Here is a 55,195-nt window from a genome sequence, read left to right on the forward strand (position 1 = left end):
GGCAACGGCGTGCTCGGCGTCAATGGCGGCCTGCCGTTCCCGACGCCGAAGAACGGCAACGAAGCGATCTGGAACGCGCTGACCCGCTATCGCGGCGAAACCTACGAGACCGACAACGTGCAGCTGGCGGTCACCCGGGGCGGTGAATACACGCCGGTGCGCTTCCAGTACCAGCTCGACTTCCAGTTCGGCTCGCTGAACAAGAAGCCGGCCGAGCGCACCGACAACCTGCTGTTCTACTTCCTGCAGCGCATCGTCGCGCCGGCCCGCCTGGCCGGTTCGGTGCTGCTGGTGCACGAGCCGCTGGACCAGACCAAGGTGTTCCGTTCGGCCTGGACCTACAACCCCGGCCAGCGGCGCGTGCGCCAGGCACCGAACGTGGCCTACGACAACCCGGGCACGGCGGCCGACGGCCTGCGCACCAACGATGACTTCAACATCTACAACGGCGCCACCGACCGCTACGACTTCGAACTGGTCGGCAAGAAGGAGATCTACATTCCGTACAACAGCTACAAGCTGTCGAGCGGCGTGAAGCTGGAAGACATCGTGCGGCCGGGCTTCCTGAACCCGGACTACACCCGCTACGAGCTGCACCGCGTCTGGGTGGTCGACTCCAAGCTGAAGAAGGGCACCTCGCACCTGTATGCGCGGCGCACCTTCTATCTCGACGAGGACACCTGGACGCCGGTGCTGGTCGACAAGTACGACGGCCGCGGCGAGCTGTTCCGCACCGGCGAGTACCACTCGATCCAGCTCTGGGACGTGCCGATGACCTTCGGTACCGTCGAAGTCCACAGCGACCTGCAGTCCGGCCGCTTCCTGGCGCTCGGCGTGCGCACCGGCGACGACAAGATGTACGCGCCGTCGAAGCTCACCCAGGCCGACTTCACGCCGGCGAGCTTGCGCGAATCCGGCGTCCGCTGACCGTCAGCACGGCTGCCTCGGCAGCCATCGTCACCAGGGCCGGCGGGTTCGATCCGCCGGCCCTGTTGGTTTGAGGTTCCGAACATGGAGACGACATCGATGCGAGCATCGCCACGATGGGTCGCGAGCGCGCTGCTGGGCTTCGCGACCGGCATCACCCAGCTGCCGGCAACGGCGCAGAACCGGGCCGATGCACCGGCCGCCGCCGACGCTGCTGCGCGACCCCGGCCGGTGCCGCGCTCGGTGGCCGGGACGGTTCCGAAAGCCACCGTCGAACGCCTGCTGCTCAATGACGCCGCGCGGGCCGGCAAGCGCATCGTCGCGGTCGGCGAGCACGGTTACGCGATCACCTCCGACGACGACGGCACCAGCTGGCAGCGGGCCGCCGGCCTACGCCGGACCATGCTGACGGCCGTGCACTTCGTCGACGACAAGATCGGCTGGCTGGTCGGCCACGACGGCCTGATCGCGATGACCGCCGACGGCGGCGCCAGCTGGCAGGAACAGCGCTTTGCGCCGGCGGACGAAGAGCCGCTGCTTGGTGTCTACGCCCGCGACGCGCAGCACGCGATCGCTGTCGGCGCCTACGGCCTGTATCTGGAAACCGCCGATGGCGGCGCCACCTGGACCGACCGCGCGCTGGCGCCGGAAGGCGAGGAGGACGACCGTCACCTCAACGCGATCACGGCCTTCGCTGGCGACAAGCTGGCGATCGTCGGCGAATCCGGGCTGCTGAAAATTTCCGCGGACAACGGCGCGACCTGGTCGGCGGTGAAGCCGCCGTACGAAGGCTCCTACTTCGGCGCGCTGCCGATCGGCGCCGATGGCCTGATGATCTTTGGCCTGCGCGGGCAGGCCTTCGTCAGCCGCGATGCCGGCGCCAGCTGGATGGCTTCCGAAGGCTCTGGCCCGGTGACGCTGCTCGGTAGCGGCGTCGCTGCCGATGGCAGCGTGACCCTGGTCGGCTCGGCCGGTTCGGCGCGGATCAGCCGCTATGGCGGCAAGACCTTCACCACCCTGGCCCCGGCGAAGATCGCCGCCTATTCGACCGCGCTGCCGCTCGACGCTGTCCACGCGCTGCTGTTCGGTGAAGCCGGCACCAGCGTTCTCGATCTGGCAGGAGCCGCGAAATGACCCCGCACAAGACCACGGCCGACCTGCCGCGCATCGAAGGCCCGCTCGGCGGGCTGATCCAGCGGCTCTCCAACCTGCTGTTCGGCAACCGGGCGCTGATGCTCGGCATCTTCGCGGCGCTGACCGTGTTCCTCGCCTGGTCGGCGAGCGGGCTCAAGGTCGACGCCGGCTTCAAGAAGATGATCCCGCTCGAACATCCGTACATGAAGACGTTCACGGACTACGAGCAGACCTTCGGCGGCGCCAACCGCATCATCGTCGCGCTGATCCGCGAGCCGGCCGCCGAGGGCGCAGCACCGGCCACGATCTTCGACAAGACCTTCATGGCCAGCCTGAAGGCGGCGACCGACGACCTGTTCTACATCAAGGGCGTCGACCGGCCGACCGTGCAGTCGCTGTTCACGCCGAATGTGCGTTTCATCGAGATCGTCGAAGGCGGCTTCGCCGGCGGCAACGTCATTCCGGCCACTTTCCAGGGCGAGCCGGAAGATCTTGAAACCGTGCGCCGCAACGTCCAGAAGGCCGGCCTCGTCGGCCGCCTGGTATCGAACGACCTGCACGGCGCCCTGATCCGCGCCGACCTGCTCGATGTCGATCCGGAAACCGGCGAAAAGCTGAACTACCCGCGCATCGCGGCGGAACTGGAAGCGCTGCGCGCGAAATACCAGAAGGACGGCGTGCAGGTGCACATCATCGGTTTCGCCAAGGCGGTCGGCGACATCACCGCCGGCGCCCAGGGCGTGATCGCGTTCTTCCTGATCGCCTTCGTGATCACCGCGCTGCTGCTGCTCTGGTACACCAAGTCCGCGAAGCTGACCGGGGTCGCGCTGGTCTGCGCACTGCTGCCGGTGCTGTGGCTGCTTGGCACCTTGCCGCTGGCCGGCTACGGCATCGATCCGCTGTCGATCCTGGTGCCGTTCCTCATCTTCTCGATCGGCTGCAGCCACGCCGTGCAGATGACCAACGCCTGGAAGGATGCGATCGCCGACGGCTTCGATGCCACCGATGCCTCGCGCTACGCGTTCAGCCAGCTGTTCATTCCGGGCACCCTGGCGCTGGTGACGAATGCGCTCGGCTTTCTGGTGATCATGCTGATCAAGATCGACATTGTCCGCGAGCTGGGCATCACCGCCACACTCGGCGTGTCCTTGATGATCGTCACCAACAAGATGGTGCTGCCGATCCTGCTGACCTATCTGAACATCGGTCAGGCCACCCTCGACAAGAAGCTCAAGCTGGAAAACAGCTTCGATCCGTTCTGGCGCGCCTGCTCGCACTTCGCCGAGAAGCGCACCGCGGTCTGGGCGATCGCCGGCAGCGTGGTGCTGCTGGTCATCGGCTTCGTGTTCGCCCGCGAGCAGAAGGTCGGCGATCTCGGTTCCGGCCTGCCGGAGCTGCGCGAGGACTCCCGCTACAACCGCGACAACGCGGCGATCACCGGCAACTTCAAGATCGGCGTCGACGTGATCTCGATCGTCGTGCAGACCCACGACATCGACGGCGCCTGCACCGACCACCGGGTGATGGACGCGATGGACGCCTTCGAGTGGCGGATGAAGAACGTCGATGGCATCGCCAGCGCGATCTCCCTGCCGAGCATGGCCAAGATCGTCAACGCCGGTTTCAACGAAGGCTCGCTGCGCTGGCGCGTGCTGGCCCGCAATCGCGACGTGCTGGCGCAGGCGGTGACGCCGATCGACACCGGCACCGGCCTGCTGAACTCCGACTGCTCGGCGATGCAGATGCTGTTCTTCACCAGCGACCACCAGGGCGAGACGCTCGCCCACATCGTGCAGTCGGTGAAGGACTGGAACGCTGAGTTCCACGCGCCAGATTCGGAGTTCGCCGAGATCGCCGGCAAGGTCGAGTTCAAGCTGGCCTCCGGCAATGCCGGCGTGATGGCGGCCACCAACGAAGCGGTCGAGGAAGCCGACAAGCACGAGCTGGCGGCGATCTTCGGCGCCATCACCCTGATGTGTCTGCTGACCTTCCGCTCGTTCGGCGCCACGCTGTGCATCATCCTGCCGCTGGCGCTGGTGTCTCTGCTGAACAACGCGCTGATGGCGGTGCTTGGCATTGGCCTGAAGGTATCGACGCTTCCGGTGATCGCGCTCGGCGTCGGCGTCGGTGTGGACTACGGCATCTACCTCTATGACCGCATTGAGGTGCACCTGCACCACGGCATGAGCCTCGTTGAAGCCTTCTTCAACGCGCTGAAGGAACGTGGCGCGGCGGCGGCGTTCACGGCGGTGACGATGAGCCTCGGTGTCGCCACCTGGGCGTTCTCGGCGCTCAAGTTCCAGGCCGACATGGGCGTGCTGCTGAGCTTCATGTTCCTGGTCAACATGCTCGGTGCGCTGATCCTGCTGCCGTCGCTGCTGGCCTTCTTCATCAAGCCGAAGCCGGCGCGCGGCTGACGAGGCGAAGCCAGCGCGGGCGTTGCGGAGCGGTCAGGTCCGCAGCGTCCGCGCATTCGTCGATAATCCGCGGCCGATGAACCGTCCTCCGCCCACTGCCGCGCTGTCCGGCCTGCCGTCGCTGTCGCGCCTGCAGGCGTCGATCGCGGCCGATGGCTATGCCTTCGTCGCCGGTACGGCGATGCAGGGCGCGCTGCTGGCGGCCGGTACGCTGGATGATTGGCCGGCGTTCAGCGCCAGCTGGAACGATCTGGCGTTGGACACTTTCATGGCCGATGGCGGCCGCTACCGCCGCCGTCGCCATGCCGTCTACACGGTCGAGGCCGGCGCGCCGATCGTCCGCGAGCCGCACCAGCCGCACTGGCAGGGGCTGGAATACAACCCGTTGAATGGCGGCGTCGCGCGCTGGTTCGAGCCGGTCACCGAGGCCGTCGGCAGCGGCGCCAGCCTGCAGACGATCCTGCGCTGGTGTGCCGGCCTGTTCGGCCGGTTGTCACCGTCGGTGACGGCCTGGAAGGTCGAGATCCACCAGTTCCGCATCGAAGCCGGGCCGGGTGTCGCCGGTCAGCCGACGCCGGAAGGTGCGCACCGCGACGGCGTCGACCACGTGCTGGTGCTGATGATCCGCCGGCACAACATCGTCGAAGGCACGACGACCATCATCGCGGCGGACGACCGCGAACTCGGCAGCTTCACCCTGACCGACCCGTTCGATGCCGCCCTGGTCGACGACGGCCGCGTGCGCCACGGCGTGACGCCGGTCGAAGCCCTGGACCCTGCGCAGCCGGCCTGGCGCGACGTGCTGGTGGTGACCTTCAAGCGGCGCTGAAGCTGCCGCCACCCGATACGAGAAAGGCCCGCATTGCGGGCCTTTCTGCGACAGCCTCGGGCTGTCAGGCCCAGGCCGCAGCGTTCCTGACTACGACGTTGAAGCCGTCGGCGATTTCCGCCAGCGCCGTCTCGTGCACCTGCGAGGCCGGAATCGTGCCGCCGAGCGCGCCGGGCAGCGGCCTTGTTGCGCAGGCATCGGCGACCACGGTGGCGCGGAAGCCGTGGTCGGTGGCCGAGCGGGCGGTGGCGGAAATGCACATATGGGTCATCGCGCCGGCCAGGATCACTTCGCTGCGGCCGCTTGCCTTGAGTGCCTCGGCGAGGCCGGTGGCGGTGAAGCAGTTCGGGTAGCTTTTCTCGATCACCGTTTCGCCCGGCGCCGGCCTGACGGCGTCGATCAGGCCGAAGAACGGGCCGGTGGGGTCGAAGATCGGCGCGCCGGGGCCGGTCTTGTGCTGGAAGTGGAACACCGGCACGCCGTTGGCGCGGGCCAGCGCCAGCAGCTTCTGCGTTTCGCTCACCGCGCGCTCGATCTGATCGAGCTTCAGCGCGCCCTTGAGGTATTCGTTCTGCAGGTCGATCACCAGCAGCGCGGCGTTCGCCAGCGGCGACGGCGTCAGCGGCGCGCCGGCAATCTGGGTCAGGGTCCTGGGCTCGGCCATGCGGTTTTCTCCTCGGTCAGTTCTGGTCTGTGGTGAAAGCGGTAAGCGGTTGCCGGGCCCGGCTGCGGGCGCGGGAATCGCGGGCGATGTCGTCAGGCGGCGGTGTCGACCTGCTGCGGGATCGGCTGGCCGTTGTCGAAGAACGCCATCGACACCGAATTCAGGCAGTAGCGCTGGCCGGTCGGCTTCGGGCCGTCGTCGAACACGTGGCCCAGGTGGCCGTCGCAGCGGCGGCAGCGGATTTCGGTGCGGATCATCCCGTAGCTGTAGTCCTTGATGTTGCGGACGTGGCTGCTGTCGAACGGCTCGAAGAAGCTCGGCCAGCCGGTGCCCGAATCGAACTTGGCGGTCGAGCGGAACAGCGGCAGGCCGCACAGCCGGCAGGCGTAGACGCCGTCCTTCTTGTTGTCGTTGAAGTGGCCGCAGAACGCCCGCTCGGTGCCGTGATCCAGCAGCACGCGGCGCTCTTCGGCGTTCAGGCCCTCGGCCAGCGTCTGCTTCAGCGCGGGGCTGATCGGGCGCAGGTCATAGCCACTGGGGCTGGTGGCGATCGCGGTGTCGGCGGGGCTGTCCTGCGCGTCGGCCGCCGGTTTTTTCTTGTCGAACAGGCTCATTTGCGGAGGTACTCGGTAAAGGTGTGTTCCAGCTTGTCGACCTTCGGTGCGGCGACGCCGGCGATGTACGGCTGGCCGGGGTTCCGGATCGCGTAGTCCTGATGATAGGTCTCGGCGCGGTAGAAGCGTTCCAGCGGCGTCAGCAGCGTGACGATCGGGCTGCGGAACACGTGCGCGGCTTCCAGCTGCGCGATGTAGGCCGCCGCCACCTCGCGCTCCGCCTCGCTCTGGAAAAAGATCTCCGACCGGTACTGGCGGCCGCGATCGTTGCCCTGGCGATCGAGCTGGGTCGGATCGTGAGCGACCGCGAACAGCACCTTCAGCAGCTGGCCGTAGGAGATCACCGCCGGGTCGTAGACGATCTTCACGACCTCCGCGTGATTCGTGCGGCCGGTGCAGACGGCTTCGTAGTTGGCAGTGTCGGCGCTGCCGCCGGCATAACCGGAAATGACGTCCGACACGCCGTTGAGCCGTTCGAACACGGCCTCGACGCACCAGAAGCAGCCCGCCGCGAACACCGCTTCCTGCGGGCCCGGGCCGGGCGTCGCCAGATCGCGTGCGGGGTCGGGAAATCCGGATTGATCAGCCCGGCGTGCGGCGGCCGGCAATTCGCAAACGGTGTTCATGGTGTTCTCGCTGAACGATGTGGAGAAGGCGGAAGGCCTGGTCGCCGGCGCTGCCTGCGGGAGTCGCGCAGCAGCCGGCCGATCATGTGCGTCATCCTCGACTGCGCGGACGGCATGCGTCTGCGTCGGCATGTTCCGGTTTCATGTCCATTCCGGCTGCGCGGCGTTTGCCCGGTCAGGCCGCAGCCGCAGTGCCGGCGTCTTCGCCGGACCGGCGCTGGATGAACTCGATCTTGTAGCCGTCCGGGTCTTCGACGAAGGCGATCACGGTGGTGCCGTGCTTCATCGGCCCGGCTTCGCGGGTGACCTTGCCGCCGCGCGCCTTGACCTGTTCACAGGCCGCGTAGGCATCGGCCACCTCGAGCGCCACGTGGCCGTAGCCGGTGCCCAGTTCGTAGCGGGCGGTATCCCAGTTGTGCGTCAGCTCCAGCTCGGCGCCGCGCTGGATACCGTCGACGCGCTCCTCGGCGCCCATGAAGGCAAGCGTGAAGCGGCCTTCGGGGTAATCGCGGCGCGAGACCAGCTTCAGGCCGAGCACATCGCGGTAGAAGGCGATCGAGCGGTCGAGGTCGCCGACGCGCAGCATGGTGTGAAGGAGTTTCATGTTCGGGTTCCAGTGGCGATGACGGGCGCTGGCGACGGCGGGGACGCGCAGCAATCGGGGCGGGCGGGCACCGGCGTCGGCGGCAGTGACCGGCCCATTCTGCACCCCTGCAAAGCTGGGGCGGCCCGCGCAGGGTTCAACCGGATGGACCGCTGGCCGGCGGCTGTGGACGCAGCGCTGCAACATCCTCCGGCCATGCTCGCCGCACGCACACACGCCCGTGAAAGTCGGCTAAAGTCAAGAACATGATGCATTCGATCCTCAAGCTCGATATCGGTGGCATGCCGGTTGGCTGGATTCGTTGGCAGACCGCTGCAACGCTTTACGCCCGGGACTGCGTGCGCTGGGAAACCGGTGCCGAACGCTTCATCGTCCGCGGCGGCATCAATGCCCGCACCGGGCAGCCGTCCGAGCTGCGGATCGGCTCGATCATCGCCGTCGCCGATCGCTCGCGGCGTCACAACGGCGGCAACGCGCCGCTGCTGACCAACCGCACGCTGTTCCAGCGCGACAAGAACCTGTGCCTGTACTGCGGCCGCCAGTTCTCGCCGAACGAACTGACCCGCGACCACATCGTGCCCGCATCGCGCGGCGGTGATTCGGTCTGGGAAAACTGCGTTACCGCCTGCCGCGCCTGCAACCAGTACAAGGACGATCGCACGCCCGAGGAAGCCGGCATGAAGCTGCTGGCGGTGCCGTACATCCCCAACCTCGCGCAGTACCTGATCCTGTCGAACCGCCGGATCCTGGCCGACCAGATGGAGTTCCTGCTCGCCTACGCGCGCAAGAAGGTTGCAGTCGGCAATTGATTTGCGGGATCGTCGGCGGCCCTGAACCGCCCGACCCTGACGCCGTGACCTCACCTGCCGCTGCTCCGATCGCACCCGCGCGCCTTGCCGCCACCGTTCTGCTGCTGCGCGATGGCGCCGACGGCCTCGAAGTGTTCATGGTGGTGCGCCACCAGCAGATCGATTTCGCTTCCGGCGCGCTGGTGTTCCCCGGCGGCAAGCTGGCGACCGGTGATCACGATCCGGCTGCGCAGGCGCGCTGCAGCGGTATCGATGGTCTGAATGCCGACGAGATCGCGCTGCGCATCGCCGCCGTCCGCGAGGCCTTCGAGGAATGCGGCGTGCTGCTGGCGCGGCCGCGCGGCTCGGCGGCATTCGTCGACCCGGCACGGGTCGCAGCACTCGGGCCGCAGTACCGGGCGGCGCTCGACAAGGGCACGCTCGGCATCGCCGCGATGCTCGAGGCCGAAGACCTGCAACTGGCCTGCGAGACTTTGGTGCCGTTCGCGCACTGGACCACGCCGACGTTCATGCCGAAGCGTTTCGACACCCGTTTCTATCTGGCCGCCGCGCCGGCCGAACAGGTGCTGCTGCATGACGGCGGCGAAGCCGTCGATTCGGTGTGGATCCGCCCGCAGGACGCGTTGGCGCAGGCCGATGCCGGACGCCGCACGCTGGTGCCGGCCACGCGGCTGAACGTCGAGAAGCTCGGCCGCAGCCGCAGCGTGGCGGAAGCGCTGGCGGCTGCGCGCGCCGACACCATCATCGAAGTGCTGCCCGAGCGCGTCGACACGGCCGCCGGCATCACGCTGCGGATTCCGGCGGCGGCCGGCTACGGCATCACCGAGTTCTCGCTGCCGGCCGGCGGCTAGCTGCAGCCGGTGCCCGCAGCGCGGCGACGCGGGGCCGAGTGCCCTGCCTGATTGAATCACTGCCAGCGGCGCAGCATGCTGCGGTCACCGACTTCATGAACGGGAACCGCCATGCCGAACCCGCTTGCCCAGGACGCCACCGTGCTCGGTGCCTGTCCGCACGATTGCCCGGACACCTGTTCGATGCGGGTCTTGGTCGCGCAGGGCAGGGTCACGGCGGTGCAGGGCAACCCGGCGCATCCGTTCACGCAGGGCCGGCTGTGCGCCAAGACCAGCCATTATCAGGAGCGCGTCTACCACCCGGAGCGGCTGCTGTATCCGATGCGCCGCAGCGGCCCGAAGGGCAGCGGCGCCTTCGAGCGGATCAGCTGGGACGAGGCGCTGGCGACGATCGGCGAGCGCTGGCGCGCGATCATCAGGGCTGATGGCCCGACCGCGATCCTGCCATACAGCTATCTTGGCACCCAGGGCATCGTCAACGGCCTGACCGTCGGCGATCCGTTCTTCAACCGGCTGGGTGCCACGATCTCGGAACGCACGTTCTGCGATTCCGGCGCCTCGACCGCCTACGTGATGACGGTCGGCCCGACGCCGGGCATGGACCCGGAAAGCCTCGCCCACTCGCGCTTCATCATCCTCTGGGCCTGCAACCTGCTGAGCACCAACGCGCACCTGTGGCCGTTCATCGACCAGGCGCGCAAGCGCGGCGCCAAGCTGGTGGTGATCGACCCGGTGAAGACCGGCACCACCGCGATGGCAGACCTGCACCTGCGGCCGCGGCCAGGCACCGATGCCGCGCTGGCACTGGCGATGATCCACGTGATCATTCGCGAAGGCCTGGTTGATCGCGACTACGTCGACCGCCACACGATCGGCTTCGATGAACTGTACGCGCATGTCGCCGGCTATACGCCGGAATTCGCGGCTGCCGAAACCGGCATTGACGCCGACGTGATCCGGACCCTGGCGCGCGACTACGCGAGCGCGCAGCCCTCGGCGATCCGCATCGGTGTCGCCATCGAACGCTCGGCCGGCGGTGGCCAGCTGGTGCGCGCGATCGCCTGCCTGCCGGCGCTGGTCGGCGCCTGGCGACGTCCCGGCGGTGGCCTGCTGCAACTGCCGCTATGGGCGTTTCCGGTGCGCTGGGATCGGCTGCACCGCGCCGACCTCATCACGCCGGGCACCCGTGTGCTCAATCAATGGAAGCTCGGCGCAGCACTCACCGGCAGCCTGCCGCTGGACCCGCCGATCCGCGCGCTGTTCGTCTACAACAGCAACCCGCTGGTGGTGGCACCCGACCAACTGCGGCTTCGGGAAGGGTTGGCGCGCGAGGACCTGTTCACCGTGGTCAGCGAGCAGTTCATCACCGACACCGCGCGCTATGCCGACCTGCTGCTGCCGGCGACCACGCAGGTGGAACAGGACGACCTGATGTTCTCCTGGGGTCATCTGTACCTGACCCTGAACCGGCAGGCGGTGGCACCGCAGGGCGAAGCGATTGCCAACGCCGAGCTGTTCCGCCGGCTGGCCACCGTGATGGGTTTCGACGACCCGTTCTTCCAGCGCAGCGACGAGGAGATCCTGCGCGAATCGCTGGACTGGGATGCGCCGACGATGCAGGGCATCAGCCTGGAACTGCTGGAGCGGCAGGGCTATGCGCGGCTGAACCTGCCGGCTGCCGATGTCTTTGCGCCGCATGCCGATGGTGGCTTCCCGACGCCGTCCGGCAAGGTCGAGATCAAGGCCTCGATGGCGGCCGGCGGCAATTTCGTGCTGCCGACCTTCCGCCAGGGCTATGCCGAGCTGCAGGATGGTGCACCAGTGCCGGCGCTGCCGACCTACCGGCCGCCGCGCGAGTCCGGCTTCGCCGAGGCGCTTGCCGGTGCGCCCTATCCGCTGGCGATGATGTCGCCGAAAAGCCATTCGTTCCTGAACTCCAGCTACGGCAACCTGCGCCGGCAGGCGGTGCGCGAAGGCGAGCAGAAGTTGGTCATCCACCCGGCCGATGCCGATGCACGCGGTATCCGCAGCGATGACCTGGTGCGGGTCCGCAATGCGCGTGGTGCTTTTGTCGCGGTCGCCAAGGTGGCCGAGGACACGCTGCCCGGCGTGGTCGTCGCACCGATGGGTCACTGGCTGGCCAGTTCCCGCGCACAGGCCACGCCAGCGGCGCTGAACCCGACCGCGCTCGGCGATCTCGGTGGCGCGCCGACCTTTTCCGACAACGCCGTCGAAGTGGAGCGCGCCTGATGCCACACGTCGTCACCGACCATTGCACGGCCTGTCGCTACACCGAATGCGTGGCGCTGTGCCCGGTCGACTGCTTCCACGCTGCGGACGACCGCCTGTACATCGATCCGGATGCCTGCATCGACTGCGCCGCCTGCGTGCCGGTCTGCCCGGTCAAGGCGATCGTCGATGCCTTCGATCTCGAAGACGGCGCGGATGCCCTGATCGCGCTGAACCGGACCATGTCCGGTGAACTGCCGGTGATCGCCGACAAGGCCGCGCCGTTGCCGACCGCCGAGGCGCGCCGGGCGTCGCTCGGCTACTGAGCGGCGCCGGTCTGTCTCGTTGTCTGTCGACGCCACTTTTGCGGCAGACTATGCAAAAAATTGCACAGACAATTTTCTGCATATAAGCTCCGGCCTCCCTTATCGATGAGGTTGGCCCGCATGTCTCTTCCGCCCGTGCTTCGCGACCGCCTGCGCATTCCGGTCGTCGCCTCGCCGCTGTTCATCATTTCCAATCCGGACCTGGTGATCGCCCAGTGCAAGGCCGGCGTCGTCGGCTCGTTTCCGGCGCTGAACGCGCGGCCGGCCGAAGAACTCGGCAAGTGGCTGCAGCGGATCAACGAGGAACTGGATCGCCACAACCAGGCCCACCCGGATCGTCCGGCGGCGCCGTATGCGGTCAACCAGATCGTCCACAAGTCGAACAACCGGCTGGAGCACGATCTGGAGATGTGCGTGAAGTACAAGGTGCCGATCGTCATCACCTCGCTCGGCGCCCGGGTCGACGTCAACGAGGCGATCCATTCCTACGGCGGCATCACGCTGCACGACATCATCAACAACAAGTTCGCGAAGAAGGCGATCGAGAAGGGCGCCGATGGCCTGATCGCGGTCGCTGCCGGTGCCGGCGGCCATGCCGGCACGCAGTCGCCGTTCGCGCTGATCCAGGAAATCCGCGAGTGGTTCGACGGCCCGCTGCTGCTGTCCGGCTCGATCGCCAGCGGCAGCGCGATCCTCGCCGCGCAGGCGATGGGGGCTGATCTCGGCTACATCGGCTCGGCGTTCATCGCCACCACCGAAGCCAATGCCGACGCCCGCTACAAGCAGTGCATCGTCGACTGCGGCGCCGACGACATCGTCTACTCCAACCTGTTCACCGGCGTGCACGGCAACTACCTGCGGCCGTCGATCGTCGCCGCCGGGCTGGACCCGGATAACCTGCCGGAATCGGACCCGAGCAAGATGGATTTCGGCTCCGGCGGCAACACCGACGCCAAGGCCTGGAAGACCATCTGGGGTTGCGGCCAGGGCATCGGCGCCGTGAAGTCGGTGACCAGCGCCGGCGAACTGGTCGACCGCCTGGAGCGCGAATACCTCGCGGCGCGCGGCCGCCTGCTGGCGGCCTGAGGGTCGGGGCGAGGTCATGGCGCTGTCGCATGCGATCCTGGTGTCGCTGCTCGACCGGGCGCACTCCGGCTATGACCTCGCCAAGCGTTTCGACCAGACCGTCGGCTTCTTCTGGCCGGTCAGCCACCAGCAGATCTACCAGGAACTGCACAAGTTGGCGGCCGCCGGCCGGGTGCAGGCCGAGACCGTCGCGCAGAGCGAGCGGCCGAACCGGATCGTCTACCAGCTGACCGACGCCGGCCGAAAGCTGCTCGACCAGTGGCTGACCGAGGCCACCGAGCCGCCGGCGTTCAAGGAAGAGTTGCTGGTCAAGCTGTTCGCGCTCGACGACGACAATCGCGACACGCTGGTGGCCGAAATCGGCAGCCGCCGGCAACGCCACGCCGAAAGGCTGGCCCGCTACGAAGCGATCATGGCCGAGCATTACCCGAACCCCGCCGCGCTCAACGCACGCCGGCGCGGCCGCTACCTGGGCCTGCGCATGGGCATCCTGACCGAGCGCACGACGCTCGCCTGGTGCGATGAAGCGCTGGCGCTGCTGGATCTACCGGCGGCTGGCTGAAGCACCGCAACTTCCCGTTTCCTCCTTCCCGATCGACACCGACATGGCTGCCTACCAAGCTCCGCTGCGCGACATGGCTTTCGTGATTCACGAGCTGCTGGAGGCTGGCGAGCACCTGCGCCAGATACCGGCGTTCGCCGAGATCGAGGCGGACCTGCTCGACAGTGCGCTGTCCAGCGCGGCGCGCTTCGCCGAAGACGTGCTGGCGCCGCTGAATGCCGGCGGCGACGCCATCGGCTGCCAGCTGGAGGACGGCGCGGTCCGCACGCCGCCCGGCTTCGCCGATGCCTACCGGCAGTTCATCGACGCCGGCTGGCCGACCTTGAGCTGCGCGCCGGAACACGGCGGGCAGGGCTTCCCGGCGCTGGCGCATTCGGCGATCGTCGAGTTGCTGAACGGCGCCAACCAGAGCTGGACGATGACGCCGATCCTGTCGCACGGCGTCTACCGGATCGTCAGCCAGCACGCATCGCCGACATTGCAGGCGCGCTGGCTGCCGGCGATCGTCGACGGCCGCGTCACCACCACGATGCTGCTGACCGAAGCGCACGCCGGCAGTGATCTCGGCCTGCTGCGCAGCACGGCGCTGCCCGATCCGGCGCACGACCTGCCCGACACGCCGGCCTACCGCCTGCGTGGCAGCAAGATCTTCATTTCCGGCGCTGACCACGAGTGGACCGAGAACATCGTCCACATGGTGCTGGCACGGCTGCCCGATGCGCCGACCGGCGTGCGCGGCATTTCGCTGTTCCTGGTGCCGAAGCGTCTCGAGGATGGCAGCCGCAACCGGCTGGAGGTCACCCACGTCGAGCACAAGTTGGGCCTGCGCGGCAGCCCGACGTGCGCGGTGACGCTGGACGACGCGCGCGGCTGGCTGGTCGGCCAGCCGCACCAGGGGCTGGCGGCGATGTTCATCCTGATGAACGACGCGCGGCTGAATGTCGGCGTGCAGGCGGTGGCGGTGGCGCAGGGCGCCTATGACGCGGCGCTCGCCTACGCGCGCGAGCGGCTGCAGATGCGGCCTTCCGGCGGGGCCCGGCATCCGGAGCTGCCGGCCGACCCGATCATCCATCACCCGGATGTGCGCCGGATGCTGCTGACCCAGAAGGCGCGCATCGAAGGTGGCCGGATGCTCAGCTACTGGATGGCGCTGTGCAGCGACCTGGAAGCCCATCATCCCGATCCGACCGCGCGGGCTGATGCCGGCGACCTGCTGGCGTTGCTGACGCCGGTGACCAAGGCCTTCCTCAGCGACAACGCGTTCGACGATGCCAACCTGGCGCTGCAGGTGCTTGGCGGCCATGGCTACCTGCGCGATCACGGCATCGAGCAGCGGGTGCGCGATGTCCGCATCGCCCAGATCTACGAGGGCACCAACGGCGTGCAGGCGCGCGACCTGGTCGGCCGCAAGATCCTGGGTGACGGCGGGGCCCGGCTTGCCAAGCTGCTGGCGCGGATGCGCGGCTTTCTCGGCGATTCGGCCCAGCCGTCGGAACTGGCCTCGCTGTTTGCGCCGGTACGGCGGCTGGCCGATGCCTTCGAGGCCAGCGTCGGCCAGTTGGGCGAGGCCCAGCAGCGCGATCGCGATGCCGCCGACGCAGCCGCCTACGACCTGCTGCAGGCGCTTGGCCACCTGTGCTTCGGCTATCTGTTCGCCCGGGCAGCCGTGCTGGCGCTGCCCAAGGCCGGCGCGGCCGATCCCTTCCACGCCGCCAAGCTGGAGACGGCGCGCTTCTACATCCACCAGCTGCTGCCGAGGGCCTTTGCGCATCTCGAATCGGCGCGCAGCGCGGCCGATGGCGGGCGGTCGACGCTCGACCAGCAGCGCCTGTTCGGCTGACGGCCTCACATCGCAGCCGGGCGGCGCCGGACCCGGCCCGTACAATCGCCGGATGACCACCGCCGATCTCGTCGTTCTCGCTCTTTCCCTGATCGCGGCCCTGGCCGCCGTGCTGGCCTGGCTCGCCGTGCGCGGCCTGGGCGCTGCGCTGGATGCCAGTGCCCGCGACGGCAGCCGCATTGAAGCCGCCGTGCGTGATGAGGCCGCCACCGCGCGCCGCGAGACTGCCGCGCAGTCCGCCCAGGGCCGTGGCGAGCTGGCGGTTGCGCTCGACCGCTTCGGCGCCAACCAGACCGCCCAAGCCGAGCTGCTGGGCCGTCAGCTGGCGACCCAGCTGGCCACCTTCGCGCAGCAGATCGAGGCGCAGTCACGCCTGTCCGACGAGCGTCAGGCCGCGCAGCAGGCCGAAGCCCGCGCGGCCCGCGAGCAGCAGCAGCAGAGCCAGGCGCAGGCGCTGGCCCGTTTCGGCGAGCAGCTGAACAGCCAGTTCAACACGCTGGCCGAAACCAGCGCGCAGCGCATGAACGAGCTGCGCGCAACGGTCGAATCGCGGCTGGCGGCGATCCAGGCCGACAACACCGCCAAGCTCGACGAGATGCGCCGCACCGTCGACGAGAAGCTCAACGACACCTTGCAGAAGCGGCTGGGCGAATCGTTCTCGCGGGTCGCCGAACGGCTGGAGCAGGTGCAGCGCGGCCTTGGCGAGATGCAGTCGCTGGCCACCGATGTCGGCGGCCTCAAACGCGTGCTGTCGAACGTCAAGACGCGCGGCATCTGGGGCGAGGTGCAGCTCGGCAGCCTGCTGGAGCAGGTGCTGGTGGCCGAGCAGTACGAGCAGAACAAGGTGACCCGGCCGGGCAGCCGCGATCCGGTGGAATACGCGATCCGCCTGCCCGGCGCCGATGACGCCGGGCCGGTCTGGCTGCCGATCGATGCCAAGTTCCCGCGCGAGGACTACGAGCGCCTGCTCGATGCCCAGGAACGTGCCGATGCCGCCGGCATCGACGAAGCCGGTCGCCAGCTCGAAGCGCGCATCAAGCTGGAAGCGAAATCGATCCGCGACAAGTACATCGAGCCGCCGCACACGACCGATTTCGCACTGCTGTTCCTGCCGACCGAAGGCCTGTATGCCGAAGTGATCCGGCGCCCGTCCTTGAGCGAATGGCTGCAGCGCGAGTGCCGGGTGACGGTGGCCGGACCCACCACCTTGACCGCGCTGCTGAACAGCCTGCAGATGGGCTTCCGGACCTTGGCGATCCAGAAGCGGTCAAGCGAGGTCTGGACCGTGCTGGGCACCGTCAAGACCGAGTTCGAGAAGTTCGGCGACGTGCTCGCCAAGGCCAAGAAGCAGCTGGAAACCGTGCAGAACTCGATGGGTTCGGTGGAAACCCGGAGCCGGGCCATCAGCCGCAAGCTGCGCAGCGTCGAATCGCTGCCCGGTACTGCCGCGCCGCCGCTGATCGAACTGGACGACGCCGAACCGGACGCCTGAGTCGCCGCAAGACGCAGGCCTCAGCGCGCCTGCTGCAAGGATCGGCTGGCGCTGCTGCCCGATCCGCACGGTTGCCGCTCGATGCAAACAAAAAGGCCCGCATCGCTGCGGGCCTTCCGGTGTCGCTACTCGTCCGCCGGACTTCAGCGCGATATGCAGGCCTCGATGACGTTGAGGCCGGCCAGCACGCCTATGGTCGGCGTGAAGTCGAGACGGGCGCCGTTGAACGGCTGCGAGGTCGGCACGCTGACGAAGGCCAGCGACTGACCCTCCAGCAGCGGCAGGCCCAGCAGCTGCAGGCTCAGCGCGGTGTCGAGCGTCTGGTCGCCGGGCCCTTGCACCACGGCGCCGTTGACGTCGACCGTCGAAGCACTGGCCTTGGTCAACAGCGCCACGTCTGCCACCGAATCGGCTGGGTAGGCTACGAAGAAGCCGATGCGGCGCTGCACCGTCGGCGACGTCTGATAGCTACGCGGGCCGTAACCGGACAGGCCGATCGTGCCGAGCACGCCAACGCCGGCCGTCTCAACCGAGAACGTGCTGAGGTTGCCGTCAAACGCCGAGGCCGACGAGGCGACGCGGCAGTTGATGCACAGGCCTTCGGTGTTGACGTCGACCGACGACACATTGCTGTTGATCGGCGCGTAGGTCGCGTTTGGATTGTTCGGGTTGCAATCCTCCAGCGAGGTCGGCGGCGGCGGCGGGGTCGGCGTGCAGCTGATCACGCAGGGCACCGGGTCCACCGGATCGACCGGATCAACAGGGTCGACCGGATCAACGAGATTGCTCGAATCGTCGGCGCAGCCTGCCAGGCCACCGGCCAGGGTCAGTGCCGCAGCAACCACCATCCAGGACTTCATCGTGTTTCGCTTCATTACGGTCATGGCAGTACGGCAGGATTCACGGAAACGCAGGCGTGGACGACGCCGAGCTGGGCGAGCACATTGCCGAGCAGGCCACCGAATGACAGCCGCAGCTCGTTGAATTCGGCGGTCGGCACGAAGCTCAGGAACTGCGCGTCTTCGTTGCCGATGATGCGGGTGCCGAGCAGATCCAGCGCAAGACGCGGCGGCACGGTGGCCATGTCGACCGGCATGCCGTTGTTGGCGGCGACGATCGACACCGACTGCAGCAGGTTCAGCGTCAGCAGCGCGCCGGCCGGGTCGAACACGACGAAGCCGGCGCGGCGGCCCGCCGGGTAGGTCTGGGCGGTGTCGATGACGTTCAGCTGCGACGAGCCGGTCAGCAGACCAACCGGCGTGTTCAGCGCGGCGACGGTCGTGAAGTCGTCGTCGATGGTGTTTTCCGGATTGCCGACCGAGCAGCCGATGCAGATACCGTTGGTCTGGCCGGTGGCCGCTGCGTTCGGCAGACGGATCGGGCGGAAGGTGTCCGACGTCGGGTTGCAGACGATGCCGCCGATGTCGCCACCGGTGGTGCTGCCGCCGGTCGTGCCGCCCGTGGCACCGGAGGTGGTGCCGCCGGTGGTGCCTGCCGTGGTGCCGGAGGTTGTGCCGCCCGTCGTGCCCGCCGTGGTTCCGGACGTGGTGCCACCGGTGGTGCCGGCGGTGGTTCCCGAGGTCGTGCCGCCGGTGGTGCCGCCGGTCGTGCCGGACGTGGTCCCGCCAATCAGGTTGCTGGCGTCATCGGCGCAGCCGGCAAGGCCGCCGGCCAGCGTGAGCGCCATGGTGATGCCGATCAGTCGCTTCATCTGAGATTTCCTTGGAGCCATTACGGCAGCACGGCGGGGTTGACCGACACACAGGCCTGGACCACCGCAATCTGCTGCAGGGCGGTGGCCAGTGCGCCGCGATAGGTGAGGCGCAGCTCGTTGAAGTTCGCGGCCGGCACGAAGCTGACGAAGCGCGCGCCGTCGGCACCGAGGATCGGCGTGCCGAGCAGATCCAGCGAGATGCCGGTCGGCACGGTGGCGGTATCGACCGGGTCGCCGTTGTTGGCGGCCACGATGGTCACCGACTGCAGCAGGTCCAGGGTCAGCAGCGCGCCGGCCGGATCGAAGATCACGAAACCGGCGCGACGGCCCGCCGGATAGGTGGTCGCCGTGTCGATGACGTTCAGCTGCGGCGAGCCGGTCAGCAGACCGACCGGCGTGATCAGCGTGGAGATCGTCGTGAAGTCTTCGTCGATCGTGTTTTCCGGGTTGGCCACCGAGCAGCCGAGGCAGATGCCGTTGACCTGGCCCGTGGCCGCTGCGTTCGGCAGCCGGATCGGGCGGAAGGTGTCCGACGTCGGGTTGCAGACGATGCCGCCGATGTCGCCACCGGTGGTGCTGCCACCGGTCGAACCGCCCGTGGTGCCCGAAGTGGTGCCGCCGGTGGTCCCCGCCGTGGTCCCCGAGGTCGTACCGCCGGTGGTACCGGCCGTAGTGCCGCCGGTGTCACCCGAGGTGCTGCCGCCGGTGGTGCCCGCCGTGGTACCGGAGGTCGTGCCGCCAGTGGTCCCGGCCGTCGTGCCCGAGGTGGTACCGCCAGTGGTGCCAGCCGTGGTGCCCGAGGTCGTGCCGCCGGTATCGCCCGAGGTGGCGCCGCCCGTGGTCCCGGCCGTGGTGCCCGAAGTCGTGCCGCCCGTGGTTCCGGCGGTGGTCCCGGAAGTCGTGCCACCGGTGGAGCCGCCCGTCGTACCGGAAGTGGTGCCGCCGATCAGGTTGCTCGCGTCATCGGCGCAACCGGTCAGGCCCCCGGACAGCATCATCGCCAGCGCCATCGGAATCAGGCGTTTCTGCAGTGCAGGCTTGTTCACTCTGTTCTCCATAGCAATCTTCGTTCGGAGGGCGGCGATCAATTGCCGACGACCTTGAATTCGACGCGACGGTTCAGCTCGTAGTCGTCGTCGTTGGTCTCCGGATTGATCAGCAGCTGGCTTTCGCCGTAGCCGACCGCAGTCAGCTGATCCGGTCGTGCGCCCTTCGAGATCAGGTAGTTGCGGACGGAATCCGCGCGGCCCTGCGACAGCTTCTGGTTGTAGGCGTCGGAACCACGCGAGTCGGTGTGGCCGCCGATCTCGACCTTCAGGCCCGACTGGCCGATGAAGGCCTTGACCACGGTGTCGAGCACGACTTCCGCGTTCGGCGTCAGACGCGTCTTGTTGAATTCGAAGGTCACGCCCTTCAGTTCGATGACCTGGTCAGGGATGACGCAGCCGTCGGAGTCGACCTTCAGGCCCAGCGGAGTATCCGGGCACTTGTCGCGTTCATCCGGCACGGTATCGCCGTCGGTATCGACGAACGGACGCGGGACTTCCTTAACCACTTCGATGATCTGCGGCGGCGGTGCCGGCGCCTCGATGGTGCGGGCAACGGCGCGGCCAAGCGCGATTTCGATGCCGAGCGAGGCGCGGACATCGCCGTAGCCGGGGCCGAACTCGTCGCGCACGTAGCGGCCTTCCGCGCGGACGCGCAGGCCGTGGTAGAGGTCTCGGGTCACCACGCCGGCGCCGCCGCCGTAGAGCAGGCTGGCGGCGTCGCGGGAATCAGGGGTCACGTCGTTGTACGCGCCGCCGACACCGACCAGCACGAACGGATGCAGCAGCGCCGGACCGTTGCGATCGTTGAAGGTGTAGACCAGATCGGCGGTACCGCTGTAACGATAGAAATCGGTGCCGTTGCCGTTGCCGGTCTCGAACAGGCCGAAGTTGGCGTTCAGCTCGACGCCGAGGTTGTTCGCGAACGAATGGCCGTAGATCAGCGAGGCGCCGCCGCTGAAGCGACGCTTGCCGGTGCGTTCCTTGTCGTCGTATTCGTAGCTCGGCAGGATGCTGATGTATTCGTGCTGGCCGATATCGCCATTGCCATGCGCGTGCGCGCCACCGCTGGACAGCACTGCCGCTGCAATCAAAGCCTTGCGCATAAGTATGTTTCCTTGCCCCTGAACTGGATCGACCGTACGAACGAGCACCGCGGGTGACCGGGCCCAAAACTTGCGGGCAGGATGCTGGCCCGCCTCCCCAAAGTCAATTCGAAAAAGTCAACTCGCCGTCGATGAGATGGTGTGATTTCTACAATTGAATCAGCATGTTGTTGCAGGCTTCCGGGTGTCGGGCAGCGGCGAAAAAGCAAGAAAGCCCGCCGTGCCGCAACCTCCGTCCAGCCTTGATTCTTGATCCCCTGTCCGACCGCCGGATCCCCGGTTGCCGGACAGGGGCGTCCGCGATCAGCGGCTGATGACGCGGAATTCGACGCGACGGTTCAGCGTGCGGTCGTCGTCGTTGCGCTCGCGGCGCACCTTCGGCTGCTTCTTGCCGTAGCCGGTCGCCATCAGCTGATCCGGTGCCACGCCCTTCTCGATGAGGTAGGCGCGGACCGAGTCGGCACGCTGCTGCGAGAGTTCCTGCGTCTCGTCGGCCGAACCGGTCAGCGATGCGTGGCCGCCGACCTCGACCTTCAAGTTCGGCTGCGCGATCAGGCCGCGGGCGATCACGTCGAGCGCCGACTGGGCGTTCGGCCGCAGGCGCGCCTCGTTGGCCTCGAAGGTGATCGGCCGCAGGCTCAGCAGCTGGCCCGGCAGCACGCAGCCGGCAGCGTCGACCCGCACGCCCTTCGGCGTCCCCGGGCACTGGTCCTGCGCGTCTTCGACGGTGTCGCCGTCGGTGTCGATGATCTGGCGCGGCACCGACTTGACGATCTCGACCACGCGGGTCTCGATCTTGGCCGGGATGACCGTCAGCTGTTCGTGGTCGCGGCCGAGCGGCAGTTCGAAGCCGAAGCCGACGCTGTAGTCGTGGTAGCCGCTTTCGAAGCTGGAATAGGTGTAGCGGCCTTCGGCGCGCAGCCGCAGGTTGTGGAACAGCGGCTTGGTGACGAAGCCGAGGCCGACGTTGCCGCCGATCGAGCTGTCGTCGCGGCTGTTCGGCGCCACGTCGTCAGCGGTGGTCAGGATGCCGATCAGCGCGAACGGCGTCAGCGCGCGTTCGTCGCGGCGGTCGTACGGGCTGAAGCTGACATCGAGGCCGCCGGTGTACTGGTAGAAGTCCGTGCCCTTGCCGCGGCCGGTTTCCAGCAGGGCGGCGGTGAAGCGGCCTTCGATCGAGATGTTTTCGTGGATCTGGTTGCCGAAGATAAAGGTGACGTTGCCGCCGAAGGTGTCGGTGCCCCGGCCGCTGTCCGGAATGGCGAGATTGCCGATCAGGCTGACGTAGTCGTTCGAGTTGTAGACGACGCGATCGCGGGTGACCGGCTGATCATCCTGGGCCAGCGCTGCACCGGCGGTACCGACCACTGCCAGCGCCACGAGAGTCTTGAGCATTTGCGAAAGTCCGTTGGAGTTCTAGGGTCGGGAATCAGCTGCTGCACACGCCGTTTTCATGCCCGAATGTGAAGTTTCAGCGATCAAACCCGCCAAGGTCAAAATATTGGCGATCAGCGCGCTTTCCCGACTGCCGGTGTGATGTATTCCGACCAGCGGGTCAGCCCCCGATCAACCCGCCGTCGAGTGGCGCGCCGTGGCGTTCAAAACCGGCTTGCCGCGTACGGCGCCAGGTCCAGCGACGGCGGTCGGCCGGTCAGCAGTTCGCTGACCAGCTGGCCAGTGATCGCCGACAAGCTGACACCCAGCATGCCATGACCTGTGGCGAGTGTCAGATTGGCCAGACCCGGCGCCCGGCCGATGATCGGCAGATCGTCCGGCGTCATCGGTCGCCAGCCGAACCATTCTTCCTCAACCTTCGGCCCGACCGGCTCGTGCAGATATTCGGCCGCGCCGCGCGCCAGCGCGTCGAGCCGCACGCGGTTCAGGCGCGTGTCGTAACCTGCGAATTCCATCGTGCTGCCGAGCCGGTAGCCGGAGCCCCAGGCGGTCACGCAGACACTGCGCTCCTTCAGCACCATCGGAATCACCGGCGCCCGCTGCGGCCGGCTGTAGGTGATCGAGTAGCCTTTGCCGGGCTGGATCGGGATCTTCAGGCCGAGCTGGCGCGCCAGCAGCGGCGACCAGGCGCCGAGCGCCAGCACTACATCCCGACCGGCATGCCGGCCGCGCGCGGTGTCGACATGGACCACGCGTCCGGCATGGGTGGCGATGCCGTCGATGGCGGTCTGCTCCTCGATCACGCCGCCGGCGGCGCGCACCACCCGGGCCAGTTCGGCGGCGTAGGTGCTCGGACGTAGCCGCGCATCGCCCGGATGGAAGTGGGCGCCGATCACCGAGGCATTCAGCGCCGGCTCCAATGCCCGCACCTGATCGCCGTCCAGCGTGTCGCAGACCATCCCCAGTTCCGGCAGCAGCGCGGCGTCGCCGGCCGCCGCCGCGAAGCTGGCCGGATCGCGGTAGACATAGAGGGTGCCGCTGCGCTCGAACTCGCACTGCAGACCCTCGTCGGCGATCAGCTGTTCAAGCCGCGCGCGCGACGCCAGCAGCAGCTTCGCCTTCACTTCCGCCGTGGCGCGGAAATCCCGCGGGTTGCAGCGCTTCGCGAAGCGCAGCAGCCAGCCGATCAGGGCCGGGTCCAGGCTCGGCTTGATGCGCAGCGGCGCGTCGGCCCTGAGCATCCACTTCAGGCCCTTGATCAGCGTGCCGGGCGCGTGCAGCGGCATGTGGCTGGGCGTGATGGTGCCGCAGTTGCCATGACTGGCCGCGCTGCCGGCGGTCTTCTGCTCAAGGATGGTGACACCGCGGCCGGCGCGCAGGCAGGCCAGCGCCACGCTGAGGCCGATGATGCCGCCGCCGAGGATCAGGATGTCGCTGTTGCGGGTGTTGCTCATACGTCGATGGAGCTTGCTGCGAAGGCGCGCAATTTCGCACGAAGCGGGTGCCGGCGGCGGCGGCGATGCCCGGCGCTACACTCGCTGCCCCAAATTGATGCATCGCCTGCTCCGCCCGCCCATGTCCGACGCCGACCTGAAAACCCGCGTGCTCGCGGCCAGCCCGTTCATCGCCGGCGTGTTTCGCCGCCAGGCCGACTGGGCGGACGCCGCGTGGTCGGACGGCAGCTTCCGGCGCCAGCTGCCGGCGGTGGCCGAGCGGCTCGGCGCGGCGCTCGACGGCCTCGGCGACGAAGCGGCGCTGATGCGCGAGCTGCGCCGCTTCCGCAACCGCGAGCTGGCGCGGATCGCGGTGCGCGACATCGGCGCGCTGGCCGGGCTCGACGAGACGCTGGCTGATCTCTCGGCGCTGGCCGACGCCGCGATCGACGCCGCGATGGCCTTCGTGGCGCGCGGCCTGCAGGCTCGCCACGGCCAGCCGCGCGAGGCGGACGGCCAACCCGCCACGCCGTTCGTGCTCGGCATGGGCAAGCTGGGCGGCTCCGAGCTGAACTTCTCTTCCGACATCGACCTGATCTTCGGCTACACCGCCAACGGCGATACCGACGGCGCGCGCGGCATCAGCAACGAGGAGTACTTCGCCAAGCTGGCCCGCGACACGGCGCGGCTGCTGGCGACGCCGACCGAGGACGGCTTCGTGTTCCGCGTGGATACCCTGCTGCGGCCGTTCGGCAGCGTCGGCCCGCATGCCGCGTCGATGAGCGGCATGGAGGACTACTACCAGACCCACGGCCGCGAATGGGAGCGCTACGCGATGGTCAAGGCGCGCTGCTGCGCGGGCGATCGTGCCGCCGGACAGATGCTGCTCGACCACCTGCGGCCGTTCGTCTACCGCCGCTATCTCGACTACGGCGCGATCAACAGCCTGCGCGAGCTGAAGGGCCTGATCGACCGCGACGCCCAGGCCAAGGGCGCGGCCGACAACCTGAAGCTCGGCCCTGGCGGCATCCGCGAGGTCGAGTTCATCGTCCAGCTGTTCCAGCTGACCCGGGGCGGGCAGGACGCGCGGCTGCGCGACGCCCGGCTGCGGCCGGTGCTGCGCACGCTCGGCAGCAGTGGTCTGCTGCCGGCCGACACGTCCCGGGCGCTCGACGAGGCCTACGTGCTGCTGCGCCGTGCCGAGAACGCCGTGCAGCTGCATGGCGACCTGCAGACCCACCGGCTGCCGACCGATGACGCCGCCCGCGCCGCGTTTGCCGCCGCGCTCGGTGAGCCGGACTACGCGACGGCGCTGGCGCCGATCGAAGCGGCGCGGGCCTTCGTGCGCCGCGAGTTCGAGCGGCTGTTCGCCGAAGCCGAGACGCCGGCAGCGACGCCGGCCTTCGACGCCGGCGCCAACGAGGCCTGGGACGTCGCGGTCGAATCCGAGGCGGCGCTCGGCGCGCGCGGCTTCGGTGGCGGGACGGCGGCCGTCGCCAAGGCGCTGGCCGACCTGCGTCAGTCGCGGCTGATGCGCAGCCTGTCCGATCCCTCGCAGGCGCGGCTGCGCAGCCTGCTGCCGCTGCTGCTCGACGAGGCGGCGCGCCAGCCGGATCCGGCGACGGCGGCGGTGCGCGCGCTGGACGTGATCGCCGCGATCCTCGGCCGCAGCCCCTACCTCATCCTGCTGCGCGATTCCGGCGTGGCCCGCGCCCAGCTGGTCCGGCTGTGCGCGGCGAGCCCCTGGCTGACCGCGCTGCTGGCGCGCACGCCGGCGCTGCTCGATGCGCTGCTCGATCCCAGGCTGGCCGCCGAAACGCCGAGCCGCCAGCAGCTGCACGACGAGCTGGACACCCGCTTCGAGCGGATCGCCGCCGACGACATGGAAGCGCAGATGGAACTGCTGCGCCGCTACCGGCAGGAAATGACCTTGCGGATTGCCGCCTGCGACCTGTCCGGAAGCCTGCCGCTGGTGCAGGTCAGCGACCGCCTGACCTGGCTGGCCGAAGCGATCCTGGCCCGCACCGTCGCCGCCGCCCGCGCGCAGCTGGCCGAGGCGCACGGCGCACCGGTCAACGCCGACGGCAGCGCGGCAGCGTTCGCGATCCTCGGCTACGGCAAGTTCGGCTCGATCGAACTGGGCTACGGCTCCGATCTCGACCTGGTGTTCGTCTACGACTGCGACCAGCCGGACGCCCCGACCGGCGGTCCGAAGCCGATCAGCAACGCCCAGTTCTTCGCCCGCCTCGGCCAGCGCATCGTCCATTACCTGGCCACCCACACGCCGGCCGGCCGCGCCTACGAGGTCGACCTGCAGCTGCGGCCGAGCGGCAACTCCGGCATGGTGGTCAGCGGGCTGGCCAGCTTCGCTCGCTACCAGCGCGATTCGGCCTGGACCTGGGAACACCAGGCCTTCCTGCGCGCCCGCGTGGTGGTCGGCGATCCGGCGCTGTGCGCGGCGATCACCGACGTGCGCCGCGATGTCCTGATGCGCGTCCGCGACGCCGACACGTTGCGCCGCGAAGTGGTCGACATGCGGACCAAGATGCGCAGCAACCTGGAAAAGCGGGCGGCCGGCAAGTGGGACGTGAAGCAGGCGGAGGGCGGACTGATTGACGCCGAATTCCTGACCCAGTTCCTGGTGCTGCGCGATGCCCACGGCGCTGCCAGCCTGGTCGAGTACACCGACAACTGGCGGCAGCTGGAAGCGCTGGCCGAAGCGGGACGAATCACGGCCGCGCAGAAGGACGACCTGCTGCGTGCGACCCGCGCCTACCGGGGCTGGCTGCACCGGCGTGCGCTGCAGCAGGCCGACGGGCTGGCCGATCAGGCAGACTTCGCCGAGGAACGGGCGGCGGTGGCGGCCCGCTGGCGTCAACTCGTACTCGGAGAAGCAATGTGATCGTCGTGACCGGAGCAGCCGGCTTCATCGGCTCCAACCTGATACTCGGCCTCAATGCCCGTGGCAGGAGCGACATCATCGCGGTCGACGAGCTGACCGACGGCACCAAGTTCCGCAACCTCGCCGACGCCGAGATCGCCGACTATCTCGACAAGGACGAGTTCCTCGCCCGGGTCGAGCGCGGCGAGCTGCCGCGCATCCACGCGATTTTCCATCAGGGCGCCTGCTCGGCGACCACCGAGTGGAACGGCAAGTTCGTGATGGACGTGAACTACCGCTACTCGAAGGTACTGCTGCACTACAGCCAGCAGCACGACATCCCGTATTTCTACGCCAGCTCGGCGTCGGTCTACGGCATGGGCAGCAACGGCTTCCGCGAGGAACGTGATTGCGAGAAGCCGCTGAACATGTACGCGTATTCCAAGTTCCTGTTCGACCAGTACGTGCGCCGCGTGAAGCCGCGCAACCAGGTGGTCGGCCTGCGCTACTTCAACGTCTACGGCCCGCGCGAGCAGCACAAGGGCGGCATGGCCTCGACCGCATTCCACTTCAACAACCAGATCGCCAAGGACGGCGCGTGCCGCCTGTTCGCCGGCAGCGACGGCTATCCGGATGGCGGCCAGCGCCGCGACTTCATCCATGTCGACGACGTGGTGGCGATGAACCTGTGGTTCTGGGATCACCCGCAGAAGTCCGGCATCTACAACTGCGGCACCGGCCGCGCGCAGCCGTTCAACGACATCGCCAATGCGGTGATTGCTTGGCATGGCCGTGGCCGCATCGACTACGTGCCGTTCCCGGACAACCTGGTCGGTCGCTACCAGAGTTTCACCGAAGCCAGCCACGAGCAGCTGCGGGCGATCGGCTACGACCGGCCGTTCCTGACCGTCGAGGAAGGGGTGAAGCGCTATCTGGACTGGCTGAACGGCTGAGCCTCACGCCCGATTGACCGCAGCAACGAAAAGGGCCGGCAGCGATGCCGGCCCTTTCTGCTGGAAGCGGCTGGCCCGTGAGGCGCAGGGTTCAGCGGGCGTCGATCGACTTGGCCGGGATCACGCTGCCGGTGCCGATGCCGTTCCAGTCGACGGTCTGGCCGACCTTCAGCGCCGTGCTGCCCTTCTGCGGCTTGATCACCGTGCAGCTGTTCAGCGTCAGCTTCAAGGTGCCGATCATCACGTAGCCGCTGCCGAGCGCGGTGATCTTGCCGGTGCCCCGGCTGTCGCGGCCGGTTGACGCCGAGCAGGTCGGTGCGGCCGCCGGATTGACGGACAGCGTGTAGCCGGTGCGCGTCGTCTGGCCGATCGCGTCGGCGGTGTCGACGGTCACCGTGCTGGTGCCGGCCACGGTCGGCGTGCCGCTGATCGCGCCGCTGCTGAAGCCGAGACCGGCCGGCAGGCCGATCGCCGACCAGCTGTACGGCGCGATGCCGCCGGAAGCGGTCAGGGTGGCCGAGTAGGCGACGCCGACCGTGGCTGCCGGCAGGGTGCCGCTGACCAGCACCGGCGTCGGCACCGGGTAGACCGTCATCTGGGTGGCGTGGCAGCCGGCGACATCGAGCGTGCCGACGTAGCTGACGCGCTCCTGCAGCTTGAACGTGGTGGTGCCGCCGGTGAACGTGGTGGCGGCCTGCGGCGCGTAGTACACGCGATCGGCGCTGCGGGTTCCGCCGTTCACCTCGATGAATTTGAGCGCCACGGTGCTTACCACCGCGTAGTTGCCGGAGCAGGCCGGCGGCGGCGGCGGCGGCAGCGGGCTGGTGGCGCTGGTGTCGATGGCCTGGAAGGCGTTGTCGCCGATGCCGGCATCGTTGAACTGGATCTGCCCCTGCAGGATCGGCAGGCCGTTGGCGTAGGCCCCCGGCGGCAGCGTGGCGGCGGTGGAGAAGTCATGCACGGCCGACGACACCCAGCCGGTCACGCCGTTCGGATACGACTGGCCGGAGATGTCGGTCAGCAGCAGCGTGTACATCAGGCCGGGCGTCAGCCGGATGCCGGCCGCGCCGTAATCGAACTCGACGAAGCCGAAGTACGGCGCCGTCAGCGTCAGGTCGCGGCTGTGCAGCACCGCGCCCGTGCTGCCTTCGCCGGCCAGCAGCTGGGCGCGTACGCGGATCGACGGCGCCACCGCATACGGATACGGCGCCACGGTCTGGCCTGGCGAGCGGCTGGCCAGCCACTGGCCGAACGAATGCTGGTCGGCCAGGTGCAGGCCGGCGCGGACGGCGGCGGTTTCAGCCCGGAACGACTGGCCGATCGGCGCGTGGTTGAAGTCGTGGCCCGCCGAGCTGTTCGGCGGGAAGCTGAGGTCGGTCGGCCCGGCGTGGGCAACGGCGGCAAGCAGGCTGCAGGCGAGCAGCCCGGCAGCGGACAGCGATCGGAAGGTCATGGCGGAAGTCGTCGGAGAAGACGCGGCAGTGGAGGGAGCAGCAGGTCGCCGCATTGACGGGCCGCGCGGTGTCCGTGGCCCGGATGCGCGCCGGGTTTCGCTCCGGCGGGCTGCCCTCCGACAACGGGCCGGATGCCGGCTTATTCCCGGTGCCAGTGAAATATTTCTCTGCCGCCGGCGCAACGAAAAAGCCCGCCATCAAGGCGGGCCTTTCGGGGTGATCCGGCAGCTTCAGAGACCGATCTTCACGCCGCCGCGAAAGCCGTGGGAATCGAACTTCGCGCCGGAGGCCAGCGCCTCGGTGTAGCGGTATTCGGCGAACAGGCGCACGAACGGCATCAGCGACAGGTCGACGCCGATCAGCGAATCGACGCCGTCGGAGCCGTAGCCGGCGAAGCCGGTGCTTTCGACCTTGCCGACGCGGGCATAGGCCCCGATGAACGGCAGCGGATCGAAGCGGCCGAGCACGCCGAGATCGTAGCCATTGCTGTTGCCGGAACCGGCGCTGCCGAGGTTCACGTCCTGGGTCACGTAGTGCGCGTACACGCCGGCGGTGAAGATCGGCAGGATCGGCAGCGACAGCGCGTAGCCGCCGCCGACGCGGAACTCGTCGATCCGCGAATTCAGGCCGTCGCCGAAGGCGTTGTCTTCCGGATTCAGGCGCGTGTACTGGCCTTCGGCGAACAGGCCGCTGCCGAGCTTGGCAGCGGCACGGACGCCGTACTCGACGCCCTTGCCGTCACCGGATCCGTTGCCGGCGGCATCGATCGAGGTGCCGCCGCCGAAGGCGTTTGCTTCCAGGGACAGGCCCGGCAGCGCGAGCGCTGGCAGCGGGGCGATGAGGGCGAGAGCGAGCAGGGTCTTGTTCATGCGCGGACTTTAAACCGTCCGCGCCGGCAATGGTGAAGCCCGCCCCCGGCGCGGGCGATCAGCGCGGCGTGCCCGGATTGGCCGTCGGTGCCGGCTGGTCGGACAGTCGCGCCAGATTGCCGGCCAGACGCGGATCGGCGACCTGCGACTGCTGCTGGCGCTGCCGCTCGGCCATCTGGCGAAGCAGGCGGGAAAGGGCGATGGCGGTCTGCATGACGAGGTCTCCTTGAACGAGGGCCGGATGGCCGATGGAGCGATCGTCGCGCCGTGCCGCGCCGCCGCCACGCGAATGGCGACGAACGCGGCGGGCGTGGCAGCCGAACGGCGTGCCTACCGCAGGTGCTCGGCAAACCAGTCGCGCGAACCCGGGCCGGCGGTCTCGAAGTTGTCGATGTAGGCGGCGAAGTGGCCGCCCGGCATGGTGATCAGCTTCTTCGGCTGCAGCGCCTTTTCGTAGGCCTCCAGCGCCAGATCGGCCACCGTCAGGTGATCGCCGAGCTGCACCAGCATCAGCAGCGGCGTCGGGCTGATCTGGCCGATGTAGGCGCCCGGCTTGTACTCCATGAACATCTCGACCGAGCGCAGGGTCACCTCGTTGATCCAGGTGTCGGTCTTCTGGCTGCCGACGTCGACCATGAAGTCGTAGCTGTCGGTGGTTGGCAGCGCGCAGGGCGTGCCGTCGTTCGACACCACCGGCAGGCGGATCGGTGGCTGGCCGGCGTAGCGGGCGCGGCGGTCGGCTTCGAACATCGCCCGCATGCCGGCCATCGCATGGGCCGGCACGATGCGCTGGGCGTTGCGCGGACCATCGACCAGCGGCACCTGCGAGACCACGCATTTCACGCGGCGGTCGAGTGCCGCCACCACCAGCACATGGCCGCCGCTGTAGCTGGAGCCGAAGATGCCGATCCGGCTGGCATCGGTCTCGGGCAGGGTTTCGGCAAAGGTGATCGCGTCGCGGTAGCCGTTGATCTGCGCCCAGGGATCGATCTCCTGGCGCGGCTGGCCGTCGCTGGCGCCGAGGTTGCGGTGGTCGTAGACCAGCACCGCCATGCCGGCGGCGCAGTACAGATCGGCGTACTTGTCGAGAAACAGCTCCTTGGTCGCCGAAAAGCCGTGGGCCATGACGATGGTCGGGAACGGGCCCGTCGCGTTGTCCGGCACGTAGTGCCAGCCGCGCAGGGTCACGCCGTCGTCGGTCTTGAATTCGATGTTCTTGCGCATCGTGGGTCTCCTCGTGGTGGGCCTCGTGGTGGGACGGATCGGCTCAGACGCCGAGCAGTTCGACTTCGAACAGCAGGGTGGCGTTGGGCGGAATGACGCCGCCGGCGCCGGACGCGCCGTAGCCGAGATCGGCCGGAATCACCAGCCGCCGAGTGCCGCCGACCTTCATGCCCTGCACGCCCTCGTCCCAGCCCCGGATCACCCGGCCGCCGCCGAGCGGGAACGCGAACGGCTGGCCGCGATCCTTGCTGGAATCGAATTTCTTGCCGGCCACGCCGTCCTTGTAGAGCCAGCCGGTGTAGTGAACGCTGACGCGCTGGCCGGCGGTGGCCGTGGCGCCGCTGCCTTCGACCGTGTCTTCGTACTGCAGGCCGGATGCGGTGGTGATCATCATGGAGTCCTGTGGAGGCGGGCCGGGCGGCCGGGACCCGAAGCATACGGCGCGCGGCCGGCGGACCGACGGTCAGGGCGCGCCCTCGGGAGGTCATCGGTGCACCGTCCCCGAACCCGGCGACAATGCGCGATGAAAACCCCGCGCGGTCTCGAACCGCTGATTGAAGACGGCATCATCGAATCGGTGATCCGCCCGCTTAAGAGCGGCAAGGAAGCCTCCGTCTATGTCGTCGACTGCGGTGGCGGCGTGATCCGCTGCGCCAAGGTCTACAAGGAAGCCGAGAAGCGCGGCTTCCACAAGCTTGCCGAATACCAGGAAGGCCGCCGTGCGCGCGGCAGCCGCGACCAGCGGGCGATGGGCAAGCGCTCCAGATACGGCCGCCGCCAGCAGGAGGAAGCCTGGAAGAACGCCGAGGTCGATGCGCTGTACCGGCTCGAAGCGGCCGGCGTGCGGGTGCCGAAGCCGTACGGCCACTTTGACGGCGTGCTGGTGATGGAACTGGTCCGCGACGCCGATGGCGGCCCGGCAATGCGCCTCAATGACGTCACTCCGACGCCGGAGCAGGCACGCGCCTGGCACGCCTTCCTGATGAACCAGATCGTGCGCATGCTGGCAGCAGGGTTGATTCACGGCGATCTGTCGGAGTTCAACGTGCTGCTCGGGCCCGATGGCCCGGTGATCATCGACCTGCCGCAGGCGGTCGACGCCGCCGGCAACAACAACGCCTTCCGGATGCTGGCGCGCGATGTCGAGAACATCACCGCGTACTGCGCGCGGCAGGCGCCGGAGCTGCGCGACAGCTGGTACGCGCACGAGATCTGGGCGCTGTTCGAGGCGGCCGAACTGCGGCCGGACAGCCCGCTGACCGGCCAGTTCACGTTCCCCGAAGGTGCCGCCGATGTCGACGGCGTGCTGGCCCAGATCGAGGAAGCGCGCCGGGAAGCCGAGGCCCGCCAGCGTGGCCGCGAAGCGGCGGCTGAAGCCGAGGACTGAAGTCCCGGTTCAGACCGACAGGTTGTCCAGTTCGGCGTAGGCCTTGCCGAGCCAGACCTTGACCCGGCTGCGTTCGAGCATGCCGAGGCCGGCCAGCGACTTGTCGCCGCCGTGCGCCGCCGCCCAGAAGCTGGCGCTGCGGGCGTCGATCTTGTTCATCACGGTGTCGTGCAGGCGCGGGAAGCGGATGATCCGTGCGCCCAGATCCTTCGCCCGGGCCGGTTCGCCGGACTGCTCGAAGATGCCGAAGTCGTCGCCGCGCAGCGCGTTCAGCACCAGCACGTAGTCGAGGTGATCGTCGAAGCGGTCGAACAGCTTGCTCAGCAGGTCGACCGAATCCTTGCCTGAATCCATCACGTGCCAGTAGCGGATACGGACGCCGATCTCCTTCGCCAGTTCCAGCGCGCCGGATTCCTCGATCCAGCGCACCAGGGGCGCCTGCGTCTGCGCGGCGAGATCGACCAGCACCCGCCGCTCCGGCTCGGCGGCTGCGGCTTCGACGACCTTGTCGAGGCTGTCGTAGTCATCGACCACCACCGGCGAGGCATAGCCGGCGTAGAAGCGCAGCAGCGCGCCGTGCGAGCGGTCGGAATCGAAGCCGAGGAACGGCAGCTGGTGGTCGATCAGGTACTGGGCGAGCACGCGCGAGACCAGCGACTTGCCGACGCCGCCTTTCTCGCCGCCGATGAAATGGATGGTGGACATGGTGCGGCGCTCCTGCGGTCGGGGACGTCGTGCAGGGTGCGCAGTCGGTCGAAAAGGGGACGGCATTCGACAGGCACAAGGCCTGCCAGAACGGCGCGCAGGGTAGCAGCGCGCCGCCGGCCGCAGTCGGACCGAATCCTTGCGTGCTCAGTCGAAATGGAAGCGCGCGAAACTGTCCACCGGCTCGCGCTCGGTGCGCAGCCGGTTCACGGCGGCATCCGGATCGGCGTAGCCGAGCGCCATGCCGCAGTAGACCAGCTGGTGTTCGTCGAGCTGGAAATGCGCCTTCAGCGTGGTGCGCAGCGTGCCCCACAGTTCCTGGAAGCAGGAGGCGACGCCGCGCTCGGTCGCGGCCAGCGCCACCGACTGCATGAACATGCCCAGATGCGCCCACTGGCCGTGGCCCATGCGGCTGTCGATGACGAAGAACAGGCCGACCGGCGCGCCGAAGAAATCGAAGTTCTTCGCCAGCTGCTTGAGACGGCCGGGTTTGTTGTCGCGGCCGATGCCGAGCAGCGCGTAGAGATCCTCGCCGACCTTGTAGCGGCGGCTGCGGTACGGGTCCCAGAGGTTGGCCGGGTAGACCGGATAGGCGCCTTCCTCGTCCGGGAATAGGCCCGGCCCCTTGTAGTCGCGCACCAGCTGCTTGACCGCTTCCTGCGCGGCGCCGGATACCGCGATCACCTGCCAGGGTTGCAGGTTGCCGCCGCTCGGCGACCAGCGCGCGGCGTCGAGGATCTCGCGCAGCGTCGCCTCGGTCAGCGGCGTATCGAGGAAGGCGCGGGTCGAGATGCGGGCGTGCAGGGCTTCGGTGACGGTCATCGGGGGCTCGGGCGCAGTGGGGACGAAGCGGGATTATCGGCGCTCAGGGCCGCCACATCCGGAACCGGTGGGCGGCGTCGATCGTGAAGTAGTCGGCCGGGCCGCCGCCGCGCAGGACCGGCTCGGCGGCGGCGGTGTCGTAGACGCCATCGACCAGCAGGGCCTGGTCGATGTGCACGGCGATCACTTCGCCGAACACCATCCAGCTGTCGACGGCGGTACCGTCGGCACTGGTCAGCCGCAGCATCTGGCTGAGCCGGCATTCGAAGCTGACCGGGGATTCGGCGACGCGGGGCGCGGCCACCCGGGTCGAGGCCAGCGGTGTGACACCAGCCAGCGTGAATTCGTCGATCTCCGGCGCCACCGCGGCGCAGGAGGCGTTCATCGCCTCGGCCAGCGGCCGGGTGGCCAGGTTCCAGACGAATTCGCGGGTCGCCTCGATGTTGCGCACGGTGTCCTTCCAGCCGATCGAGGAGAAACCGATGATCGGCGGCCGGTAGTTGAAGGCGTTGAAAAAGCTGTACGGCGCGAGGTTGGCGATGCCGCTGGCCGCGCGCGTCGAGATCCAGCCGATCGGCCGCGGGCCGACGATGGCGTTGAACGGATCGTGGGCGAGGCGGTGGCCTTCTTCGGGCCGGTAGCTGTGGAAGCGGGACATGGCCGTGGACGCGGTGCAGGGGTGCCGCATTGTGAGCCGCTCGCGGGCCGGTCGCTGCCGCTGGTGCGACCGGTGCCGGGCGCCGCTCAAGGATGCGTGGCAGCGGTCGATAGCCCGCGCAAATCCCCGATCCGGATCTCTTGCCATGCTGCCCATCGTCGGTTCCATCGTTGTCATCGCCAGCGTGCTCGGCGGCTTCGTGCTGTCCCACGGCCATGTCATGGCGCTGTGGCAGCCCTACGAGCTGCTGGTGATCGGCGGCGCGGCGATGGGCGGCTTCCTGATCGCCAACCCGATGCGCGTGGTGAAGGCGGTGTTCAGCGCGATCATCGGCGTGCTGAAGGGGCCGCACTACGGCAAGAAGCATTACCTGGAAATCCTGGCGCTGCTGTTCGAGCTGCTGAACACGGCGCGCAAGAGCGGCATGATGTCGCTGGAATCGCATGTCGAGGACCCGAAAGCCTCTGCGATCTTTTCCAAGTACCCGCTGGTGCAGAAGGATCATCACCTGGTCGAGTTCATCACCGACTGCCTGCGGATGATCGTGTCCGGCAACATGGGGCCGAACGAGCTGGAACCGCTGCTGGATCTGGAACTCGAGACCCACCACCACGAGGCCGAGGCGGCGTCCCACGCGCTGACCCGCGTGTCCGATTCGCTGCCCGGCTTCGGCATCGTCGCGGCGGTGCTCGGCATCGTCATCACGATGGGTTCGATCGGCGGCGACATCGCGGCGGTCGGTGCCCATGTGGCGGCGGCGCTGGTCGGCACCTTCCTCGGCATCCTGCTCGCCTACGGTTTCGTCGGCCCGCTGGCGGTGGCGATGGAAGGCGCGGCGAAGGCTGATGCCAAGGCCTTCGAGGCGGTCAAGATGGGGCTGATCGCCAGCCTGCACGGCTACAACCCGAACATCGCCGTGGAGTTCGCGCGCAAGACGCTGAACGCCGACATGCGGCCGACCTTCGCGCAGCTCGAAGAGCATCTGAAGGGAGCCAAGTGAGATGGCCGACGCCCCGACTCCGATCGTCATCCGGCGAGTCAAGAAGGTCGTCGGTGGCGGTCATCACGGCGGCTCCTGGAAGGTGGCGTTCGCCGATTTCGCAACCGCGATGATGGCCTTCTTCCTGCTGATGTGGCTGATCGCGGCGACCACCAAGGAACAGCGCGGCGCGATCTCCGAATACTTCAACAATCCCAGCATGATGGACGGCCGCGCCACGGCGCCGAGCCCCGGCATGAACGGGCCGGGTGGCGCCAGCACCAGCCTGGTCAAGCTGGGCAGCGGCATGGAACTGAAGAAGGTCACCACCAAGCCGGCCGATCCCAAGGAGATCAAGCGGCTGTCCAAGGAGCTGGAGCGCAAGCGGCTGGAAACGCTGATGAAGGAGCTGCGTCAGGCGATCGACGCCAGCCAGGCGCTGGAGCCGTTCAAGGACCAGCTGCTGATCGACATCACGCCAGCCGGGCTGCGCATCCAGATCGTCGACAAGCAGAACCGGCCGATGTTCGACATCGGCAGCAGCGCGCTCAAGCCGTACACGGTGGAAATCCTTCACGAGCTGGGCGCGTTCATCCAGACGGTGCCGAACCGGATCAGCATTTCCGGCCACACCGACAACGCGCCGTACGGCGATCGCGCCGGCTACACCAACTGGGAACTGTCGGCCGACCGCGCCAATGCCGCGCGTCGGGCGCTGATCGCCGGCTCCCTGAGCGAGGACAAGGTGGCGGTGGTGGTCGGCCTGGCGTCGTCGGTGCTGTTCGACAAGGCCAATCCGCAGGCGCCGATCAACCGGCGCATCAGCATCGTGGTGATGAACCAGGCCGAGGAAGCCAGCCTGACCGACGGCGGTCATGACGACGGTACGCTCGGCGCCGCGCTGCCGGAGGGTGCGACGGTCGCCGAACCGCCAGCCGCCGCTGCGCCGCCACCGGCCACCGCCGGCCACGGGGCGGCGCCGGCTGGCGCGCACTGATAGAGAACACTTGTAGCGTCACGCGATGCTTTGCCTGATCATCTGCCGCACGCGCGGCGGGCTGGGCCGGTCGCTGCGGTCACCGGACGCCGCGCCTGATCGTCAGAGGGCCTGCGCCGCAACCTTTGCTGCGAGGAATTCCAGATGAGCGAGACCTACGACGTGCTGATCATCGGTGCCGGCCTGTCCGGCATCGGCATGGCCTGCCACCTGACCCGCGACTGCCCCGGCAAGAAGTTCGCGGTGCTGGAACGGCGGCAGTCGATCGGCGGCACCTGGGATCTGTTCCGCTATCCCGGCATCCGCTCGGATTCCGACATGTTCAGCTTCGGCTACGCGTTCCGGCCGTGGAACGACACCAAGGTGCTGGCCGATGGCCCGGCGATCCGCCAGTACGTGATCGACACGGCGAAGGAGTACGGCGTCGACAAGAAGATCCGCTACGGCCTGAAGATCGTCAGCGCCGATTTCTCGACCGCCGACGCGCTGTGGACGGTGCAGGCGATCGATGAGGCCAGCGGCGAGACCCGCCGCTTCACCAGCCGCGTGCTGATCAGCTGCACCGGCTACTACAACTACGATCAGGGCTTCCTGCCCGATTTCCCCGGCGCCGACAGCTTCAAGGGCACCCGCATCCACCCGCAGCACTGGCCGGAGAAGCTCGACTACCAGGGCAAGAAGGTGGTGGTGATCGGCAGCGGCGCGACCGCCGTGACCCTGGTGCCGGCGATGGCTGGCACGGCGGCCCACGTGACCATGCTGCAGCGCTCGCCGAGCTACATCTTTTCGGTGCCGGGCGACGACAAGATCTCCGGCCTGCTGAGCCGCTTCCTGCCCAGCAAGTGGGTGCACCAGCTGGCCCGCACCCGCAACATCAAGCTGCAGCGGGTGATGTACAAGGCCGCCAAGCGCTACCCGAACCGCATCCGCAAGCTGCTGCTCGGCGCAGTCAAGCAGCAGCTGGGCGATGCGGTGGACATGAAGCACTTCACGCCGAGCTACAAGCCCTGGGACGAGCGCCTGTGCGCGGTGCCGAACGGCGACCTGTTCAAGACGCTGAAGTCCGGCAAGGCCTCGATCGTCACCGACCACATCGAGCGCTTCACCGAAACCGGCATCCTGCTCAAGTCCGGCCAGCAGCTGGAGGCCGACATCATCGTCACCGCCACCGGCCTGAACATCCAGATTTTCGGCGGCGTGCAGGTCACGGTGGACGGCGAGACGCGCGACTCCGGCAGCCTGATGACCTACAAGGGCGCGCTGCTGCAGGACGTGCCGAACCTCGGCTGGATCATGGGCTACACCAACGCCTCGTGGACGCTGAAGGCGGATATGATCGCCCGCTACCTGTGCCGCCTGATCAACCACATGGACGAGCGCGGCCAGACGTTGTTCGTGGCCAGCGCGCCGGACGGCGAGATGCAGGACGACACCATCCTGGGTTCGCTGGGCTCCGGCTACATCCGCCGCGCCCAGAGCAGCCTGCCGCGCCAGGGCCGGCAGCTGCCGTGGCGGGTGCTGCACGCCTACGAGCTGGACAAGCCGATGCTGCTCGAAGCGCCGATCGAGGACGCCTACCTGCAGTTTTCCTCGCCGGCATCGGAGACCGGCAGCCGCGGCGGGCGAACGCGGCGGAAGCTGTCGGCCGCAGCCTGAGTGTCGCTGCCGCCGGCAGGTAAGAGGCCGGCGGCGCGGCGTGGCAAACGGCTCGCCGCCATCCGGCGGGCCTGACTACTTGCCGGCAGTGGCGCCGTCGTCGCTGTCGCCGTCGTCATCCGGCAGATCGAAGTCCTCGAGCGGCGGGTTGCCGTCGTGGATCAGGCTCCAGCGCTGCTGCAGGTAGGCGGTGCGGACGAACAGGTAGCGGTCGAACTGCTGCTGCAGCAGGCCATCGGCCGAAAGCAGGTTGGCGCGCACGTTGACCAGATTCACCGCGTTGGCACTGATCGCGTAGACGTCGTAGCGGCCCGGCAGATAGAACGAGGGATTGACGAAGCTGTCGCCGACGAAGCCGACCAGATCGCGGTTGGTGCTTGGTCCGAGCAGCGGCAGCATCAGGTACCAGCCTTCGCCGACACCCCAGTAGCCCAGCGTCTGGCCGAGGCCTTCCTCGTGCTTTTCCAGGCCGACGTCGCTGGCCACGTCGATGAAGCCGCCGAGCCCGGCCGTGGTGTTCAGCAGCAGGCGGCCGAAGTTCTTGCTGGCCTGCACGAACTTCGCCTGCAGGATCGCGTTGACGATGTTGCGCGGTTCCTGAAGGTTGTCGAAGAAATTGCCGATGCCGGTGCGCGCCGGCGCCGGCGTGACCTTGGCATAGACCTTCGCCACCGGCCGCAGCGCGTACCGGTCGGCCGTTTCGTTGAACCGGAAGACGGCCCGGTTGACCGGCTCCAGCGGGTCCGCCGGATCGTCCGCCGGCCGGTGTGCGCAGCCGCCAAGCGCGGTCAGCGCGGCGATCGCCAGCAAGGTCCCTGCAAGCCGCATGTGATGCTCCCCGTTGCGAAGCGGTGTTTCGGTGGAATCAGTCGGCGAATTGCAGCACGCCGTCAAGGCCGAAGAAACCGGCCAGCTGCCGCAGCTGCGCCGGCGGCGCCTTCAGCGACAGCGCCTGTCCCTTCTGGCGGGCGCGCCGGGTCAGTTCCAGCAGCAGCGCCAGCCCGGCGGAATCGGTGCGGGTGATGCGGCTCAGGTCCAGTACGGCGGCCGCTGCCAGCGTGTCCGCCTGGGCCAGCCAGTGCGGCACCCGGGCAAAGCTCAGCTCCCCTTCCAGCGCGGCGCTCATCGACCGGTCACTGGGCGCCGGGCGCCGTCTGGGCGAACTCGCCGCTTTCCATCCGCTTGATCACGTCATCGAGGCTGGTGCGCTTGATCTCCGCGCTCAGCTGGGTGCGGAAGTTGGTGATCAGCGAGATGTTCTCGACCGCGATGTCGAACACCTTCCAGTCGTCGTTGACCTTGCGGACGCGGAAGCCGATGGCGTACTTCTTGCCGCCGCTGTTGCTCATGCTGGTGTTGACCAGCGCTTTGTCGCCGTCGATGCGCACCGGCAGCCACTCGATCTGGATCGAGTTGTAGTTGTCGAGCATCGCGTTGCCGTAGGCCCGCACCAGCATGTTCTTGAAGGCGTCCGCGAAGCGGCTGCGCTGGTCGGCGGAGGCGGTCTTGTAGTGCGTGGCCAGCACCAGCTGGGCGATGTAGGGCACATCGAAGCGCGGCACCACCACGTCATCCACCGCCTTGTAGAAGGTCGGCAGATCCTTGCGGTAGGTCTTGTAGTTGTCCTTGATCAGGTTCTGGATCTTTTCCGTCGTGCCGCGCAGCGCCTGATCCGGCGTCGTGGCGTCGGCGTGCGCGCCGGCGGCGATGCCGAGCGTCAGCAGCAGGGACATCAGGGGTTTGAACATGGACGGGTCTCTCCTCGGGTCGTTGTTCGATCAGGGGGCCGGGGCGGCGGCCGCCGGTTCAGCGGGCTGCTCGGCCTTCGGCTCTTTCTGCGTGAACGAGGTCAGCATCTGGCCGATCAGGTTTTCCAGCACCAGCGCGGACTGGGTGAACGTCACCACGCTGCCATCCTTCAGCGGCTCCGGATCGCCGCCGGCCTCGACGCCGACGTACTGCTCGCCGAGCAGGCCGGCGGTCAGGATCTTCAGGTTCGAGTCGGCCGGAATGTTGTTGCGCGCGCCGTCGATTTCCATCGTCACCACGGCCTGGAAGGTTTCCGGGTCGATGCCGATGTCGCGGACCCGGCCGATGCGCACGCCGGACATCTTCACCGACGCGCCGCGCGCCAGGCTGCCGGTGTTCTCGAACTTCGCGGTGATGCGGTAGCTCGAGCCGCTGTCGCCGACCGAATCGAGGCTGGCGACGCGGAAGGTCAGCACGAACACGGCGGCGATGCCGAGGCTCACGAAGAATCCGACCAGCAATTCAAGGCTTCTAGATGGCATGACGAAATCCAGTCTGATCGGGATGGCTTAATGGAACATGAAGGCGGTCAGCACGAAGTCGAGCGCGAGCACCGCGAGCGACGACACCACGACCGTCGAGGTCGTGGCCCGCGAGACACCTTCGGACGTGGGGGCTGCGTGGTAGCCCTGGTAGACGGCGATCCAGCTGATCGCCAGGCCGAACACGGTGCCCTTGATCAGCATGTCGCGGATGTCGGTGCCGTGCATCGCCTGGTTGATCTGCGACCAGTACGAGCCATCGTCGACGCCGAGCAGCTCGACGCCGATCGCATGGCCGCCGGCGACGCCGATCGCCATCAGCGAAAAGATCGACACCAGCAGCGGCATCGCGACCAGGCCGGCGATGAAACGCGGCGCGATCACCCGCTTGATCGGGTCGACCGCCATCATTTCCATGCCCGACAGCTGGTCGGTGGCCTTCATCAGGCCGATTTCCGCTGCCAGCGCCGAGCCGGCGCGACCGGCGAACAGCAGCGCGGTGACCACCGGCCCCAGTTCGCGGACGATCGACAGCGCCACCAGCACGCCGAGGCTGGACGCCGCGCCGAAGTTGACCAGCGTGCGATAGCCCTGCAGCGCCAGCACCATGCCGATGAAGCTGCCGGAGATGACGATGATGATCAGGCTCAGCACGCCGACCGAGTAGATCTGCTGCAGGATCAGCCGCGGCCGCAGCAGCGCCGCCGGAATGCCGGCCAGGATCGTGAACAGGAACAGCATCGCGCGGCCGAGGCCGCGCAGCCCTTCGGTCAGCGGGGCAAGGAAGTTCATTCGCGCCCCGCCATCAGATCGTCTGCGTAGCCACGCGCGGCCTTGTAGTGGAACGACACCGGGCCGTCGGCCTCGCCGTTGAGGAACTGCCGCACCAGGTCGGATTTCGAATGCTGCACCTCGGCCGGCGAGCCGTGATCCAGCACCTTGCCGCCCGACAGCACATAGACGTAATCGGCGATCCGCATGACGTCCTCGACATCGTGGGTGACGATCACCGACGTCAGGTCCAGCGACTTGTTCAGGCCCTGGATCAGGCGGATCAGCACGCCCATCGAGATCGGGTCCTGACCGGTGAACGGCTCGTCGTACATGATCATGTCGGGTTCCAGCGCAATCGCCCGGGCCATGGCCACGCGGCGCGCCATGCCGCCGGAAATCTCGCTGGGATAGAGCTTCGCCGCGCCGCGCAGGCCGACGGCTTCCAGCTTCATCAGCACCAGGTCGCGGATCATCGATTCCGGGAACGCGGTGTGCTCGCGCAGCGGAAACGCGACGTTCTCGAATACGCTGAGATCGGTCAGCAGCGCACCGCTCTGGAACAGCAGGCCCATGCGCTTGCGCAGTTCGAACAGCTGGCTGCGCGACTGCCGGTGCACGTCGATGCCATCGAATTCGATGCTGCCGGCATCCGGCTTCCACTGGCCGCCGATCAGCCGCAGCAGCGTGGTCTTGCCGGTGCCGCTGGGGCCGAGGATGGCGGTGATCTTGCCGCGCACGATGTCGAGATCGATGCCGTCATAGATCACTTTCGGGCCGAAGCCGAACTTCAGCGAGCGGACACGAACCAGGCTGTCGGCGGCGGTCGTCATCGTCGGCGGAATCGGGAAAGGGGTGGGCTGCAAGGGCCAAAACTATACGCGATGGATCGACGATTGGAGTTCTCGATCGCCGGATCGTTCAGTGCCCCTGCGGGCCGCGCGGGTCAGCCCGGTGTCGCGAGCCGGGCGATCAGCACGTCGACCAGCGCCTGCTGGACCGCCGGCAGCGACGGCGGGGCGGCGCACAGGTCGGCGATCTGGGTCATCTGCATGTCGATCAGGCCGCAAGGATTGATCCGTGCGAACGGTTCCAGATCCATCGCCACGTTCAGCGCCAGCCCGTGGTAGCTGCAGCCTCGGCTGACGCGCAGGCCCAGCGAGCCGATCTTGCGCAGCCCCGGCCGGCCATCGAACGGGCCGTCGACGTAGACGCCGGGCGCATCGGCCCGGGCCTGCGCTGTAATGCCGTAGCCGGCCAGCACCGCGATCATCGCGGTCTCCAGCAGCGTGACCAGCGCGCGGATGCCTTCGCCGCGCCGGGCCAGATCGACCAGCACGTAGATCACCGCCTGGCCGGGGCCGTGGTAGGTGACCTGGCCGCCGCGGTTGCTCTGCACCACCGGGATGTCGCCCGGCGCCAGCAGGTGCTCCGGCTTGCCGGCCTGTCCCTGGGTGAACACCGGCGGATGCTCGACGCACCACAGCTCGTCCGCCGACGTCGCCGTGCGGGCGGCGGTGAAGTCCCGCATCTCGGCGTAGACGCTGCCGTAGTCGCGCAGGCCGAGGTGGCGAACCACGACCGGCAGCGTGCTCACAGCGCCAGGATCACACCCGGATCGGCGGTCACCGCCTTGATCACGCGGTCGAGTTGCTCGGCGTCGTCGGCAGTGAAGTTCACTGTCAGCGACAGGTACTTGCCGGTCGACGACAGCCGGCGTGCGGTGGTCACCGGGGCGCCGGCCGCCAGTTCGGCGCGAACGGCGTCGGCGATGCGCGCGGCGGTTGCCTCGTCCGGGCGGATGAACACCTTCAGCGGAAACTCGCAGGGATAGGTCAGTCCGGCGGGTGCCTTCGGTTCCGCGTCGCTCATGTCGGGAAATCCCGTGTTACAGGCCGAACCAGAGCTTGATCTGGTCGATCAGCCGCCGCCAGAAGCCGCCCGCCTTGACCTCGGTCAGCGCCACCAGCTCGACGGTGCGCAGCGGCTTGCCGTCGGCGGTGATCGTGGCTTTGCCGAGCACGGTGCCGGCGGCGATCGGGGCGACCGCGCGGGCATCGAGTTCCGGCACCACCTGCAGCGTTTCCTTGGCGCCGCGCTGCAGGGTCAGGCGCAGCGGTTCCAGGGTGCCGACCTGCACGCTGTCGGTCTCGCCCTTGTAGACGCGAACGCTGCCGACCGCCGCCGCCGGGCCGAACAGGCTGGCGCTTTCCCAGAAGCGGAAGCCGTAGTTCAGCAGCTCCAGGCTGGCCTGCTCGCGGTAGGCCCAGGTCGGCGCGCCCATCACCGCCGAGATCAGCCGGCGGCCGTCGCGCTTGGCCGACGACAGCAGGCAGTAGCCGGCAGCACTCGTGTGGCCGGTCTTGATGCCGTCGACGGTCGGGTCCTTGATCAGCAGGCCATTGCGGTTTTCCTGCGGCCGGTCGATGCCGTACTTGAACGACTTTTCCGAGTAGATCGCGTAGCCGTCCGGGAAGTCGCGGATCAGCGCCCGGCCGAGGATCGCCAGATCGCGGGCGGTGGTGTAGTGCTCCGGATGCGGCAGGCCGCTGGCGTCGACGAAATGGCTGTTCGCCATGCCGAGCCGCTTGGCGTATTCGTTCATCAGGTCGGCGAAGGCGTCCTCGCTGCCGGCCAGGTGCTCGGCCAGCGCGATCGAAGCGTCGTTGCCGGACACGATGATGATGCCTCTGAGCAGATCCTCGATCTTTACCCGGCTGCCGAGCGTCAGGAACATCCGCGATTCGCTGGAATCCTTGCCCTGCCGCCAGGCCTTCTCGCTGACCAGGGCGGTGTCGTCGAGCTTCAGACGGCCCTTCTTGATCTCGTCGAAGGCGATGTAGGTGGTCAGCACCTTGGTGATCGATGCCGGCTCGATGCGGGCATCCGGATTGCTGCCGACCAGCAGCTCGCCGCTGTCGAAGTCGATCAGCGCATAGCTCTTGGCATCGATGCTCGGCGCGTCGGGAATGGTGATCGCGCGCGCCGGGCTGGCGGCAGCGATGACGGTGGCCGTGGCGAGCAGCAGCGAACGGGCAAGCAGGAGCGGTCGGTTCATCCGGGAGATCGGCTTTCTAAGGTGCGGAAACAGCGGAAATGGTAGCGCAGCGGGTCGATTGCCGCAGCGCAACAAGCGGCGATTACTCGTAGACGAGAATGGTCGGCGTGTCGTCGGCGTGCAGCTTCTCGCGCATCGATTTCAGGGCGGCGGGGTCGTCGAACGGGCCGATCAGCACCCGGTACACCCACCGGCTGTTGCGCAGCGCGCTCTTGACCATCAGCGGCTTGACGCCGTTGAGCCGCAGGTAGTCGCGGAAGGTCAGCGCATTGTTGGTGTCGTTGAACACGCCGGCCTGCAGGAAGCGCGGCGGCTTGCCGGCCCCTGCGGCTGCCGGCGCCGGCGCAGGGGGCGCCGATACCGCCGCCGTAGCCGGGATCGACACCTTCGGCGCCGGTGCGCTGGCCGCAGGGGCTGCTATCGGCGCTTGGGCCGGCGCGGTGACGACGGCGGTGTCCGGCGGCGGCAGCGTGCGGCCATCGGCGTCCACCACTTCCAGTTCCACCTCGGCCGAGCCATGGGCGATCAGGTCCAGCTTGGCGGCGGCGGTATACGACAGGTCGACGATCCGGCCATCGTGGAACGGTCCGCGATCGTTGACCCGCACCACCACGCTCTTGCCGTTGGACAGGTTGGTGATCCGCGCAAAGGTCGGGATCGGCAGCGTCTTGTGGGCGGCGCTCATCGCGAACATGTCGTACTTCTCGCCGCTGGACGTGCGCCGACCGTGGAACTTCTTGCCGTACCAGGACGCGTGGCCGCGCTCCTTGAAGCCGCGGGCATCGGCCAGCACTTCGTAGCGCTTGCCGAACACCTCGTAGGAATCCGGATTGCCGTACTTGCTCCGCTCGACCGCTTCCGGCACCGCGTCCGGGATCGAGGTGACGTTGGGCGGAATCTCGCCGGGCAGCGGCGGCCGGTCCTTCTCGGAGGCCGGTGCGGGCGGCAGCGTGCCGGACGTGCCCGGACGCGGCAGCGGTACCCGCGACGGCTGCCGGGACGGCACCGGATCGACCGCGCAGGCGGCCAGCAGCAGGGCGGCGGCGGCCGCCGCCACGCGCATCCAGAGGCTCATCGGGCGGCGCTCGTCGTGCTGTCGGTTGCTTGCGCGGCCGCCAGTTCATTGGCCAGCTGGGTCACCGCCATCGCATAGAAGGTGCGCGGGTTGTAGGTGAACACGGCATAGAAGTTCGGCAGCGCCAGCCAGTATTCGCGGCTGCTGCCCCGGCGCAGTTCGACCAGGCCGACCGGCGTGTTGGCCGGCAGCGCCACGGCCGGCACGACGCCGGCCTTGACCAGACTGGCGACGGTCTGGTCGGCCCGCTTGCCGTTGCGCGGCAGCGTCGCCGGCAACGGGCCGGACACCGTCGCCGGGACGATCAGCGGCTCGCCGCGCTGCCAGCTGCGCTTCGGGTCGTAGCGGGTCAGGTAATGGGCGATCGAGCCGATCGCGTCCGGCGCGCTCCACAGGTCGCGACGGCCGTCGCCGTCGTAGTCCAGCGCCAGCCAGCGGTAATTGCTCGGCATGAACTGGGCAAAGCCCATCGCGCCGGCGTAGGAGCCGAGCAGATCGGCCGGATTGCGCGCGGCATCGCGGGCCAGCGCGAAGAATTCGGTCAGTTCGGAGAAGAAGAACGGACTGCGCCGGGGATGATCGAAGCCCTGGGTGGTCAGGGCATCGAGCACCCGGTACTTGCCGGTGTAGGCGCCGTACTTGGTTTCCACGCCCATCACGGCGGCGACCACCGTCGGCGGCACGCCGAACTCGGCTTCGGCCCGGGCGAACCAGGCGGCATGGGCCTTCAGGTAGGCGACGCCGTTGGCGATGTTCTTCGGGTTGACGTGGATCGGCCGGTAGGCGTCCCAGTCGGGTAGCGTCTCGGCCTGCTCGTCCGGCTTCGGCTGCGGCGATTCCTTGTTGTTGAGTTCCTTGTCGATCAGGTTCGGCAGCTTCTTGGCGTCCTTCAGCGCCGCTTTCACGACATCGAGATCGGCCGGCGAAAAGCCGTAGTCGTCGCGCAGCGTGTCGAGCAGCAGCGGCACCTTGGGATGATGCTGGTAGTCGGCCTGCGCGGTCGCGGCGAGCAGCGCCAGCGTCACGGCGGCGAAGGTCTTGGGCATGTCGATGTTCTAGTTCGCCAGCAGCTTTCGGTGGGTGTAGACCGACATCAGCATCCCGAAACCGGCCAGCAAGGTCACGGCCGAGGTACCGCCGAAGCTCACCAGCGGCAGCGGTACGCCGACCACCGGCAGCAGGCCGATGACCATGCCCATGTTGATGAACACGTAGACGAAGAAGGTCATCGCCAGGCTGCCGGCCAGCAGCCGCTGGAAGCTGTCCTGGCCTCTGAGCGCGATGTACAGGCCGCGGCCGACGATCGCCGCATAGAGCGCCATCAGCACGGCGACGCCGAGCAGGCCGAGTTCTTCGGAAAACACCGCGAAGATGAAATCGGTGTGCGATTCCGGCAGGAAGTCGAGCTTGGCCTGGGTACCGGCCAGCCAGCCCTTGCCGAACAGGCCGCCGGAGCCGATCGCGATCTTGCTCTGGGTGATGTGGTAGCCGGTGCCGAGCGGGTCGCGCTCCGGGTCGAGAAAGGTCAGCACGCGGTTGCGCTGGTAGTCGTGCAGCTTGTACCAGAGCAGTGGCGCGGCGGCGGCAGCAGCAGCCAGCACCAGCAGGATCCAGCGCACGCCCAGTCCGCCGAAATACAGCGCCAGCACGCCGGCCGCCAGCACCAGCATCGCGGTGCCGAGGTCCGGCTGCATGGCGATCAGCACGGTCGGCACGCCGATGATCGCCAGCGTGATCAGGATGGTCATCGGCTTCGGCGGCAGCGGCCGGGTGTGCAGGTAGGCGGCGACCGCCATCGGCATCGCCAGCTTGAGGATTTCCGACGGCTGGAAGCGCAGTACGCCGAGATCCAGCCAGCGCTGCGCGCCCTTGGCGTGATCGCCGAGCACCAGCACCGCCAGCAGCATCAGCACGCCGAAGCCGTAAAGCCACGGCGCCGACCGGCGGTAGAACTCCGGCGGCGCCTGCGCGGCGATGATCATCACGCCGAAACCCAGCCCCAGCCGCTCGGCCTGGTTGATCACCACCGCCATCGAATGGCCGCTGGCCGAGTACTGCACCAGCAGCCCGACCACGCCGAGCGCCAGCAGCAGCAGCCCGAGCCAGAGATCGATATGCAGCTTGGCCAGCTGGTCGGCCAGGCTGACCGACTGCTGCGGCGCACGGGACAGGACATGCGTGTTCATGGCGTCACCGGCGAGGCCGCCGGCGGTTCGTCGCCGTGGTCGTGGGTGCTCGGGCCGTCCTCGTCCTGTTCGGGGTCCGGCGTTTCGCCGGCCGCTGCCGCAGCGGCGGCGGCAGCCGATTCGGCGGCAGCGGCGGTGCTGGCGTCGACGCCGTAGCGGACTTCGCCAAGCAGGTACTGGTCCATCACCTGGCGGGCGACGGGGGCGGCTACCGAGCCGCCGTGGCCGGCATGCTCGGCGATCACCGCGACCGCGATGCGCGGCTCGTCGACCGGCGCGAAGGCGATGAACAGCGCGTGGTCGCGCAGGTGCTTCGGCGTGCCTTCCAGGGTCGGCGCGATCTTCTCGTCCTGCTTGAGCGCGGCGACCTGCGCGGTGCCGGTCTTGCCGGCCGAGCTGTACGGCGCGTCCTTGAAGGCCCGGTAGGCGGTGCCGCCGGGGAACATGTTGACCTGCTCCATCGAATGGATCACGCGCTCCAGAAGATCGGCGTTCTGACCGGTCAGCGGCGGCAAGGGTTCCGGCGCCACGCCGGTGATCGCGCCGGTCGAGGGATCGGAGATCGCGTGAACCACGTGCGGCTTGAAGCCCTGGCCGCGCATCGCCACGCGGGCGGTGGCCTGCGCCAGCTGCAGCGGCGTGGTGGTGAGATAGCCCTGGCCGATGCCGATCGACAGCGTTTCGCCCGGGAACCAGGCCTGCTTGTAGACCCGGCGCTTCCATTCCTTCGACGGCAGCAGGCCGCCCTTCTCGTTCGGGATGTCGATGCCGGTCTGTGTGCCGAAGCCGAACTGGCCCAGGATCTCGTCGATCCGGTCGATGCCGAGGTTCTGTGCCGCCTGGTAGAAGTAGATATCGCAGGACTTGGCGATCGCGCCGTCCAGATTGACGGTGCCGTGGCCCTGGCGCTTGTGGCAGCGGTACTTGCGCGAACTGCCCGGCAGGGTCATCGAGCCGCCGCAGTAGACCGCCGTGTCCGGCGTCACGGTGCGGAAATTCAGCGCCGCCGTGGCCATGAACGGCTTGATCGTGGAGCCTGGCGGATAGGTGCCGAGCAGTGCGCGGTTGTACAGCGGCCGGGTCTTGTCCTCGAGCAGACCGCGATAGCTCTTGGCGTCGATGCCTTCGACGAACAGCTTCGGGTCGTAGCCGGGCTTCGACACCAGGGCCAGCACTTCGCCGTTGCGCGGGTCGATCGCCACCACCGCGCCTTCGAGATCGCCCAGCGCCTTTTCGGCGACCAGCTGCAGCTTGGCGTCGAGGCTCAGGAACAGGTTCTGGCCGGAGCTGCCGGGCTGCGAGTCCAGTTCGCGCAGTGGCCGGCCGGAGGCATTGGCCTCGACGATCTTCGCTCCCGGCACGCCGCGCAGCTGGTCCTCGTGGCTGCGCTCGACACCCGACTTGCCGATCTGCGACAGCCCCTGGTACGAAGCTTCGTCGAGCTTGGCGTAGTCGGCCTCGCTGATGCCGCCGACATAGCCGATGACGTGTGCCGCGCTTTCGCCGAGCGGGTAGTTGCGCACCAGCCCGGCATTGACTTCGACGCCGTCGAACTCGTAGCGGTTGAGCTGGTAGCGGGCGACTTCCTCGGGCGTCAGGTTCGAACGCAGGGTGACGCTGCGGTAGCGCGGCCCCTTGCGCATCCGTTCCCGGAAACGGGCGATGTCCTGATCGCTGATGTTCACGTAGGCCTTGAGCCGCGCCAGCGTGTCGTTCAGGTTCTTGACCCGCTCGGGCGTGATGTCGAGCACGAAGCTCGGCACGTTCTGGGCGAGCAGCGCGCCGTTGCGGTCGTAGATCAGGCCGCGCACCGGGGCGATCGCGGTCAGCCGCATGCGGTTGTCGTCGGCGCGCGTCGTGTAGTAGTCGTGCTGGACCAGCTGCAGCTCGACCAGCCGCGCCGCCAGCAGGCCGATCATCACCAGACACAGCATCGCCGCGAAGACCACGCGGCTGGTGAAGGTGCGCTTTTCCTCGTACAGATCCTTGATCGCGTCGTAGCCGCTGCGCGACGAGCCAAGAGCACTCACCGGCACGGCCTCACGGCAGGCGCATCCGGCTGCGGCGGCGGGCGCGGCGGGCACGAACGGTGTCGAGCAGTGCGGCGCAGATCGGCCAGGCGATGGAGGTCGACACGATCGGCAGCCAGCGCAGCGTGGCGTCGGCGGCGTGGCGGGTCAGGCCGTCGATCCAGAACATCAGGAACGCGTACAGCCCCCAGACCGGAATCAGCGCCAGCCCGGCCTGCCAGGTCGGGAACAGGGTGTAGATGCCGGCCAGCCGGCGGATCAGCACCGCCGCCACCACCAGCCCCAGCGCGTGCTGGCCGAGCGGAGCGCTGAACAGCACATCGCAGCACAGGCCGAGCAGCCATGCGGCGGCGACGGCCGGCGCTTCCGGCACGTACAGCGCCCAGTAGCCGATGATCATCAGCGGCCAGGCCGGCCGCGCCAGCGCTGCCCACTCGGGCAGCTCGACGACCTGCAGCATCAGGGCCAGCACCAGGCTGGCAAGAAAGCCGAGCGCGCCGATCACGGGGCGGCCGGCTTCGGCTTCTGGGCTGCAGCCGACGCGGGCGCAGTGGCCGGTGCGCCAGCAGCCGGTGCTGGTGCCGGTGTGGGCGCCGGTACGGGCTTCGCGGCAGCCGGCGGCGCGGCCGACTTGACCGGCAGCTCGATCGGCACAGTGACCGGTTCTTCCTCGGTGCCGGATGACGGCAGCGCCCGCTCGCTCCAGACCAGCAGCGCCTGCCGGCCCTGGCTGAGCTTGGCCTTCGGCCAGGCGATCGCTTCCATGAAGCTTTCGCCACCGGCGTGCTTGAGTTCGTGCACGGTGCCGACCGGATAGCCGGCCGGGAAACGGCCGCCGAGGCCGGACGTCACCAGCAGGTCGCCGACCTTGACGTCGGCATTGCCCGGCAGATACGGCAGCGACAGGCTGTGGCCGTCGCCGCGGCCGAGCGCGATCGTCTGCAGGCCGGTACGGTTGATTTCCACCGGAATGCCGTGGTCGGGGTCGGTGATCAGCAGCGCTACCGACGACCCCGGATTGACCTGCACCACCTGGCCCATCACGCCTTCGGCATCGACCAGCGCCTGCCCCCGGTAGACGCCGTCGCGGCCGCCCTTGTTGAGCACGATCTGGTGTCGGTACGGGTCCTGGCTGGTGGCCAGGATCTCGGCGATCAGTACCCGGTCTTCCAGCGAGGTTGCCGAGGCCAGCAGCTCGCGGATGCGGATGTTCTCGGCTTCCAGCGATTCCAGCCGCAGCAGCCGGGCATCCTGCTTGAGCAGCCGTTCGCGCAGTTCGCGGTTGTCGGTCAGCAGGGATTCCCGCGACCGGAAGTGATCGACGCCGTTGCCGACTTCCGCCGGCGACGCGGCCATCCAGAGCACCGGCATCAGCGCCCACGACATCCACTGACGGACCGGTTCCAACCGCTGGCTGCCCTGGTTCTCGGCCACCATCAGCAAGATCGACAGCGACACGAAGAGGGTCAGCTTCAGACCGAGACCGGGGCCACGGGGAAACAGCGAATGGCGCGAGGAATCGCTAAGCGAGGTGTTCAAGGGCCGGGCGCAGAAGGCGTCTGCAGCGGAGTGCAGGAATCGCCAGAGAATAGGGTGCGATCGCCATCGCTACAACCGTTTACGAGCCGTTCACGGACCGTTTGCGGGTGGTCCGCCGGTCCGTGACGCGCCGCACAGCCGCTTTTGCAGGCGATCCGCCGCAGCGGCCCGGCGCAGCCGGCGCTGGCTGGCCGGCGCGACTGTGCCGACGATCAGTCGATCAGGTAGATGTCGCCCTTCTGGTCGAGCATGTCCAGCAGCATGCCGCCGCCGCGGGCGACGCAGGTCAGCGGGTCGTCGGCGATGATCACCGGCAGACCGGTTTCCTCCGACAGCAGCTTGTCGAGATCGCGCAGCAGCGCCCCGCCGCCGGTCAGCACGATGCCGCGCTCGGCGACGTCGGAACCCAGCTCCGGCGGCGTGCGTTCCAGCGCCTGCTTGACCGCCTTGACGATGCCGGCCAGCGGTTCCTGCAGCGCGTCGAGGATCTCGTTCGAGTTCATCGTGAAGTTGCGCGGCACGCCAGCGGCCAGATGGCGACCGACGATGTCGATTTCCTGCACTTCCGGCCCCGGGAAGGCGGTGCCGATTTCCTGCTTGATGCGCTCGGCCGTGGCTTCGCCGATCAGCATGTTGTACTGGCGGCGCACGTAGCTGACAATCGCCTCGTCGAAGCGGTCACCGCCGATGCGCACCGATTCGGCGTAGACGATGCCGTTCAGCGAGATCACCGCCACTTCCGAGGTGCCGCCGCCGATGTCGACCACCATCGAGCCGCGGGCCTCGGAAATCGGGATGCCGGCGCCGAGCGCAGCAGCGATCGGTTCCTCGATCACGTAGACCTTGCGGGCGCCGGCGTTTTCCACCGATTCCTTGATCGCGCGGCGTTCGACCTGGGTCGAGCCGTACGGCACGCAGACCACCACGCGGGTCATCGGCCGCATCACGCGGCCTTTCTGCACCTTGCGGATGAAGTGCTGCAGCATCTTCTCCGTCACCGTGTAGTCCGCGATCACGCCATCGCGCAGCGGGCGGATGGTGGAGATGTTGGTCGGCGTGCGGCCGAGCATCCGCTTGGCATCGATGCCGACCGCCTCGATCTTCTTCGCGCCGCGGCCGTCGAGGCGGATTGCCACCACCGAGGGTTCGTTCAGCACGATGCCTTCGTCGCGGACATAGACCAGCGTGTTCGCGGTGCCGAGGTCGATGGAAAGGTCGTTGACAAACAGGCGGCGGACGGCGTCGAACATCGCGATTTTTCGAAAGGACGGGGCGGGGAAGCGCGGATCGCGCAAACGTGAGACGGCGGGAAAAACGGCCGCGAGCACGACGGCGGACGCTGATTTGCGCGGAAATATACCTCAAGCGTTTGCCGTGCATGTTGCGCTGCGGGTGGCTGCCCGCGATCGTTTATCATCGCGGCACGCCGAAAAACCCGCATTTCCATGGCCGATGTCGTGGAAATGCTCCGTGTTCCGCATCTTTCCCGAACGCCATGTCCCTGACCCCCGAACAAGTGCGCCAGGTTGCCCACCTCGCCCGCCTGCAGCTGAACCCCGAACAGGTCGAGCCCTACGCCCGGCAGCTGACCGACATCCTCGGCATGGTCGATCGCCTGTCGGCGGCCGACACCGCTGGCGTCAGCCCGATGGCCCACCCGCTGGACATGGTGCAGCGTCTGCGGCCGGACGTGATCAGCGAAGCCGACCGCCGTGACGACTACCAGGCGATCGCGCCGGACACCCAGGACGGGCTGTACCTGGTGCCGAAAGTCATCGAATAGCCGTGATTGCGACCGGGTGAAGCCGGGTCGCAATCACTCGTGCGGTTCGAGCCAACGCGTGACGCGTCGCTCAGCCGCCCGCAAGACCGATTCCATCGAGAAATCATGCACAAGCATTCCATTGCCGAACTCGCTGCCGGCCTGCGCGAAAAGCGGTTTTCGTCGCGCGAGCTGACCCAGGCCTATCTGAAGCGCATCGACCGCTTCGATGGTGCGATCAACGCCTACGTCACCGTCACTGCCGAACGGGCGCTGAAGCAGGCGGATGCCGCCGATGCCCGGATCGCCGCTGGCGATGCCGGCCTGCTGACCGGCATCCCGCTCGGCCAGAAGGACATCTTCTGCAGCACCGGCGTCCGCACCGCCTGCGGCTCGCGGATGCTCGACAAGTTCATCGCCCCGTACGACGCCACCATCGTCGAAAAGCTCGATGCCGCCGGCATGGTCATGCTCGGCAAACTGAACATGGACGAATTCGCGATGGGCTCGTCGAACGAGACCTCGTTCTACGGCCCTGTGTCCAACCCCTGGGACAAGACCCGGGTGCCGGGCGGTTCCTCGGGCGGCTCGGTCGCCGCCGTTGCCGCCGGCCTGTGCCCGGTCGCCACCGCCACCGACACCGGCGGCTCGATTCGCCAGCCGGCTGCATTGACCAATCTCACCGGCATCAAGCCGACCTACGGCCGGATATCGCGCTACGGCATGATCGCCTTCGCTTCCAGCCTTGATCAGGCCGGCGTCGTCGCCCGTTCCGCCGAGGATGCCGCTCATGTGCTGCAGGCGATGTCCGGCTTCGATGCCAAGGACTCGACCAGCGTCGAGCGTCCGGTCGATGACCTGGTTTCAGGCCTCGGCCAGTCGATCAAGGGCCTGACCATCGGCCTGCCCAAGGAATACTTCGCCGACGGCATGGCCCCCGGCGTCCGCGCCCGGGTGGAGGAGGCGATCGCTACGCTCACGAAGATCGGCGTCAACTTCCGCGAGATCAGCCTGCCGAACTCGCCGCTCAGCGTGCCGACCTATTACGTCGTCGCTCCGGCCGAAGCCAGTTCCAATCTGGCCCGCTTCGACGGCGTGCGCTACGGCCACCGCGCCGAGGGTGCGAAGTCGTTGGAAGAGCTGTACAAGATGAGTCGCGGCGAAGGCTTCGGCACTGAAGTGCAGCGCCGGATCATGATCGGCACCTACGTGCTCAGCCACGGCTACTACGACGCCTACTACTTGCAGGCGCAGAAGGTCCGCCGGCTGATCTACGACGATTTCAAGCGCGCCTATGCCGACGGCATCGACCTGATCCTCGGTCCGACCGCCACCGATGTCGCCTTCAAGTTCGGCCAGAACAGCGACGATCCGGTCGCCATGTACCTGAACGACATTTACACCATCGCTGCCAACCTGGCCGGCATCCCGGCGATGAGCCTGCCCTGCGGCTTCGTCGACGGCCTGCCGACCGGCTTCCAGCTGATGGGCAACTTCTTCAGCGAAGCGCGGATGCTGAATGTCGCGCACCAGTATCAGCAGGCCACCGACTTCCACACCCAGTGGCCGACGGAGTACGCGTCATGAGTCAGATCCCGGAAGGTTGGGAAGCCGTCATCGGTCTCGAAGTGCACTGCCAGCTGTCGACGCAGTCGAAGATTTTTTCCGGTTCAGCGATCGCCTACGGTGCCGAGCCGAACACCCAGGCCAGCCCGATCGACCTCGGCATGCCCGGCATGCTGCCGGTACTGAACGTCGATGCGGTGAAGAAGGCGGTGACTTTCGGCCTGTCGGTCGGTGCCAAGATCGCGCCGCGCAGCGTGTTCGCGCGCAAGCACTACTTCTATCCGGATCTGCCGAAGGGCTACCAGATCTCGCAGTACGAGCTGCCGATCGTGTTCGAAGGCCATCTCGACATCGAGCTGGACGGCGGTGCCACCAAGCGCATCGGTATCACCCGTGCGCATCTGGAAGAGGATGCCGGCAAGTCGGTGCATGAAGGCTTCCAGAAGTCGTCGGGCATTGATCTCAACCGCGCCGGCACGCCGCTGATCGAGATCGTGTCTGAGCCGGACATCCGCACCGCGGCCGAAGCGGTGGCGTATCTCAAGAAGCTGCACCAGATCGTCGTTTACCTGGGCATCTGCGACGGCAACATGCAGGAAGGCTCGTTCCGCTGCGACGCCAACGTGTC

Annotated in this window: 54 protein-coding genes and 1 pseudogene (2 of these 55 cut by a window edge); 21 read left to right on the forward strand and 34 right to left on the reverse strand. The window is 68.0% G+C overall.

Going from position 1 to position 55,195, the window contains the following annotated elements; translation table 11 throughout:
* The 4 genes from ACTIGJ_RS06530 to ACTIGJ_RS06545 all read left to right on the forward strand — a co-directional run.
* On the forward strand, window positions 1-927 hold the 3' portion of the coding sequence (locus ACTIGJ_RS06530) for a DUF1329 domain-containing protein (RefSeq protein WP_439639482.1). It extends 405 nt beyond the left edge of the window; only the last 927 of its 1,332 coding nucleotides appear in the window; the start codon falls outside the window, past its left edge; it ends in the stop codon at window positions 925-927.
* 84 nt (window positions 928-1,011) lie between these two features.
* Window positions 1,012-2,061 (forward strand): WD40/YVTN/BNR-like repeat-containing protein, encoded by a 1,050-nt coding sequence (locus ACTIGJ_RS06535; RefSeq protein WP_439639483.1) that lies wholly within the window; start codon window positions 1,012-1,014, stop codon window positions 2,059-2,061.
* The gene (locus ACTIGJ_RS06540) at window positions 2,058-4,478 is read left to right on the forward strand and encodes an efflux RND transporter permease subunit (RefSeq protein WP_439639484.1); all 2,421 of its coding nucleotides are present in this window, start codon (window positions 2,058-2,060) and stop codon (window positions 4,476-4,478) included. The genes ACTIGJ_RS06535 and ACTIGJ_RS06540 overlap by 4 nt, the downstream gene beginning before the upstream one ends.
* A gap of 76 nt (window positions 4,479-4,554) precedes the next feature.
* On the forward strand, window positions 4,555-5,307 hold the full coding sequence (locus tag ACTIGJ_RS06545; protein WP_439639485.1) for a 2OG-Fe dioxygenase family protein: 753 nt from the start codon (window positions 4,555-4,557) through the stop codon (window positions 5,305-5,307).
* 64 nt (window positions 5,308-5,371) lie between these two features.
* Here the strand turns inward: ACTIGJ_RS06545 and ACTIGJ_RS06550 are convergent, their stop codons facing one another.
* The 4 genes from ACTIGJ_RS06550 to gloA all read right to left on the reverse strand — a co-directional run bounded on the left by ACTIGJ_RS06550 (window position 5,372) and on the right by gloA (window position 7,815).
* On the reverse strand, window positions 5,372-5,971 hold the full coding sequence (locus tag ACTIGJ_RS06550) for a cysteine hydrolase family protein (protein WP_439639486.1): 600 nt from the start codon (window positions 5,969-5,971) through the stop codon (window positions 5,372-5,374).
* 92 nt (window positions 5,972-6,063) lie between these two features.
* On the reverse strand, window positions 6,064-6,585 hold the full coding sequence (msrB, locus tag ACTIGJ_RS06555) for a peptide-methionine (R)-S-oxide reductase MsrB (RefSeq protein ID WP_439639487.1): 522 nt from the start codon (window positions 6,583-6,585) through the stop codon (window positions 6,064-6,066).
* Entirely contained in the window at window positions 6,582-7,211 is a 630-nt protein-coding gene (gene msrA, locus ACTIGJ_RS06560) for a peptide-methionine (S)-S-oxide reductase MsrA (protein WP_439639488.1), read from the reverse strand. Before msrA ends, msrB begins: the two co-directional genes overlap by 4 nt.
* Window positions 7,212-7,386: 175 nt before the next feature.
* Window positions 7,387-7,815, reverse strand: coding sequence for a lactoylglutathione lyase (gloA, locus tag ACTIGJ_RS06565; RefSeq protein WP_439639489.1), 429 nt, complete (start codon window positions 7,813-7,815; stop codon window positions 7,387-7,389).
* A 245-nt stretch (window positions 7,816-8,060) separates the two neighbouring features.
* On the opposite strand from gloA, the gene ACTIGJ_RS06570 reads away from it, so the two are divergent.
* The 8 genes from ACTIGJ_RS06570 (at window position 8,061) to ACTIGJ_RS06605 (ending at window position 17,010) form a co-directional block, all read left to right on the forward strand.
* On the forward strand, window positions 8,061-8,624 hold the full coding sequence (locus ACTIGJ_RS06570) for an HNH endonuclease (RefSeq protein WP_439639490.1): 564 nt from the start codon (window positions 8,061-8,063) through the stop codon (window positions 8,622-8,624).
* A gap of 44 nt (window positions 8,625-8,668) precedes the next feature.
* A complete protein-coding gene (locus tag ACTIGJ_RS06575; RefSeq protein ID WP_439639491.1) occupies window positions 8,669-9,475 on the forward strand; it encodes an NUDIX hydrolase in 807 nt (268 codons plus the stop codon).
* 111 nt (window positions 9,476-9,586) lie between these two features.
* A complete protein-coding gene (locus ACTIGJ_RS06580; protein WP_439639492.1) occupies window positions 9,587-11,725 on the forward strand; it encodes a molybdopterin-containing oxidoreductase family protein in 2,139 nt (712 codons plus the stop codon).
* The gene (locus tag ACTIGJ_RS06585; RefSeq protein WP_439639493.1) at window positions 11,725-12,030 is read left to right on the forward strand and encodes a 4Fe-4S binding protein; all 306 of its coding nucleotides are present in this window, start codon (window positions 11,725-11,727) and stop codon (window positions 12,028-12,030) included. Before ACTIGJ_RS06580 ends, ACTIGJ_RS06585 begins: the two co-directional genes overlap by 1 nt.
* Before the next feature lie 120 nt (window positions 12,031-12,150).
* A complete protein-coding gene (locus tag ACTIGJ_RS06590; protein WP_439639494.1) occupies window positions 12,151-13,116 on the forward strand; it encodes an NAD(P)H-dependent flavin oxidoreductase in 966 nt (321 codons plus the stop codon).
* Window positions 13,117-13,132: 16 nt separating this feature from the next.
* A complete protein-coding gene (locus ACTIGJ_RS06595) occupies window positions 13,133-13,678 on the forward strand; it encodes a PadR family transcriptional regulator (protein WP_439639495.1) in 546 nt (181 codons plus the stop codon).
* Between the two features lie 43 nt (window positions 13,679-13,721).
* Window positions 13,722-15,518: an acyl-CoA dehydrogenase gene (locus tag ACTIGJ_RS06600; RefSeq protein ID WP_439639496.1), complete on the forward strand. Its 1,797-nt coding sequence runs from the start codon at window positions 13,722-13,724 to the stop codon at window positions 15,516-15,518.
* A 52-nt stretch (window positions 15,519-15,570) separates the two neighbouring features.
* Window positions 15,571-17,010 carry a DNA recombination protein RmuC gene (locus tag ACTIGJ_RS06605; RefSeq protein WP_439639497.1) on the forward strand — a complete coding sequence of 480 codons (1,440 nt, stop codon included), beginning with the start codon at window positions 15,571-15,573 and terminating at the stop codon, window positions 17,008-17,010.
* A gap of 143 nt (window positions 17,011-17,153) precedes the next feature.
* On the opposite strand, the gene ACTIGJ_RS06610 is transcribed toward ACTIGJ_RS06605, so the two are convergent.
* From ACTIGJ_RS06610 to ACTIGJ_RS06635, 6 genes are all read right to left on the reverse strand, one after another.
* Window positions 17,154-17,894 carry a hypothetical protein gene (locus tag ACTIGJ_RS06610; protein ID WP_439639498.1) on the reverse strand — a complete coding sequence of 247 codons (741 nt, stop codon included), beginning with the start codon at window positions 17,892-17,894 and terminating at the stop codon, window positions 17,154-17,156.
* A complete protein-coding gene (locus tag ACTIGJ_RS06615; RefSeq protein WP_439639499.1) occupies window positions 17,891-18,721 on the reverse strand; it encodes a hypothetical protein in 831 nt (276 codons plus the stop codon). The genes ACTIGJ_RS06610 and ACTIGJ_RS06615 overlap by 4 nt, the downstream gene beginning before the upstream one ends.
* 20 nt (window positions 18,722-18,741) lie before the next feature.
* A complete protein-coding gene (locus ACTIGJ_RS06620; protein WP_439639500.1) occupies window positions 18,742-19,770 on the reverse strand; it encodes a hypothetical protein in 1,029 nt (342 codons plus the stop codon).
* A gap of 38 nt (window positions 19,771-19,808) precedes the next feature.
* Window positions 19,809-20,876 carry an OmpA family protein gene (locus ACTIGJ_RS06625; protein ID WP_439639501.1) on the reverse strand — a complete coding sequence of 356 codons (1,068 nt, stop codon included), beginning with the start codon at window positions 20,874-20,876 and terminating at the stop codon, window positions 19,809-19,811.
* Window positions 20,877-21,179: 303 nt separating this feature from the next.
* A complete protein-coding gene (locus ACTIGJ_RS06630; protein WP_439639502.1) occupies window positions 21,180-22,271 on the reverse strand; it encodes an OmpA family protein in 1,092 nt (363 codons plus the stop codon).
* A gap of 203 nt (window positions 22,272-22,474) precedes the next feature.
* Window positions 22,475-23,725, reverse strand: a complete 1,251-nt coding sequence (locus tag ACTIGJ_RS06635; protein WP_439639503.1) for an NAD(P)/FAD-dependent oxidoreductase — start codon at window positions 23,723-23,725, stop codon at window positions 22,475-22,477.
* Between the two features lie 121 nt (window positions 23,726-23,846).
* Here ACTIGJ_RS06635 and glnE point away from each other — a divergent pair, with 121 nt between their 5' ends.
* Both glnE and rfaD read left to right on the forward strand, forming a co-directional pair.
* Window positions 23,847-26,606, forward strand: coding sequence for a bifunctional [glutamate--ammonia ligase]-adenylyl-L-tyrosine phosphorylase/[glutamate--ammonia-ligase] adenylyltransferase (gene glnE, locus ACTIGJ_RS06640; RefSeq protein WP_439639504.1), 2,760 nt, complete (start codon window positions 23,847-23,849; stop codon window positions 26,604-26,606).
* Window positions 26,603-27,538 (forward strand): ADP-glyceromanno-heptose 6-epimerase, encoded by a 936-nt coding sequence (gene rfaD / locus ACTIGJ_RS06645; protein WP_439639505.1) that lies wholly within the window; start codon window positions 26,603-26,605, stop codon window positions 27,536-27,538. Before glnE ends, rfaD begins: the two co-directional genes overlap by 4 nt.
* Window positions 27,539-27,629: 91 nt before the next feature.
* On the opposite strand, the gene ACTIGJ_RS06650 is transcribed toward rfaD, so the two are convergent.
* The 5 genes from ACTIGJ_RS06650 to ACTIGJ_RS06670 form a co-directional block, all read right to left on the reverse strand.
* Window positions 27,630-28,991: an Ig domain-containing protein gene (locus ACTIGJ_RS06650; protein WP_439639506.1), complete on the reverse strand. Its 1,362-nt coding sequence runs from the start codon at window positions 28,989-28,991 to the stop codon at window positions 27,630-27,632.
* Window positions 28,992-29,222: 231 nt separating this feature from the next.
* Window positions 29,223-29,861 carry a hypothetical protein gene (locus ACTIGJ_RS06655; RefSeq protein ID WP_439639507.1) on the reverse strand — a complete coding sequence of 213 codons (639 nt, stop codon included), beginning with the start codon at window positions 29,859-29,861 and terminating at the stop codon, window positions 29,223-29,225.
* 58 nt (window positions 29,862-29,919) lie between these two features.
* A complete protein-coding gene (locus ACTIGJ_RS06660; RefSeq protein ID WP_439639508.1) occupies window positions 29,920-30,075 on the reverse strand; it encodes a hypothetical protein in 156 nt (51 codons plus the stop codon).
* A gap of 116 nt (window positions 30,076-30,191) precedes the next feature.
* Entirely contained in the window at window positions 30,192-31,085 is an 894-nt protein-coding gene (locus tag ACTIGJ_RS06665) for an alpha/beta hydrolase (protein ID WP_439639509.1), read from the reverse strand.
* Between the two features lie 43 nt (window positions 31,086-31,128).
* On the reverse strand, window positions 31,129-31,476 hold the full coding sequence (locus tag ACTIGJ_RS06670) for an FKBP-type peptidyl-prolyl cis-trans isomerase (protein WP_439639670.1): 348 nt from the start codon (window positions 31,474-31,476) through the stop codon (window positions 31,129-31,131).
* Window positions 31,477-31,608: 132 nt separating this feature from the next.
* On the opposite strand from ACTIGJ_RS06670, the gene ACTIGJ_RS06675 reads away from it, so the two are divergent.
* Window positions 31,609-32,472: a PA4780 family RIO1-like protein kinase gene (locus ACTIGJ_RS06675; RefSeq protein WP_439639510.1), complete on the forward strand. Its 864-nt coding sequence runs from the start codon at window positions 31,609-31,611 to the stop codon at window positions 32,470-32,472.
* Window positions 32,473-32,481: 9 nt separating this feature from the next.
* Here the strand turns inward: ACTIGJ_RS06675 and ACTIGJ_RS06680 are convergent, their stop codons facing one another.
* From ACTIGJ_RS06680 to ACTIGJ_RS06690, 3 genes are all read right to left on the reverse strand, one after another.
* Window positions 32,482-33,177 carry a mobilization protein gene (locus ACTIGJ_RS06680; RefSeq protein ID WP_439639511.1) on the reverse strand — a complete coding sequence of 232 codons (696 nt, stop codon included), beginning with the start codon at window positions 33,175-33,177 and terminating at the stop codon, window positions 32,482-32,484.
* A 147-nt stretch (window positions 33,178-33,324) separates the two neighbouring features.
* On the reverse strand, window positions 33,325-33,999 hold the full coding sequence (locus ACTIGJ_RS06685) for a nitroreductase (protein ID WP_439639512.1): 675 nt from the start codon (window positions 33,997-33,999) through the stop codon (window positions 33,325-33,327).
* Window positions 34,000-34,042: 43 nt separating this feature from the next.
* Window positions 34,043-34,657, reverse strand: a complete 615-nt coding sequence (locus ACTIGJ_RS06690; protein ID WP_439639513.1) for a flavin reductase family protein — start codon at window positions 34,655-34,657, stop codon at window positions 34,043-34,045.
* Between the two features lie 145 nt (window positions 34,658-34,802).
* On the opposite strand from ACTIGJ_RS06690, the gene motA reads away from it, so the two are divergent.
* The 3 genes and pseudogenes from motA (at window position 34,803) to ACTIGJ_RS06705 (ending at window position 38,289) form a co-directional block, all read left to right on the forward strand.
* Window positions 34,803-35,657, forward strand: a complete 855-nt coding sequence (gene motA / locus ACTIGJ_RS06695; RefSeq protein ID WP_439639514.1) for a flagellar motor stator protein MotA — start codon at window positions 34,803-34,805, stop codon at window positions 35,655-35,657.
* A 1-nt stretch (window position 35,658) separates the two neighbouring features.
* Window positions 35,659-36,627: pseudogene (gene motB, locus ACTIGJ_RS06700) on the forward strand (flagellar motor protein MotB); the annotation flags it as partial.
* Between the two features lie 150 nt (window positions 36,628-36,777).
* Entirely contained in the window at window positions 36,778-38,289 is a 1,512-nt protein-coding gene (locus tag ACTIGJ_RS06705; protein ID WP_439639515.1) for a flavin-containing monooxygenase, read from the forward strand.
* Window positions 38,290-38,364: 75 nt separating this feature from the next.
* On the opposite strand, the gene ACTIGJ_RS06710 is transcribed toward ACTIGJ_RS06705, so the two are convergent.
* From ACTIGJ_RS06710 to ACTIGJ_RS06785, 16 genes are all read right to left on the reverse strand, one after another.
* Window positions 38,365-39,117, reverse strand: a complete 753-nt coding sequence (locus ACTIGJ_RS06710; protein WP_439639516.1) for an MlaA family lipoprotein — start codon at window positions 39,115-39,117, stop codon at window positions 38,365-38,367.
* Between the two features lie 37 nt (window positions 39,118-39,154).
* The gene (locus tag ACTIGJ_RS06715; RefSeq protein ID WP_439639517.1) at window positions 39,155-39,415 is read right to left on the reverse strand and encodes an STAS domain-containing protein; all 261 of its coding nucleotides are present in this window, start codon (window positions 39,413-39,415) and stop codon (window positions 39,155-39,157) included.
* A gap of 7 nt (window positions 39,416-39,422) precedes the next feature.
* Window positions 39,423-40,037 (reverse strand): MlaC/ttg2D family ABC transporter substrate-binding protein, encoded by a 615-nt coding sequence (locus tag ACTIGJ_RS06720; RefSeq protein ID WP_439639518.1) that lies wholly within the window; start codon window positions 40,035-40,037, stop codon window positions 39,423-39,425.
* A 30-nt stretch (window positions 40,038-40,067) separates the two neighbouring features.
* Window positions 40,068-40,580 carry an outer membrane lipid asymmetry maintenance protein MlaD gene (mlaD, locus tag ACTIGJ_RS06725; protein WP_439639519.1) on the reverse strand — a complete coding sequence of 171 codons (513 nt, stop codon included), beginning with the start codon at window positions 40,578-40,580 and terminating at the stop codon, window positions 40,068-40,070.
* Window positions 40,581-40,607: 27 nt separating this feature from the next.
* A complete protein-coding gene (gene mlaE / locus ACTIGJ_RS06730) occupies window positions 40,608-41,372 on the reverse strand; it encodes a lipid asymmetry maintenance ABC transporter permease subunit MlaE (protein ID WP_439639520.1) in 765 nt (254 codons plus the stop codon).
* Complete coding sequence (locus tag ACTIGJ_RS06735; RefSeq protein WP_439639521.1) at window positions 41,369-42,184, reverse strand: ABC transporter ATP-binding protein; 816 nt, start codon at window positions 42,182-42,184, stop codon at window positions 41,369-41,371. The genes mlaE and ACTIGJ_RS06735 overlap by 4 nt, the downstream gene beginning before the upstream one ends.
* 113 nt (window positions 42,185-42,297) lie before the next feature.
* The gene (lipB, locus tag ACTIGJ_RS06740; protein WP_439639522.1) at window positions 42,298-42,948 is read right to left on the reverse strand and encodes a lipoyl(octanoyl) transferase LipB; all 651 of its coding nucleotides are present in this window, start codon (window positions 42,946-42,948) and stop codon (window positions 42,298-42,300) included.
* On the reverse strand, window positions 42,945-43,223 hold the full coding sequence (locus ACTIGJ_RS06745) for a YbeD family protein (RefSeq protein ID WP_439639523.1): 279 nt from the start codon (window positions 43,221-43,223) through the stop codon (window positions 42,945-42,947). The genes lipB and ACTIGJ_RS06745 overlap by 4 nt, the downstream gene beginning before the upstream one ends.
* A gap of 16 nt (window positions 43,224-43,239) precedes the next feature.
* Window positions 43,240-44,409 carry a D-alanyl-D-alanine carboxypeptidase family protein gene (locus ACTIGJ_RS06750; RefSeq protein WP_439639524.1) on the reverse strand — a complete coding sequence of 390 codons (1,170 nt, stop codon included), beginning with the start codon at window positions 44,407-44,409 and terminating at the stop codon, window positions 43,240-43,242.
* Between the two features lie 82 nt (window positions 44,410-44,491).
* Window positions 44,492-45,484, reverse strand: a complete 993-nt coding sequence (locus ACTIGJ_RS06755; protein ID WP_439639525.1) for a septal ring lytic transglycosylase RlpA family protein — start codon at window positions 45,482-45,484, stop codon at window positions 44,492-44,494.
* On the reverse strand, window positions 45,481-46,530 hold the full coding sequence (gene mltB / locus ACTIGJ_RS06760) for a lytic murein transglycosylase B (protein ID WP_439639526.1): 1,050 nt from the start codon (window positions 46,528-46,530) through the stop codon (window positions 45,481-45,483). The genes ACTIGJ_RS06755 and mltB overlap by 4 nt, the downstream gene beginning before the upstream one ends.
* Window positions 46,531-46,539: 9 nt before the next feature.
* A complete protein-coding gene (gene rodA, locus ACTIGJ_RS06765) occupies window positions 46,540-47,670 on the reverse strand; it encodes a rod shape-determining protein RodA (protein ID WP_439639527.1) in 1,131 nt (376 codons plus the stop codon).
* Window positions 47,667-49,700, reverse strand: a complete 2,034-nt coding sequence (gene mrdA / locus ACTIGJ_RS06770) for a penicillin-binding protein 2 (protein ID WP_439639528.1) — start codon at window positions 49,698-49,700, stop codon at window positions 47,667-47,669. Before mrdA ends, rodA begins: the two co-directional genes overlap by 4 nt.
* 10 nt (window positions 49,701-49,710) lie before the next feature.
* A complete protein-coding gene (gene mreD, locus ACTIGJ_RS06775; RefSeq protein WP_439639529.1) occupies window positions 49,711-50,205 on the reverse strand; it encodes a rod shape-determining protein MreD in 495 nt (164 codons plus the stop codon).
* The gene (mreC, locus tag ACTIGJ_RS06780) at window positions 50,202-51,239 is read right to left on the reverse strand and encodes a rod shape-determining protein MreC (RefSeq protein WP_439639530.1); all 1,038 of its coding nucleotides are present in this window, start codon (window positions 51,237-51,239) and stop codon (window positions 50,202-50,204) included. The genes mreD and mreC overlap by 4 nt, the downstream gene beginning before the upstream one ends.
* A gap of 212 nt (window positions 51,240-51,451) precedes the next feature.
* Window positions 51,452-52,489, reverse strand: coding sequence for a rod shape-determining protein (locus ACTIGJ_RS06785; protein WP_439639531.1), 1,038 nt, complete (start codon window positions 52,487-52,489; stop codon window positions 51,452-51,454).
* A gap of 245 nt (window positions 52,490-52,734) precedes the next feature.
* Between ACTIGJ_RS06785 and gatC the strand changes: the two genes are divergently transcribed.
* The 3 genes from gatC to gatB form a co-directional block, all read left to right on the forward strand.
* Complete coding sequence (gene gatC, locus ACTIGJ_RS06790; protein WP_439639532.1) at window positions 52,735-53,022, forward strand: Asp-tRNA(Asn)/Glu-tRNA(Gln) amidotransferase subunit GatC; 288 nt, start codon at window positions 52,735-52,737, stop codon at window positions 53,020-53,022.
* Between the two features lie 105 nt (window positions 53,023-53,127).
* Entirely contained in the window at window positions 53,128-54,588 is a 1,461-nt protein-coding gene (gene gatA / locus ACTIGJ_RS06795) for an Asp-tRNA(Asn)/Glu-tRNA(Gln) amidotransferase subunit GatA (RefSeq protein WP_439639533.1), read from the forward strand.
* Window positions 54,585-55,195: the start of an Asp-tRNA(Asn)/Glu-tRNA(Gln) amidotransferase subunit GatB gene (gene gatB, locus ACTIGJ_RS06800; RefSeq protein WP_439639534.1), read on the forward strand. It continues 841 nt past the right edge of the window; the window shows 611 of its 1,452 coding nt (coding positions 1-611); the start codon lies at window positions 54,585-54,587; the stop codon falls past the right edge of the window. The genes gatA and gatB overlap by 4 nt, the downstream gene beginning before the upstream one ends.

The sequence above is a fragment of the Nevskia sp. genome, from assembly GCF_051860985.1.
Taxonomy (GTDB): Bacteria; Pseudomonadota; Gammaproteobacteria; order Nevskiales; family Nevskiaceae; genus Nevskia.

Excerpts from the sequence above, each read along its gene's own strand:
- msrB (WP_439639487.1), bottom strand. The coding sequence starts at position 6,585 with ATGAGCCTGTTCGACAAGAAAAAACCGGCGGCCGACGCGCAGGACAGC.
- ACTIGJ_RS06665 (WP_439639509.1), bottom strand. The coding sequence starts at position 31,085 with ATGCGCAAGAACATCGAATTCAAGACCGACGACGGCGTGACCCTGCGC.
- ACTIGJ_RS06540 (WP_439639484.1), top strand. The coding sequence starts at position 2,058 with ATGACCCCGCACAAGACCACGGCCGACCTGCCGCGCATCGAAGGCCCG.
- ACTIGJ_RS06705 (WP_439639515.1), top strand. The coding sequence starts at position 36,778 with ATGAGCGAGACCTACGACGTGCTGATCATCGGTGCCGGCCTGTCCGGC.
- glnE (WP_439639504.1), top strand. The coding sequence starts at position 23,847 with ATGTCCGACGCCGACCTGAAAACCCGCGTGCTCGCGGCCAGCCCGTTC.
- ACTIGJ_RS06720 (WP_439639518.1), bottom strand. The coding sequence starts at position 40,037 with ATGTTCAAACCCCTGATGTCCCTGCTGCTGACGCTCGGCATCGCCGCC.
- ACTIGJ_RS06655 (WP_439639507.1), bottom strand. The coding sequence starts at position 29,861 with ATGAACAAGACCCTGCTCGCTCTCGCCCTCATCGCCCCGCTGCCAGCG.
- ACTIGJ_RS06745 (WP_439639523.1), bottom strand. The coding sequence starts at position 43,223 with ATGAGCGACGCGGAACCGAAGGCACCCGCCGGACTGACCTATCCCTGC.
- ACTIGJ_RS06715 (WP_439639517.1), bottom strand. The coding sequence starts at position 39,415 with ATGAGCGCCGCGCTGGAAGGGGAGCTGAGCTTTGCCCGGGTGCCGCAC.
- ACTIGJ_RS06755 (WP_439639525.1), bottom strand. The coding sequence starts at position 45,484 with ATGAGCCTCTGGATGCGCGTGGCGGCGGCCGCCGCCGCCCTGCTGCTG.
- ACTIGJ_RS06595 (WP_439639495.1), top strand. The coding sequence starts at position 13,133 with ATGGCGCTGTCGCATGCGATCCTGGTGTCGCTGCTCGACCGGGCGCAC.
- ACTIGJ_RS06625 (WP_439639501.1), bottom strand. The coding sequence starts at position 20,876 with ATGCGCAAGGCTTTGATTGCAGCGGCAGTGCTGTCCAGCGGTGGCGCG.
- gloA (WP_439639489.1), bottom strand. The coding sequence starts at position 7,815 with ATGAAACTCCTTCACACCATGCTGCGCGTCGGCGACCTCGACCGCTCG.
- ACTIGJ_RS06610 (WP_439639498.1), bottom strand. The coding sequence starts at position 17,894 with ATGACCGTAATGAAGCGAAACACGATGAAGTCCTGGATGGTGGTTGCT.
- ACTIGJ_RS06685 (WP_439639512.1), bottom strand. The coding sequence starts at position 33,999 with ATGACCGTCACCGAAGCCCTGCACGCCCGCATCTCGACCCGCGCCTTC.
- ACTIGJ_RS06785 (WP_439639531.1), bottom strand. The coding sequence starts at position 52,489 with ATGTTCGACGCCGTCCGCCGCCTGTTTGTCAACGACCTTTCCATCGAC.
- ACTIGJ_RS06670 (WP_439639670.1), bottom strand. The coding sequence starts at position 31,476 with ATGATCACCACCGCATCCGGCCTGCAGTACGAAGACACGGTCGAAGGC.
- ACTIGJ_RS06675 (WP_439639510.1), top strand. The coding sequence starts at position 31,609 with ATGAAAACCCCGCGCGGTCTCGAACCGCTGATTGAAGACGGCATCATC.
- ACTIGJ_RS06650 (WP_439639506.1), bottom strand. The coding sequence starts at position 28,991 with ATGACCTTCCGATCGCTGTCCGCTGCCGGGCTGCTCGCCTGCAGCCTG.
- ACTIGJ_RS06550 (WP_439639486.1), bottom strand. The coding sequence starts at position 5,971 with ATGGCCGAGCCCAGGACCCTGACCCAGATTGCCGGCGCGCCGCTGACG.
- ACTIGJ_RS06735 (WP_439639521.1), bottom strand. The coding sequence starts at position 42,184 with ATGACGACCGCCGCCGACAGCCTGGTTCGTGTCCGCTCGCTGAAGTTC.
- gatA (WP_439639533.1), top strand. The coding sequence starts at position 53,128 with ATGCACAAGCATTCCATTGCCGAACTCGCTGCCGGCCTGCGCGAAAAG.
- ACTIGJ_RS06570 (WP_439639490.1), top strand. The coding sequence starts at position 8,061 with ATGATGCATTCGATCCTCAAGCTCGATATCGGTGGCATGCCGGTTGGC.
- ACTIGJ_RS06635 (WP_439639503.1), bottom strand. The coding sequence starts at position 23,725 with ATGAGCAACACCCGCAACAGCGACATCCTGATCCTCGGCGGCGGCATC.
- ACTIGJ_RS06690 (WP_439639513.1), bottom strand. The coding sequence starts at position 34,657 with ATGTCCCGCTTCCACAGCTACCGGCCCGAAGAAGGCCACCGCCTCGCC.
- mlaE (WP_439639520.1), bottom strand. The coding sequence starts at position 41,372 with ATGAACTTCCTTGCCCCGCTGACCGAAGGGCTGCGCGGCCTCGGCCGC.
- ACTIGJ_RS06545 (WP_439639485.1), top strand. The coding sequence starts at position 4,555 with ATGAACCGTCCTCCGCCCACTGCCGCGCTGTCCGGCCTGCCGTCGCTG.
- ACTIGJ_RS06615 (WP_439639499.1), bottom strand. The coding sequence starts at position 18,721 with ATGAAGCGACTGATCGGCATCACCATGGCGCTCACGCTGGCCGGCGGC.
- msrA (WP_439639488.1), bottom strand. The coding sequence starts at position 7,211 with ATGAACACCGTTTGCGAATTGCCGGCCGCCGCACGCCGGGCTGATCAA.
- ACTIGJ_RS06535 (WP_439639483.1), top strand. The coding sequence starts at position 1,012 with ATGGAGACGACATCGATGCGAGCATCGCCACGATGGGTCGCGAGCGCG.
- ACTIGJ_RS06600 (WP_439639496.1), top strand. The coding sequence starts at position 13,722 with ATGGCTGCCTACCAAGCTCCGCTGCGCGACATGGCTTTCGTGATTCAC.
- ACTIGJ_RS06680 (WP_439639511.1), bottom strand. The coding sequence starts at position 33,177 with ATGTCCACCATCCATTTCATCGGCGGCGAGAAAGGCGGCGTCGGCAAG.
- ACTIGJ_RS06585 (WP_439639493.1), top strand. The coding sequence starts at position 11,725 with ATGCCACACGTCGTCACCGACCATTGCACGGCCTGTCGCTACACCGAA.
- ACTIGJ_RS06710 (WP_439639516.1), bottom strand. The coding sequence starts at position 39,117 with ATGCGGCTTGCAGGGACCTTGCTGGCGATCGCCGCGCTGACCGCGCTT.
- ACTIGJ_RS06660 (WP_439639508.1), bottom strand. The coding sequence starts at position 30,075 with ATGCAGACCGCCATCGCCCTTTCCCGCCTGCTTCGCCAGATGGCCGAG.
- motA (WP_439639514.1), top strand. The coding sequence starts at position 34,803 with ATGCTGCCCATCGTCGGTTCCATCGTTGTCATCGCCAGCGTGCTCGGC.
- ACTIGJ_RS06750 (WP_439639524.1), bottom strand. The coding sequence starts at position 44,409 with ATGAACCGACCGCTCCTGCTTGCCCGTTCGCTGCTGCTCGCCACGGCC.
- ACTIGJ_RS06580 (WP_439639492.1), top strand. The coding sequence starts at position 9,587 with ATGCCGAACCCGCTTGCCCAGGACGCCACCGTGCTCGGTGCCTGTCCG.
- rodA (WP_439639527.1), bottom strand. The coding sequence starts at position 47,670 with ATGAACACGCATGTCCTGTCCCGTGCGCCGCAGCAGTCGGTCAGCCTG.
- mltB (WP_439639526.1), bottom strand. The coding sequence starts at position 46,530 with ATGCCCAAGACCTTCGCCGCCGTGACGCTGGCGCTGCTCGCCGCGACC.
- mlaD (WP_439639519.1), bottom strand. The coding sequence starts at position 40,580 with ATGCCATCTAGAAGCCTTGAATTGCTGGTCGGATTCTTCGTGAGCCTC.
- ACTIGJ_RS06630 (WP_439639502.1), bottom strand. The coding sequence starts at position 22,271 with ATGCTCAAGACTCTCGTGGCGCTGGCAGTGGTCGGTACCGCCGGTGCA.
- ACTIGJ_RS06590 (WP_439639494.1), top strand. The coding sequence starts at position 12,151 with ATGTCTCTTCCGCCCGTGCTTCGCGACCGCCTGCGCATTCCGGTCGTC.
- gatC (WP_439639532.1), top strand. The coding sequence starts at position 52,735 with ATGTCCCTGACCCCCGAACAAGTGCGCCAGGTTGCCCACCTCGCCCGC.
- ACTIGJ_RS06605 (WP_439639497.1), top strand. The coding sequence starts at position 15,571 with ATGACCACCGCCGATCTCGTCGTTCTCGCTCTTTCCCTGATCGCGGCC.